Raw genomic sequence first — 57671 nt, forward strand, 5'->3', positions numbered from 1 at the left:
TCAAGGCCTATATGGCTTCCAATGAGTCTTCCATCATCGACACCTACCTTTCTGATCTTGCAGCCAAAGTAAGCGCACAAGCAAAGCAGGATGGACTCGATGCAGCAGCCGAGACAGCCAATTTGAAGGTCGTTGATGTTGCAGCCACTCCATACAATGCCGGTGGCAGCGCCTATATGAACAGCTTCTCCAATACCGATCCCAATGGGATGCTTGCATCCGTACTCACCACCGATACCGGCAAGCAGATGTACAGCGCCGAGGCTGACACGTTGCTCGATCCGATCAAGAGCGGAACGAGTTATCTGGTGCTGGAAGTTGGAAAAGACGCAGTCGATTCCAATATGGCCGGATACATCTCCATGTTCTACAATTACTACAGCGGAAGCCAGAACCAACAGGACTTGTCCCAGGCGCTCTACACGTCCGACCTGCACAAGGACAACTTCCTCACGACCTTCCTCAACGTCATCATAGGAAAAAGCAAATAAGCTGTATTCCTTCTCAAGGGAAAGCTGGTACCTCAAGGTACCGGCTTTTTCTTTTTCTGGATTCTTTGTTCCTTCCGTGTTAGCGTGTAGACAGCATGCGTATCATCCATACAATACTCATCGGCCTTTGTTGCTTGCTGTTTCTCGTTCTCTTGGGCATTGCCCTACGGATACAACTATTCCGTACCACCAGAATATATGAACCGGTCTCGATGCAGACCGAACAATTCACCGTACCCGCAGAGCCATTTGATCTCGACCAAGCGATCCAAAACGGAAAAGCCTTCAGCATCCCGTACCCGGATGATGAGCGGTTCACCATTCTTTGGGGTACGGATTTTCATCTTCGCAAAGGACCGTTCTCCCGCCGCAAACGAGTGTACGCCCTGCTTCAAAGAGCGTTTGAGAAAACCGACCCCGACCTTACCGTCATTACCGGGGACCTGTTGTACAGCTATGAAGCGTTGGATCTCCTCAAGGAATTTGCATCCTTTATGGAGGAGCAGGGAAGGTACTGGGCCTACAGTTTCGGCAACCATGACGGACAGTTCACCTCCGATCGGAAAACGTTGGGAACTGCCTTGAAAGCCTATCCGCACGCCTTGTTCAGCATGGGTGAGGATTGGGTGCGTGGATACAGCGACTATCCCTTGGTGCTGAATTGGAACGGGAAACCCACGCAAGCCTTGGTGTTGCTCGATTCCCATGACAGCCGAAGATACGCCCAAGGGAAAATCGGGCCCGATTACCTCTACCCTTCCCAGATCGCCTGGTACCGATGGGTGGAGGATGGACTTTCAGTCCCCTTGTATGCATTCGTGCACATTCCCTTGCCGGAATTCAAATCGCTTTGGGAAAGCGGAACGGCACTGGGCGTCAAACAGGACAAGCAGGTGAATGTATCATTGGAAAACAGTGGTATGTTCAAGGCAATGCAGGAGAAAGGTTTTACCCAAGCTGTTTTTTGTGGCCACGATCATCTCAATGACTTTGCAGGCAATTGGGATGGGATAGACCTGGTATACGGGAGAAGCGCCAGTTATGGCAGCTATGGTTCCCCGTCCTTTCCCAAGGGGGTGAAGACCATCACGTTGCAACCGAATTCCCCGGCCTATACGATGCAAACCTATACAGTCGACCAATGGGGGTTGTAGAATCGGGAACAGGGAGGATGCGTAATGGAACATGAAGTAACCAAAGCCCAACCATTGTTGGATGCGAAAGGCCGTATCTGTGAGGAAGGCTGGGCGAGAAAACCGCTTTGGCAGTATGCGCGTCGAGCGATACACGCGAATGCCCTGCGGATCAAGGAATGGGATTACTACGCTGTGGTCAACCAGACCAAAGGGTATGCACTCACCGCCACGGTCAGCGACTTGGGCTATGCAGCCTTGTTTGCACTCTGCTACATAGACTATGTCAGAAAAGAGGTCAGCCAGAGCGAACAGCTTGTTCCGTTCCCTCGGGGCACCATAGGTCTGGCCGCATCCTCCACCATCGATTCCCAGGTATCGTGGGCGAACAAGCATCTGCGCCTGGCATTCATAAAACGAGGTGAGGAGCGCCATATCATGGCTTCTGATCCCCATCTTGTACTTCCTGATGGAAGCGTCGGGCTGGATATCGACCTTACCCTCACCCAGCCGTCCTCCCAAGAGAGCCTGAATATCGCAACCAGCTGGAAAGAAAACAGGAAAGCATTCTACCTCAATGAAAAGGTGAATTGCCTCAGTACAAAGGGTACCATCCGCCGAGGCATGGAGACCGAATCATTGTTGCTGGGAGAAGCGTGGGGAGTTCTTGATTGGGGTCGGGGCCGGTGGACCTATCAGAATACCTGGTACTGGGCGAGTTGCTCCACGTTGGTGGAGAATGTACCGTTCGGCTTGAATCTTGGATACGGTTTCTCCGACAGGAGCAGTGCCAGCGAAAACGCTATTCTGTACAACCATGTGGTGCATAAGCTAGGCGAAGTCACCTTCCAATTTGCATCCACCGACGCACCTTGGGTGATCAAGGACACGCAAGGTCGGCTTGACCTGGTCTTCGAACCGGCAGTCACCCGATCTTCCCATACCAATATGCTGGTGGTTCGTTCGGATCAGAGTCAGGTATTCGGATATTTCTCGGGAAGCTGCATCCTTGATGACGGAAATCCAATCCAGCTTGATCGACTTGCCGGTTTTGCCGAGCAGGTTTTCAATCGTTGGTAAGAATTCGACCATTTCGGATGTTGCTGTCTTGCAAGAAGTTGAGCATTTGTATAGACTAAGCAAGTTATTGTGTATATCTCGGCTCGAAACCGATAATCCATCTATAGAAACCATTCAGGAGATCCATGTCAGAAGTAAGTACCTTTGCGGACCTAGGACTGTCCGCGCAAACAATCGCCGCCATTGAAGCCAAAGGCTTCGAAGAACCAACCAAAATTCAGGCAGCGTGCATTCCCCTGCTCCTCAAGGACCAGGTAGACGTCATTGGCCAAGCACAGACCGGAACCGGTAAAACCGCAGCATTCGGCCTTCCGATCCTCGAGATCGTTGACCCTTCCCTTTCACAAGTACAAGCCTTGATCCTTGCACCAACGCGTGAACTGGCTGTGCAGGATGCTGAAGAAATCAACTCCCTGAAGGGAGATCGCAGACTTGAAATCGCAGCAGTCTACGGAGGAGCCTCCATGGAACTGCAGCTTCGCAAGCTCCGACGGGGGGTACACGTAGTGGTGGGAACACCAGGACGTATCCTCGACCATCTGCGCAGGGGTTCGCTGAATCTCGAACAACTGAAGTTCGTCGTACTCGATGAAGCGGATGAAATGCTCGATATGGGTTTCATTGAAGACATCGAGGAGGTGCTCAAGCAGACTCCGTCTGAAAAGCGTATGCTCTGTTTCTCCGCAACCATGCCCGAACCCATCCAACATCTGGCGGAGCGATTCATGCATGAACCGCAGATCGTCAGGATCAAGCAGGACGCGCTGACCAGCAACCTTACCGACCAGATTTACGTTGAGGTCAAGGAATCAGACAAGTTTGAAGCACTCACCCGCATTATCGATATGGAAGAGGCTTTTTACGGCATCGTATTCTGCCGAACCAAGATCCAGTGTGATGAAGTCGGCCAGAAGCTGATGGACCGCGGCTACGATGCAGAACCCCTGCATGGGGATCTTTCCCAAAAGCAGCGTGAAATGATTCTGCACAAAATGCGTGACCGCAATCTGAGCATCATCGTTGCCACCGATGTGGCAGCACGCGGTATCGACATCTCCGACCTCACCCATGTCATCAACTACTCGCTGCCTGAGGATCCGGAAGCATACATCCACCGGGTCGGAAGAACCGGACGCGCAGGAAAGACCGGAGTTGCTATTACGTTTGTCGCTCCGCGCGAATTCAAGCGTTTCAGCTTCATCAAGCGTGTATCCAAGACCGACATTCGACGCGAGACTGTTCCCGAGGCAAGTGAGATCATCAAGACCAAACGAGCACGCATTCTCGCCCAGCTTTCCGCACTCTCCGATGAAAGCACGGAAACCAGCATGTTCCTCCCGATTGCAGAGCAACTGCTGGAAGACAAACGGCCTGAATTGGTCGTTGCTGCATTGCTCGATCATTTCTACAAGGACGAGCTGGATGTCTCCAAATACCAGCAGATTTCCGGTGGTCGTGATGATCGGCGCAGAGAGGGCGGACGCGGTGAGGAATCCGGGTTTACCCGACTCTTCATCGCACGCGGCAGGAAGGACGGTCTGGACAAACGCATGCTGGTCGACTACCTGATCGAACAGGTTGGTGCAGAAGATCGCGACATCCAGGATGTCTCGGTTCGGGAGGATTTTTCCTTCGTCAGCACGCCGTTGCAGGTTGCCGAGAGGATTCTGCAGGCGTTCAGTGCCCATGGGCCTGAAGGCAAACCCATCATCACGCGGGCAAAACCCGACAACCCGAACGGCAAGCACCTGACCGGTCGCTCCCGCTCCGACCGATATGAGGATCGCCCCTACCGTTCGGAACGCAAGGGCAGAAGTCGGGATGACTACCAACCCTACGGAAGGGATACCTATGGTGAAGACAGGTATGAGCGAAGCAGCTACTCCTATGATGACCGTCCAAGCCGATCCCATGGAAAGTACAATTCGTCCAAACCCAAGAAGGGTTCGTCTGGAAAGAAAGGTTCATCGTACAAGCGATACAATGACTGACCAAAAGCCCACTTGGACAACCGAGTGGGTTTTTTTTCTGCCTGCACTTTGTTATAGTGTACCAGTATGCAGCTTTCGGGGAGCACCATGAAATTCGACCTCCTGTCCTTCATCGGAAAACATAGTAAACTTACCTTGGCCGGTATCCTGTTGCTCACCGCTTTCTTTGGATACCATGCCTCGTTCCTCCATCTTGATGCTGACTATAATTCTTTGATGTACAATCAAATGGATAGTTCCACATTTCCAGGTGGAACTTCTGATTCCCCAGTACAGACATCTACGGCGTCCGCCGAAGGCGACCAACCGATCCCGGTAACCACAAAACTCGACACCAAAGCACTGGGTTCGAACCTGGTGGCCAGTACAGGAGAGCCCGTCGCGCCGGTACAGGAGGAAGTTTTCACTTCCTCCTATCTGGTCATGGTGGAAAGCCCGAATCTCTACACGAAGGAAAACCTGACGGCGATCACCCAAACGATGCAATCTTTGGGAGCCACGCCCTACCTGAGCAGTCCGTTTTCCGTACTTGACTTTGTAACCTTGGAGAAGAAGGGCACCCGCTTGGCGACGGTCCCGTTCGCTTCCTTGATGGATGGACAGCGTTGGACGGATGAGGATGCCGCCTTGCTGAAGGCACGGATTGAACGAGATCCCATCGTCAAGAACTACCTGGTCAGTGATGATCTGTCAAGCATGCTGTTCAGTTTCAAATCAACGGCATTGACCCCAGAGCAGGAAGCAAAGCTCTCTGCCATGCTCGAACCACTGAGAACGCAAGGCTTGCAAGTGTCCATCAACGGCGGGGCGGTGATCAACAACCTATTGATGCACTATCTGGGGAGAGACCTGAGCATCCTGCTCTCTTTGTGCTTCATCGCCATCCTGTTGGTCTACTACCTCAGTTTCAGAGCCAAGCGGAGCGTACTCCTTCCCTTTTCCATGTCGGTCATCGGCATCATCTGGACCTTCGGGACCATGCGCCTGCTCGGCTACTCGCTGACCATCGTGAATATCGTCACCCCGAGTATGGTTCTCAATCTTGGATCCAGCTACGCCATCCATATCATCGGCGAATATTACACCGACTATGCAAAGGGGTTGAATTCCGTCCAGTCGACAAAAAAAATCCTCAGGACCATCTTCTTTGCCTGTCTGACGACCGTCATCGGGTTCTTGAGCCTGCTGTTCTCCAAAACCCCTGCTTTACGGGAATTCGGCATTTCCGTCGGCATCGGGGTTACCTACTGCGCCATCCTTGCCTCGACGTATTTGCCTGCACAGTTGAATCTGGTCGTTCCTCCCAAGCAGGTCCAGATCAAAACCTATCACAAAGGGTATCTGGCCCGTACGGTCATGGTGCTCGATCGTCTGGTCATGAACAAGTGGCCCATCTTCGTATTGCTTTGGGTTGTGGTCATCGCAGGCTTTATGCTTACCAAGGACCATATCCCGGTGAATACCAACTATATGTCCTATCTTCCCAAGCGGGATCCATTCGGACAAAGCTCACGTCACTTCGCCCAGAAAATGGGAGGAGACACCCCATTCATTCTGACCATTGAGGCACCGAAAGACCAAACCCAGTTTTTCCTGAAGAGCGAAAATCTCCAAAAAGTCTATGACTTCGAGCAGGCTATCGCCAAGCAAAGTCCTGATGTAAAGCAAATCATTTCCTTTGCCTCATATGTCAGCTATGCCAACTCGGTGTACAGCGGACAGAATGGGATCCCACAATCGAGTGGATTGCTTAATCTGCTCAGCAGAATGGTGCTGCTGATGAGCAAGCAAGGTCAGGCGGAATTGGGCGCAATCCTTGACCCGGAAGGCACGAAACTTACCCTCTACCTGCAGAATTATGACGCAAAGGAAGGGGATCTGATGACCATCGGGAGCAGCCGTCGCATCGAAAAGACCATCATTTCCCTAACCAACCTGCTTCCCAACGGTACCACCTTGACCATCGGGGGAGAACCGCACAAGACCCTCCATTTCTCCGACAGTCTGCTCTCCGACCAAAAGAAGAGCACCTATGCCAGCTTCCTGTTGGTCTTCTTGGTGGTTCTGTTCGCATTCAAGTCGCTTTCTTTGGCCTTCTATTCACTCATTCCGATTCTCAGCGGCGTAATGGCCAATTATATTTTCATGTACCTGTTCCAAATTCCCTTCGATATGATCACCGTGAGTTTCGCCGCAGTAGCAGTCGGAACCGGTGTTGACGATGCCATCCATTTCTTGATCAGGTACAAGAACAAACTGGGGCGAAATGGGCGAACCACCAAGGAATTACTTTCCCAGACGATCAGGGAGACGGGAAGACCCATCATCCTGACTACCTTGTCGATTGTTGCAGGCATGATGATGTTCCTTTTCGCTTCCTATACGCCGGTCAGAATCTTCGGGAGCCTGATGAGCATCGCCTTGTTCAACTGCATGTTGTCAACCTTGGTCGTCATGCCTTCGATCATCCTGCTGGTCAGCAAGGTCAGGCATCGACTGGGCTTGGAGCGAAAGACAGATCGCTGACAACTGTTGTGCCCACACAGAAAGGGAAAACCGTTTACTCTCTTTTCTTGAACGCATGCCCATCTGTCCAACTGCAATCGGGTTTTCCATGAGAAAGGAAAGCAATTGCACGAACTGTTTGGCATCCTGATAGAGGTATCCGATCCCCAACCCTTCGATGGAAAGCCCGAGGGAGGCATCTTCGCGTAGCAGCAAGGGCAGCGAAGAAGCCATCGCCTCCACGAATCCCAACCCTTGCGACTCCCTCACCGAGGCGGAAACGAAGATATCCGCCAATTGATAATACCGATGCACCCGCTCAGGAGGTACCGGTCCGGTAAAGACCACACGAGCTTCCAATCCCAGTTCCCGCACCCGCTTTCTCAGGCTCTCCTCCTTCGGGCCGCCCCCCACGATGAGCAGGCGGGCTGAGCTTTCCAGAAAACTGAGCAGAAAGAATGCATCAATGATCTGCCCCACACGCTTCTCCGGAGCCAGACGGCAGACGGAGAGCAGCAGGAATTGTTCCTTGGTAAACCCGAGGTTTGCCCGAAGCCGCTCGCGCTCCTTCCCCTGCATCGGTTGTTTGAACCGGGCAAGGTCAATCCCGCTGGGCAACACTACCACCGGTTTTTTGATGTGATACCGCACGAGCATGGCCTTATGTGCCGAAGAAGGGCTTATCAAAAGGTCACAATAGCGAACCCTGCGCCTGACGATGGCTGCCATCAGGGAATCCCAGAGTGTATGACGTATCCTCTGCTCCTCGTCATATCGGGTGAAATCCGTATGACAGGTATGCAACAGGGGTATATGTAAAGCATCGGCAATCCGTCTGGCATACCCCATGGAGAAAAATTCATTGTTCGAATGCACCAGATCAGGTTTCCAGGAAAGGATGTCTGCAACCAAGGGGTTTTGATAGCGGAACGTCATGTAGGAATCCGGAAACAGTTTCAAACGGCTTGCCGCCATATGATATACCCCATCCTCGAAGAAGGACATACCCTTCGGTCCGATGGTCAGAATACGTACATCATGCCCGAGTTTCTCCAACATAGCCTGTTCATTGACCACTACCGTGGTTACCCCGGTGATGCAGGGAAGATAAAAATCTGTAGTGATAAGGATTTTCACAACCTGATGCTCCTTTCCTCACTATACCCCTGCTGCATATGAATACGCAAGAAAGCCCAGTTTTCACTTGCTGAATTTTCGTATTCCACCTATGCTTACCATACTGTCGTAAAGGGGTGTGTATGAAAGGTGCCATGCTCTATGTTGATGCAGGGAAAGGCCATTATGTTCCGGCGAAAGCTGCATCGGATGCCCTCCTGCGTTGTGGCCATGACTGCAGTGTCGAGGACATGTTCACCGTTCTGGCTTCTCCATTCTGGCAATGGTTTTGCAAACATGAATGGAGATTCCTGCTCAAACACCCACAACTCGAACGCTCCTTCCACCGGCTGGAGGACAATCGATTCAATGCGTTTCTGATGAGCATGGTCGCCGCACGCATCCATGTCGCTCGAGATTTCTGCAGCTGGTTTGAGCGCACCAAACCGGATTTCATCCTCTGTACCAACTTTCTGGGGGGCGTTGTCATCACCTCCATCGTGCAACACAAAAAATTGAATGTGCCGGTGTTCGTCTACGTCGCTGATGTATTCAACAACCCAAGAGCAGGCTTTCATCGGCAGATTGATCGCTTGTTCGTTCCATCACCGCTTGGCTTGCAGAACCTGCTTGCCCAAGGATATCGAGAGGAGCAAATCAAGCTCTGCCCTTTTCCTTTACAGACTTCCATCCAGATGCTTGTGCGTACAGACAAGCAGTCAGCCCGGAAGAAACTTGGCTTGGAGGTAGACCGTTTCACCGTTTTGCTCAACTATGGCGGAGAAGGAATCGGATCCACAGAGCTGCTTGAGGAACTGGCAAGACGAAACCTCCCCTGGCAGGTTGTCATCGTGGGAAATCTTGCGCCTCAGGTGAAACAACGCTTCTTGGATTTGGGAGCCATACATCCATTTCTCTCGTTGCATATCCCGGGATTTGTTTCCAACATAGGGGACTATATGCTTGCTTGTGATGTTCAGGCAGGCAAAGCGGGGGCGAATGCCTTGATGGAGTCGATGGCACTGCATCGTCCTTTCATGATCAGCGAGTTGCTGCATGCCGCCCAGGACACTTCCACATTCCTGAATGGGTTTGGAGTCGGATGGGTGGAAAAGCATCCACGTCGACAAGCTGATATCCTTTGTACGCTGGCGAATGACACAGCGATGCAGGATGCCATGGAAATGCGATTCGCCTCGCTTCCGCTCAGTTTTGACAGCGATGCATTTGCAGCAATGCTGGTCCAGGAAGTTTTTTCTCTTGATGCGTAAAGATTTTTCCCCTATTCTTGATGCATGCACATCGCCCTCTTTTACATCGATGCAGGAAAAGGTCATCTGACCCCGGCGAAAGCACTGTCTGACGCCTTCGAGCGCCTTGGTCATACCACGGTTGTTGAAAACCTCTTTTTTGCCTTGGATGCCCCCTTGGTAAATTGGCTGAGCAAGAACAATTGGAGGCTGTTGCTCCATTTCCCCAAGATTGAAGCAAAAGTCAATCCGAAGGGAGACTCAGAGTTCAACGCTCGGTTGATCCGCTACCTTGCCACCCATTCGCATGCTCTCAAGGATTTTTCCACGTGGTATGCGCAAAACAAACCCGATTGCATTGTTGTGACGCATTTTCTGGCTGCCACCTTGATCAAACCCATGGCTTCCTATCTGCAGCTCCCCCTGCCGGTTTTCGAATATGCCGCCGATGTGGTGTACACTCCGATTCTGGGAATCAATCCTGAACTGGACAGACTCTATATTTGCACGGAATTGGGTAAGGAATTGGCCATCAAGGCCGGACAGCCCGAGGAAACGATCAGCATCTGCCCGTTTCCCCTGAAAAGTGAGATGATGCTTTCCCAACCGCTTTCCAAACAAGCCGCCCGGGCAAAACTGAAACTGGATGACCGTTTTACCATCCTGTTGAATCTCGGTGGAGAAGGGATCGGGACTACGGACTTTCTTGAAGAAGTAGTGAAGCGGAAATTGCCTTGGCAGGTCATTACGGTGGGCAAACTAAGTTCGAGCACCCGTTTGCAGTACAAACGATTCATGGAAAAACATCCGCAATTCCTTCTGCACACTCCCGGTTTCGTCACCAATATCCAGGATTACATCTGTGCCTGTGATGTACAAGCGGGCAAGGCAGGGGCGAATGCCTTGATGGAATCGCTCTCATTAAGACGTCCGTTCTTGGTTTCCAACCTGCTGTATGCTGCGTGGCCGACTACCATTTTCTTCGAACGACGCAAAGTCGGCTGGGTCGAGGATTCCATACCCAAGCAAGTCGATATCCTGCAATCCTTCAGCAACGACAGAGAGCAGCAAATGACGATGCAGAAAGCGTTCGAGGACCTTCCCTTGGTGTTTGACAGTGATGCGTTGGCCCGTATGATTCTCTTTGATGCACAGCAACTTCTTGCTGCAAACTATAGAAGATGAGCAGGTGAAAGGGGGATGTGATGCAATCGCTGATCAGATGGGTCATTCGCCATACAAGGCTGACGCTTCTCATCATTGCACTCATCACCGTAGCAGCGTGCACGCTGCTTCCCTTTTTGTCGCTCAACAGTGAATACATCAATCTTCTGCCTCCTGAGGAAGAGCATGCGCAGTTGCGTAAGGAGGTATTGCAAGATTCAGGCCAGCTTCCCGGTGATTTATACATCCTCTTTGAAGGGGATCAAGTCTTCGGCGCAGATGCACTCAATGCACTGGATGAAGTACTGCAGAACCTGACGACAATACCCGCCCTCAAGCCTCCTTTCAGCGCCTTTTCATTCCTTACCGTCCAAAAGAAAGGATCCCGCCTGATCACCCTACCCTTGCGTCCTGAAGAAGAAGGGGTTTTGTGGACGGATGCATCGGCGAAGGAATTTGCGCAACGGCTGCAAAGTGATGCCATTGCCCGGAATTTACTCTCGACGAAAGAGGGAAATGCGCTGTTGTTCCAACTCTCCTTTCGTGAGGCTCCTTCGCAGCCAACTGCGCTGCATCAGGGTATCGCATCTCTGGTGGACGGACTTTCCGAGTACGGAAAAGTTTCAATAATCGGAACTCCACTCTTTGAGGACAGGGTCTTGTATTACCTTTCCAAGGACCTGAAGTCCTTGTTGCTACTCTGTCTGTTGGTCATCGTATTGTTGTTTTATCTTGCATTCCATTCCAAACGAGCGGTGCTGCTTCCCCTTTCCCTTTCGGTGATCGCCTTGGTCTGGACCCTGGCCAGCATGGTTGTACTTGGATATGAACTGACGGTGGTCAATATCATCGTGCCTTCCATGGTTCTCATACTCGGATCTTCCTATGCCATCCATGTTTTGCATGAGTATTTTCGGAGTCAGGAAACGAACGAAAAGCAGGAACAAATCATCGTGAGTGTCTTGCGCATCAGTTCCACCATTTTCGGAGCTTGCCTGACTACGATCATCGGGTTTCTGAGCCTGTTGGCATGCAAGCTGAAAACCTTCCAGGAACTCGGCGTCTCCGTTTCCTTGGGAATTTTCTATTGCGCTGTACTTTCCTTGGTCTACCTTCCCGCCATGCTTTCCTTGCTCCCGGCTCCCAAACCACGATCGGTCATGCATTTCAACCATGGATGGGCGGCACACAGCATCCACCGGATGAGCGTCACCATCGTACGAAGATACCCGATCGCCTTGGTTGTGTTGTGCCTGATGGTGTTGGCCTTTTTGTTCACCAACCACCAAGTCACCATCGACACCGATTATCTCACCTACTTCCCCAAAGCCGATCCCTTGATCACCGACTCCATCTCGTTTGCCAAAAAGATCGGAGGCAGCGACCCGCATTACATCACCCTCACCGCACCGGACAATCAAGCCGGGTATTTCCTCAGACCGGAGGTGCTTGCAGCGGTCCATGCGTTTGAACAATCATTGCTGGAGCACAACAAGGATATCACCTTTCTTTTTTCCTTCAGCCGGTACGTAGCATTCCTGAATGAGGTCTACCAAAATACTCCCACCATTCCCGAAACACCAGGGTTGCTTCTGATGCTTTCCCGGCTTCTGACCGTAGCGCAGAAGCGCATTGCACATCCCATGCTTTCCTCGTTGCTCAACGACCAGGCTTCCCGAATGACCATCACCATCCGCAGCTACGACAGCCGGTATGAAAGTTGGGAGAGTCTGGAAAGCGTAGAGACGCTGCAACACGACATTACCCGGGCGCGGTCATTGCTTCCTGACGGTATACAGATCCAGGATTGGGGCGTCGGGGTGGATGCCTTGCGGATGAGTCGGACCATCCAGGGTGACCAACAGCGTTCGCTGCTGCTCTCGCTGGTGCTGGTGGGTCTCGTCGTTTTGGCGCAATTTGCATCGTTGGGTCTTGCTTTGCTTGCGTTGGTTCCCACGCTCTTCGGCATCATGGCAAATTACCTGTTCATGTATCTGGCCCGAATACCCTTCGACGTAGTGACCATCATTTTTGCCACGGTTACGGTGGGAGTCGGAGTCGATGCAGCGATTCATTTTCTGGTACGCTTCACGTTTATACGTAAGAATCGGCCATCACTTCCCGATGCGGTCTTGCTTGCACGCACCTTGGAAGAGACAGCCCGTCCCATAGTTTTGACTTCAGGATCGCTTGTGCTGGGACTGCTGGTATTGTTGTTCGCCAGTTTTGTTCCGATCAAGTATTTCGGTCTGTTGCTGGCCATAGCGCTACTGGGGACTGCGTTTGCAACCCTCTGCATCCTACCGGCTTTGTTGTTGGTATTCGGTTTCCTCAAACACAACAAGCATGGACACTAGAAGAACAAGCCCATCCCGATCGAGAGTTCCCATTCCACATTCTTGAAATCCATTTCGCCATCGATGGCTTTCTTCACATCCGCCAGATTGAACCCAAGTGAGCCTCTGACCGGGTAGCTGGGAAACTTGTTCAGGATACCCCACCCTTCCACACCGGCGGTTGCGAGAACGCTCATGCCGTTCTCCTGGGAGGAGTCAGCAAAGAAACCGATGTCGACAAATGGATTCACATACGATTTGGCGAAACCGAAGTTGATGAAATCGGCGGTGAGGTTCATGTTTATGATCGCGCCCCAAGGCAGATCTCCATTCTCCGGTACACCGCTGAGCGAGCGGGAGAGGAATCCCCTGAAGTACTCGGAAATATCCTTGTTTTCAGAAGGCAGGAAATAGCGGTTGATATGCTCTGCATAGAAGCCGTTGAACTGGATGGAAGGATTCAGATGCCAGAAAATGAAGGGGAACCAGGAAATCCTGTTCTCAAGATACCAATAGGTCTTGGTATCGGTGTATTCAGGCTGAGGATAGTATTGATAGACATGGTTCAGATAAAAAGACATTCCCTTTCTGAAATTCCCCACCCAGTTGATATTGGACTTGGAAAGGGTATTGGTGTATTTATAGGAATAGGGAACGGGGAGAACCGTAGCTGAGTACTCAAGCACCGGTGCAACGGAAGTCGACCAGGAAAAGCCGAAGGGAAGCCGGAAACTGGTTCCCAAGGTCGCACTGATCGTCATATTGGATAATTCCTTGGCATCCTTTGCTTTGTTTGTCTCCACTGCAACATTGAAAGAAAGCGGCTTGGAGAAGAATCGTACATCGTATTGGTTCACCACCGTATAGGTGTAGATGTTGGTCAGATTGGAATTCAATTCAATAGTGTTGTTGATCGAATATCGTCCACCACTTTGGTTGAACGGACCGAAGCTCCAACTCAGCCCATACTCGGTCGGGTTCAACGCGGAGAAGTCGGAAGCAGGGTTGAAGTCTGCCCAGGTGGAAATTCCCAGATTGGTTTTAAACAAAGACAAACCGGACCAATTGATCTTGTAATCGAGATCCCCTTCCGAAGGACTGTTCTTCACCATGAAATAATTGAGATTCAGATCAAGGTTGGTACCCCAGAATTCAAGGCCCGATACGACCAGTTCCAAATAGTCTTCACGATTCTGCCAGTTCGTCAGGCCTCCATTGCCTTCGGAAATGTGACCGGTCATTCTCAGGCTTCCGAATGTCCCCAGAAGGTTGTCCTCATATAGCTTGACGCCGAACCGCAAACCGATCTCATCATTATCGAACTTGGCATAGGGGATGGCAAGCAAGGTGTTTGCATCTTCGATATAGTAGGTGACAGCGTAGGAGACGATTCCTTTCGCAAACGAATCCATCGTGTAGGTATACTCCACATCGGTGAATATGCGCTTGTTCATCAGGATCTGTTTCTTGGCATCCAAGGCATTGACCAAAGCCTGCTCGTTCTCAAACACAGGGTCACCACCGGACGGGATGATGGCGTTTCGCAAGGCAAATTCCTTGGAATTCCCGCTGATCACAAAATGGTACGAATCAATGCGATACCCAGTCACCTGATCAGAAGTAATGAGCACTTCACTTGCAGAGAGCGCCGGGGACACCAGAAGGCACACCAGCAAAAGCAAACTAAAATATCGTTTCAAACCCACCATACCACCAAACCATTCCCTCATGTATATCATTAGCAGAGTAGTCACATTTTTCGGCTCTGTCAATGAATTCACTTACAGCCAACAAAGATTGTCAATCAGTAAAGTCCTCATAGTGAGAAAACCACGCAACCGAGGATAAATTACAAGCTTTATCAGAGAATCTATATCTTTATGAGAGAAGCTTATGATTTTGTACGCAAGCCTTTGTATTTAATTATTCCATGAAAAGCATAGTTACAGAAATACCAAGTGGAAGCAAGGCGGTTCAAATGCAGGAAACGTCGGTATACGATCCAGCGATTTTTGGCGGCTTTCCGCTTGTTTGCAGAACGGCTGGAGGCATCGATTCGATAATGCACCAATACTTCTGGATTACCCACCGCCTTCCGTCCATCCTGCAACAAGGAAAGCCAAAACACATAATCCTCGTGTGCATAGTTGCCATCCATCCGATGGTTTTGAAGGGATGAGGTACGCATGACCACCGTTGAAGGCAATATGAAATTTTCCTTAAGCAGGGCAGAAAAGGTACACTGTTTGGGTACCAGGTTCGTTTTTCCTGTTTGTTTTCCCATTTCATTGATGAAATCATAGCTGGAATACACCAGATCAGCCCCGCTCGTTTCCAAAAGGGCTATCTGCTTTTCCAGTTTTTCGGGAAGCCACAGGTCATCGCTGTCAAGGAATGCCAGATACTCGCCGGATGCATGGGAAAACAATACATTCCGGGCGTTCGCCACACCCCCGTTCTGCAGGATCGGGATCACCCGGATGCGATCGTCCCCTCCGGCAAGCTCGGTAAGCAGAGCAAGCGTATCATCCGTCGAAGCATCATCGGCTATGAGAATCTCAAGATCGTCATAGGTTTGCGCACATACCGATTCGACGGTGGAACGAACCGTTGCGGCACAATTGTACGCGGGAATGATCACGGAACAACGAGATTTCACCTCATCCTCCTCCCCTACAGATAGATCTTTGCCCCGATCTGCACGATGTGGTCGAAAGAAGGTTCTTGCCAGAGGCCGAAATCAGTATCCCTTCCGTCATAGGTGGAAGTGATGATCGGCCGCTCCCATACACTGACAAACCGATAGGAACCGGTCAGTTCGATGGGAAGGTCTGCAAATTTCTTGGTTGCAGAGAGCAATACCGAAAGGGTGTGTTTGAAAGTATTGTCCCAGAAGGATTTGGGACCATACTCATCATCCTGTGAGTAATTCATGTACTGTTCGATGCTGAAGCCGTATTGGCCGCTGCGCACCTGGTACTTGGCCTGCAACTGGGTGGTCCATCCCTTGGGCAGCCCCAGATCCAGCTGCAGCAGGAATTCCTGGGAGTTGGGATCCAAAGGATAGCCGAGGTTCTCTCCTTTGTTCACATAGGCGGTCTCCGCGGTGGTTTCGTAGATATTGTATGAAGTACCGACTTGCTCAATCTTGATTCTTCCGTCCGATGAGTACCAGGTATCTTGGGAACCGGAAAGCGGAATCACTTCGGTATCGCTTCCCTTGGCTGCCTTGTACGTGATCGATTTGTCAGAACCATCCTCCGTATATGTATAGGTATTGCCTTGTGCGGAAACAACAGAATCAGTCGTGGAAAGTGTTTCCAAGGTCGCGCTGTGCTCCATGATCGGATAGTGTGCATAGAAGAACGGGGACAGGTAGGTCCACTGCAACGTAACGGAGGAGAAGGTTCCCACCGGAATAGGAATGATGACTCCGGCTTGGAAAGCCATGATGTTCCGAGGAGCGGTGAACCAATACTTGGGATTGGCCACGTTCATCTCGGTCATCGCCACCGACCCATAGAAACGGGCGATGGATGGAACGGTATAGGAGAAATCCAGACCGGCCAAGACATCATCGATATCCCCAAGGTTATTCTGTTCGAACATGTAGATGGCCAGTGGATTGAGGTACCCCAACTCAAAACGCTTCTGCCACACCGTCGACTCATAGATGGAGAGCGTAAGATTCTTGGTCGCATCCAACTCGACCCGATGGGCGCTGAAGTTGTTGTCAAAGCGGTAATACGGCTTGTCATTATTGAAGTCGTCGGAGAAGAACGGTTTGCCGTCAATATCGTGGAGTGAGAACTTCCCCAGCGATCCGGTGATCACCGAATAATGCAACCAGGAAGAGAAATCGACTTGGATGTCGATCCCGTTGAAACTTCGTGCCGAGCCGCTGAGCAGCAGATTGTTCAAACCCGGACCCCAGTCCCGTTTGACCGACCCCCAGCGCATGTGCAGCGCCCCATCGAAGAAGGAAGCGGCCAATTCGGGGGAAAGGGAAAGCCCCGTATAGAAATCATAGCTGGGAATGACCCGCAACTGGCTTCCTCCACGTAAAAGTTGCATATAAAAGCCTTCGCCGGGGATGGTGAACTCAGTCGGTAGGAATACATGGGAATTCAGGGTGTCCACATTGATGCCGAAATCCATGTTATAGGAAATGTTCGGGCCAAGGTCACCTTTGAGAAACGCCAGAACCTTGTTCCTTGCATCGTATTCATTCTGTACAGCACTATAGGTGAATTGGCTGCTGAAATTCGCCCCGAGAGAAGTCCCCATCTGCTTGTCGGCATCGTAGGTCCGGATGTAGCCGGTGTTCAGGACATCCTTCCAGGGTGAGGAATTGCTTCCATAGAATTGTGTAAGCTGATCTATCAGGGACAAAACTTCCTGATGCTCGGCTTTGCTTTGCAGCTCCGGCTTCGAGGCGATCTCGTTGAGCAAGGAAAGCACCTTGTCCGCGCTATAGGGACGAACCTCCATCTGCTTCCCAATAAGGCCACGAATTTCCGCGTCCTCAAGGATGCGGTACACACGATGATCGAGTGGAACCGATGTGTGGACGGCTGCTCCCACGGAAGAAAGGAAAACAACCAAGAACAGAAGAACACTGCAAAGACGAACAAGACGTTTCATACACCAACCCTACTTTGTTTCAATGGTATCCAATTGAGCGACGAACCAGTGTTGCAAGGCAGTGATTCGACGCATGAATGCAGAGGGAAGATCGACATGAAGACCAAGGATCGAAACAACAGGATCCCGGTCGGCGATCGTGGTAAGTGCTACAAGCAACAACCCATTGTCAAGTTGATAGGTCCCCATGTTGATCGTCAGCTTCTCCTTGGGAACCGCAGTGAAAATACCCAGCACTTTCATGGCACTAAGATTGCGGATTGCCACAAAGATTTCCTGGTCGCTATTGGTATAGGTATGCAGATACCGGTTGCCACCGAAGGATGTATCGCGCTGATATACATAACTCTGCACCGAGTACGGAAACGTGGTGGCCACAGGATCGGGCAGCAGGGTATTCAGATTCTTCTCGTCTTCCATGTATGCCGAACGCTCGATCAACAGCTTCGGCTTGTTCCCTGCTCTCCAGGAAATATACTGCAAACCTTCCTGGGTGGAAATCGCCCTAATCGCATTAAAAATTGCCAGTTGGCGGGAAAGAGGCGCCATCGCATGCAGCTTCTTCCCATACGGTATATAGCTCAAAGCTGCGATGGAGAACCCTCCTTGGGCTTGTTGTGCAGCCTGTGCTTGTTTCTCGGCTTCAGTCCCAGGAACAAAATAGGGAAGAATCGATCCCCCATCCACTGTACTCCCATCAATGATTTTTCCCTGCTCCAATGCTTGGTAATCCGCTTCACCCAAATCTGGCAACACTTGTCTGAGCTGCATTCCGTCGGCTGCCAAGCCAAAAATCCCCGCATAGCATACCACCAACAGGGCTAACACATATTTTCTCATCCATATCCCCTTAATAGGCATTCTCATTCACAAAACCTCTGAAGAACGTGAAGAGTACAATTTTCATATCAAACAACAAACTCCAATTTCGGATGTAATACAAATCAAATTCGATACGGCGTTCCAATGAAGTATTGCCCCGCCATCCATTGACCTGTGCCCATCCGGAGATTCCGGCCTTCGCCCTATGACGCATACGATAACCGGGAATTTCTGTATTGAATTTCTCCACCAATTCAGGTCGTTCGGGACGAGGACCGATCAAACTCATTGAACCGCCGATGACGTTGAACAACTGAGGAAGCTCATCCAAGCTTGTCTTTCGCAAAAATCGTCCGATTCTCGTCACCCTCGGATCGTTTTCTTCCGTCCAATGCGCATCCCCCTCGGGGATGTCTGAACGCATGCTCCTGAACTTGTACATCGTAAAGATTTTCTCATCCTTGGTCACCCGCTTTTGCTTGAAAATCACCGGTCCCGGCGAGGAAAGCTTCACCAACAGGGCGATCAACACCAAGAAAGGGGAAATCAACAACACCCCCACAGAACAGGCGGTGATGTCGAACAACCGTTTGATCATCCGCTGGAAGAAGCCAATCTCAGCTGCATTCAGCGTAAGGGCTGGGATCCATCTAAAATCAGAGATTTGCGTACCGATATACGATTCAGGCAGGGATGGAAGCATGATGACCTTCTCGTTGAGCAAGTCCAAAGCCTGGGCCACCATCGCTTGTTGTCGGTCATACTCCCTGCCAGGATACGCGATCACCACCAGGTCGGGTTCCGACTGGTTCACCGCCTCCCGGAGTGAAGCCGCCGTAATGCGTTTGGCGCCTCCGATGTACGGCCCTTGGCCATCATACTGCCCCACCAGCTTGATCCCTTCGGTTCGTTTGCTGTGCAAAGCCTTTTCATACCGCTGGAGTTTCTCTCCGTAACCGACCAACAGGATCCGTCGGGTGTACCGGCCTTTTCGGTAGGATGCCTTGATGTGGGAGGAAATGATCGTTCGTTCAGTCACCAACAATACAAGAACCAGGAGATAATACAATCCGATGGCGATACGGCTCACCTTGTCCGAGAAGAAGAAATACAGGACGATAACCAGCAAAAGGAATGCTTCAAAGGAACTGAAAATGAGTTTGTTCGTTTCCTTGCGCCAGGAATGCTCCAATTCCTCCACATACAGGCCGTTTCTGCTGAGAAAGAAAATATTGAAGATGATTACCAACAGGGAAAGTTGCAGGAACAGTGCAAAGGAAGCGACTCTTCCTCCGGGCAATACATAGAACCTGATATATCCGGCGAGCAACCATGCGAGAACTATAGCAAGGCTGTCACCCCCCACCTTAAGTGCCAGCAAGCCTTTCGTACCATGTTTCATATCACTTCCTCTTCCATCGTATCAGTTTCCACTCAAGGCATACAACCAACGTTTTGCCCATGCCCTGCGCCGGCTTCCACGGGGAACCAGACGATCGAGCAATCGCACTTTCTTTTTGGGCTCATGGAGCATATCCAGCAACCGATCATAAAATCCGCTCAATACCGCATATTCCCAGAACAGGTAGGCGAAATCGGATGCAGGCGCATCCCAAGGTTTCTCGAACCCCGCATAATGCACGATTTTGGGATGCTTCCGTGCTTCTCGATACGCCTGGTACACCGCATATGGACCGGATTCAATAAGGGGAAGTCGGCGATGATTGCAGTCGACCACGGTATTCCACTCCATATCCAACACAAAAAAACGCCCCTTGCATTCTTTGTTCAGGATATCCTGGTCATTGTAACGATACTTGCGTTCCGATGCCAAGGCGATCCAAGCATCCACCGAATGAAGCCTGCGCATCGCCTGGAGATCAAGCACCAGCACCCCTGCCTGCAAATACGGGTCCCCTTGCTGCAATCCCAACACATTCACGAGATAGTCAGCCGTCGATCGATCAGCTTGCAGTGCAAGCGAAGGAATCTCAGGATCCAGACAGGCTGCCAGCACCGTATCCTGGATATCGACGGTAAGCAGTTCGGCCACATCTGCAAGGATGACCGTATCACAATCGAGGTAGAGTACCTTGGAATATTCAGAGAGTATGTCTGCAATCAAGAACCGGTAGTAGGTCTCCATACTGATATGATCAGTGGGATTTTTCTGCAGCTTCCTGCCGGACAATATGGCCTGGGGATTATAAAACCGTAATCGGGCATTCGGATACCTGCCGGCTACACGCTGCAACCGTGCCTTGGAATCCTCGCTCAGATCGGAAGAAAGCACCACGATGTCATACGAGTTGGCCGCCGAACCATGCTCCAGCAATGAATACAGGGAAACACCCAGAGCCGGAGCGAAATGTTCATTGGATGCAAACACCACTGCAACCGCCTCCGCCTTCCATGCAGGGAGGAAAAGCGGGGTTTTCACCGATTGAAACCGTACGCTGCCGGTGTAATTGATCCGAAGGTCCTGCTGCGCCGAAAGAAAAACCTGCAGCAAGAAGGGAAACAGCGATCGGAACGAACGCACACGATCCACACTGAGGGTCCTTGCATCCAACTCCCGATAAAACGCTTGGACGAGCACGGAGGTGAACTCCCAAAACCGGGAGAACAAAGATTGATGCATCACCACCAATGCCTCGGTACTGCCGCTTCTCCCTTGCAGATATGCATGGGCATATCCTATGTATTCGGGATACCGGGCTTCCAGCAGGGAAAGCAGCAATGCAAGATCGGCGTCCGATACCTTGAGGTGGGTCCTTAGGGAACCAGGTAACGCAATGGGTGCGACGGTAAGGACATCGGCATTGTCCAGCATTGCTTCCAAATGTCGAAGGTCATCCAACTGATACGATTGCATCGTCGCAAGGTTCAATACGGGTTCCAGTACCTGCCGGCCGGAGGCGATCGCCCCACTCAAATACGAGGCATGTTCAACCACGCCGATGTACCCGGAGGAAGGAAGTACTGTGTGCTGGAAGCAGGAAGGGGAAAACCCTCCACCGTCTTCGCCCGTCACCGGGAGGTAAGAGGAAGCAAGAGGAAGGACATCATCGTCTTCGCAGAAAACGAAAAAAGAAATGGACAAGTTTGAACCTCGCTCATAACACCATCATTGGATGCAAGCCTGCATCTTTACCAATAGTAACACAATCATATTGCTTCTGAAACACCCATTTGGTTTCTCACAAATGCAGGTGGTCATCATAGCGGTCGCTGAGCAGACGCCTGGTGTAGGAATCCTTCTGTTTGAGTATCTTGGATCCTCGGGTAATTTTGCACAGCGAAATGCCATAGGAGGATGCAATCTCTCGCTGGGGCTTGCCTTGATAGAGATCCTTCATCAAATTCCAACGCAGGACCAGATCCTTCAGCTCGTTGGGGGTCAACATTTCCTCAAGAAGCTTTTGCATCTCCTCTTTCTCCGTCGTTGCCGCAAATATGGTAATCAGATCCTCGTAGTTCTTGTCCATGTGTCCTCCACAACCTCACTCAATACTACAAACAGATACGGGAGCGGTCAAGCAAGCCTATTTCCAAACCACTACCCGAACCGTATACTTGCTTGGGGGAGACAAACCATGGAAGAAACCACCTTGAGTACAAAAACGTTGCGTTCCTTGCTGCAGTTGCAGAAAGGGGAACGAACCGAGCAAATCATCTACACCAAGCTCGCCAAGACCGTCAAGGACCAACACAACAGCCAAGTACTGCTTCGCATCGCAGAGGAAGAAGGAAGACATGCCCAGATATGGGAAAAATTGACCGGTAAGCGGGTCAAGCCCAATACCTTCAAGGCTGCTTTCTACAGCTTCCTGGCATTGATTTTGGGGTATACCTTCGTCCTGAAGAAAATGGAGCGGGGAGAAACCAAGGCAACGGGGAACTATGATGAGCTCATCAAAGAAGTCCCCCAGGCAAAACAGATCTCCGAGGATGAGACCAACCACGAGAACCAATTACTGGCCATGCTCGACGAGGAGCGACTGCAGTACATCGGTTCGATGGTGCTCGGACTCAGCGATGCCTTGGTTGAGCTCTCCGGCACGCTTGCCGGTCTCACCTTCGCCTTGCAGAACACCCGCCTCATCGCCCTTTCGGGCCTGATCACCGGAATTTCGGCAACTCTGTCCATGGCAAGCAGCGAATACCTTTCGGCAAAGAACAGCGGGCAAAGCAATGCCCTGAAGAGCTGCATGTACACCGGCATCACCTATTTATTCACCGTTGCCTTCATGGTCATTCCCTATATTGTTCTGACCAATTACCTGCTTGCCCTTACCGTCATGCTCACAACGGTGGTAGTCATCATCATGCTTTTCACGTATTATACCTCCGTGGCAAAGGACCTTCCCTTTGGGAAACGCTTCTTGGAAATGGCACTCATCAGCCTTGGTGTGGCTGCCATATCATTTGTGATCGGAATCCTCGTCAAACGATTCCTAGGAATAGATATCTGATGAAATACCTCGATTTTTACGGGCAGAAGATGGCCCAGATTGCACTGGGTTGCGACCATTACGGCGAAACCATCAGTGAAGAGATTTCCTTGCGCCAGCTGGACATTTATGTTGAACACGGGGGGAACCTCCTGGATACGGCTCATATCTACGGACAGGACAAAGCCGGTGGCCCATCCACCAGTGAAACCGTCCTGGGCAAATGGTTGCAGAAGAACAGCAGCGTCAAGAACCTCATCGTTGCATCAAAAGGCTGTCATCCATACAAGGAAGACATGCATCGCAGCAGGATCAACGAAGTGGATATGATGCTGGACATCAGCCAGACGCTCGACCAGCTCAAAACCGATTCGGTCGACATTTGGTATTTCCACCGTGATAATCCCCAGATGGGAGTCGATGAGATCATCGATCTGGCATCGCTGTTGGTGGATAAGAAGCTGGTCAAGTATCTGGGTGTCTCCAACTGGACAGCCAAGCGCATCGCAGAAGCGAATATATGGGCGAAGGCAAAGGGGAAACCCACCTTTGCGATCAGTGAAATACAATGGAGTCTTGCCCATTGTACGAAGGAGACCTGGGGGGATGACACCTTGGTCACCATGACCGAGGAGGATCGGCTCTACTACGAGGCGAACGCACTGCCGGTCATGTGCTTCGCACCCCAGGCGAAAGGCTTGTTCTCCAAAATCATCGCAGGCAAGACCGAGACGCTCAGCGAAACGGCGAGAAGACGGTTTCTCACTCCGACCAATCTTGCGCTCGTCCCCAAAGTGAAGCAGATGGCCGAGGCATTGTCGGTTACACCGGCAGCTATCGCCATGGCCTACCTGACCAGCCAGAAGAACCCAACCATAGCCATTGCAGGCTCGAGCAGGGTCGAACAAATCACCGAGACACTCCAGGGAGCGGATCTTACGCTCACCGAGGAACAGATCGCGTTCTTCAACTGATCATTTTCTGCCCCTGTGTTATCAAGAGCAGGGGCATATTGCTTTCATCAAATCATCAGGATGCCACCATGGTCCAATCATTCTTTCAAGTAGCATTGTTTCTCTTTCTCATCATCCTGGCCTATGTCCTGAAGCGATTGGGCATATTCACCCAGAGAGATGGAACGACTCTCTCAAACATCACCCTGAATATTACGCTTCCGGCGGCGATCATAGCCAGCTTCAACACCTTCACCATGGATTATTCACTGCTGCTGTTGATCCTCACCGGCATTGGCGTGAATGTCGTGTTGATGGGCATCTCGTATCTGGCTATGCATCGGACCAATTCACAGCTCAAAGCCTATGCCCTACTCTGCGGTTCCACCTACAACATCGGCAATTTCGCCTTCCCCTTCGTACAGGCGCTCTCCGGACCGACCGCCTTGGTGGCAGCGTCCCTCTTTGACTTGGGAAATGCACTGATGACGACCGGTCTGACCTATTCACTTGCAGCATCGACTGCCGGTGGTACCCGTCCCGACACCAAGGATCTGGTGAAAAAGCTTTTCACCTCAGTCCCGTTCATCACCTACCTGCTCATGCTCGGCCTCAGTTTCGCCTCCATTCATCTACCGGCGTTTTTGCAGAATTGGATGCTTGCCATTGGAAAAGCAAACCCCATCATCGCCATGCTGATGATAGGGTTCATGCTCGACATCCGTTTTGAACGCAGCTGGATCCATTATTCCTTGGTCCTGCTGTCCATCCGATACGTTCTTGCCGTTGTATTTGCGTTTCTCTTCATCCGTTTCACCGACTTTGCACCGGTCATCAAGAGTACGGTGGCATTGGTGGTGTTCTCCCCGGTCGCTTCCAGTTCGGTGGCTTTCACCGACAAAATATCCGACCAGGGAAAACTCGCATCCTTTACCTCTTCCCTCTCGGTGATGGTAAGCATCATCTGCTACACGGTGCTTTCCGTCTTCCTTACCTAACCGAATAAATACGAGTTGAGCAGATTATTCAAATACTCCTGCTTTCCGCTGTGTTTTTTGATTTGCACCGATCTGCCGATCTCGGACAGTTGTGCAAGCGTGAGCTTGCCGTCCTCAAAGAGCTTGCCTTCCCCCTGATCGAACGACGAATAGCGCTCCTTCACGAAACCATCAAGGATACCGTCATCGATGATTCTCTGCGCGATCTCCAGACCCAAGGCGAAGCTGTCCATCCCTCCGATGTGTCCGATGAACAAATCCTCCAAATCCGTGGAATTGCGTCGGCGCTTTGCGTCGAAGTTCAATCCACCGTTTCCGAGGCCGCCGCTACGCAGGATCACCAACATGGCCTGAACCGTCTCATAGACATTGGTCGGGAACTCATCCGTATCCCATCCATTGATGCTGTCACCCTGGTTGGCATCGACGCTTCCCAACAGTCCTTGGTCTGCACACACCTGCAGGTCATGGCTGAAGGTATGGCCGGCAAGGGTAGCATGGTTGGCTTCGATATTGCACTTGAAGTCATCCTGCAGACCCCATTGCTTGATGAAACCGATCGTAGTTGCCGCATCATAGTCGTATTGATGCTTGGTGGGTTCCATCGGTTTGGGCTCGATGAGGAATGTGCCCTTGAAACCGATGCTCCGCCCATAATCGCGGGCCATCATCAAGAAGCGGGCCAAATGCTCCTGCTCGCGCTTCATGTCGGTGTTCAAAAGGCTCATATATCCTTCCCGGCCACCCCAGAATACATAATTCCGGCCGCCGAGCTTTACATTCACCTCCAGGCTGTTCTGTACCTGTACCGCTGCACGGGCCACCACCTTGAAGTCGGGATTCGTCGCCGCCCCGTTCATATAATTGGGATGACTGAACACATTCGAGGTATTCCAGAGCAGCTTGATGCCCGACGCCTTCTGGCGGGCGAGCAGCTCATCTGCAATCTTGTGATAGTTGTGCTCATATTCATGGACATCGTCGCTGTCCGGTGAAGCGTCGATATCATGAAAACAATAGAACGGGGTACCTATCTTGGTGAAAAATTCGAATGCGGCATCGGCCTTTGCCACGGCGTTTGCATACTTGTCTTCCTTATGGAACGGAAAATCGATCGTGGCATTGCCGAATGGATCCGTACCGTTTGCACAAAAGCTGTGCCAATATGCGGTTGCGAACCGCAGATGCTCAGCCATCGTCTTTCCTGCAATCACCTTGTCTGCATCATAATATTTGAACGCCAGAGGATTCTTGCTTCCTTTGCCTTCATACTGAATTTTCCCGATACCCTTGAAGTATTCCTGTTCTCCTACGAAATATTGCATACCATCCTCCTATTCAAACAGAGGCGTCACCGCCTCGACATACTGCTGATACCGCTGGTAGGCTTGGGCATACTGTCTGCCTGCCTCTGCATTCGGCATACATGATTTCGACTCGTCAAACAGCACATGCTCCTTGGCAAGATCCACGATGGAACCACCTTCCAGCGTCCAAAGCGCCTGTAAGGCTGCCCCGAATGCTGCGCTTTCCCCCACCTGGGGGACCGCAAGCGGCAATTGCATGACGTCACAGGCGATCTGTCTCCAGATGGGACTCTTCGCACCGCCTCCGGTGAGAATGATCCGCTTGGGGACGAACCCCAGCTTTGCGAATGCATCCAAACCGCCTTTCATTGCATAGATTGAACTCTCCAAGGCCGCTCGGGCAATATTTTCTTTTTTCATATTGCCCATGTCGAGGCCGGCCAACACTCCTTTGCCATGGGGAAGATTCGGTACCCGTTCCCCGTTGAAGAAGGGCAGCATCACCACTCCCTCGCATCCGATCGGAGCTTCAGCGGCCAACTGGTCGAGCGTCCTCACGTCAAAACCGAAAAGCTGACGCACCGATTCCGTGGTGATGGTGCAGTTCATTGTACAGAGCAGGGGCAGATATCCTCCGGTGGATGAGCAGAATGCTGCAAGATTACCTTGTGGATCAGTGATGCAACTGTCACTATACCCGAATAGCGTCCCACTGGTACCCATGCTCATCGTCAGGTCCCCTTTGCCCACACAACCGGTGCCGATTGCTCCGGCCATGTTGTCTCCTGCTCCGCAGGAAACAGGAATGCCTTGCCGAATACCCAATTCCTGCGCGGCTTCGGCCTGAACGACCCCGCACGGACTTCCAGCCTCCACCAAAGGAGGCAGCATTGAGTATAGATCACGCGTATCATCGACGGCTTGGAGGACCTCGCAGCTGTATTGCTTGTGCCGGACATCAAAAAAGGCGGTACCCGATGCATCACCGGCTTCCGCAGTGTACGCTCCGGTCAAATACCAGTTGATGTAATCGTGGGGAAGCAAAATGTGGGCAAGGTTTGCATATGCCTGCGGCCGATGCTGTTTCAGATGGAGAATCTTTGAGAGTGTATAACCGGGTAGTATCTGATTGCCAAGGAGGGAAAATACACGATCCTTTCCCCCAAGTTTTTCCGTCAGTTCATCACATTGGGCCTTGGTGGAGGTATCGCACCAGAGTTTTACCGGAGCAAGGACCTCTCCATCCTTTCCAACCGGTACGAAGCCATGTTGTTGGGCTGAGACTCCGATCGCTGCAATCTGCTGTTTTATCGCTGGATCAATCTGGGAAAAACAGGCCCTGATCGCATCCAAATACCATACGGCTTCTTGCTCACGAGTCCCATCCTCACCACTGTTCAGATCATGGGGGGCGCTGACGGTCAACAGGACACGTCTGGCCGAGACGTCATAACAAAGCACTTTTGTGCTCTGCGTACCAGTATCAATTCCTGCAACAATTTGCATACAGCTGATCTCCTTTGGTACAGCATCACCCAAGCGAAGGCGGAATACCATAGACAAGATTGGAAAAACATATGTATTATTGACTTATGGAGCTATTGGATGCAGTTTTCGTCTTTCAAATGCATGAGGAGCAGGAGTTGCTCTGGCACCAACGGGTGCACAGTCATGAGAAAGGCCAATTTGAAGTCCATTATTTCGTCAGCGGCAGCGGTACTTTCTCCAATGCCCAGAATCGCTACGCCATCTCCCCTGGTTCCTTGTTTGTAACCAAGGGTGAAACCGTACACAGCATCGAAGCAAGCCGGGAAGAAAGCCTGACGTATTACGCCACACTGATCAGTTGCCTGGAAGAACAACCCTTGATCGAGATCCTGGAGCAAAAGAATCCGATTACCGTGGGCACCAATTTGCGTTTCTTTTTTGAGGAAGTACGCGACAAGGGGCTGAGTTCCTCTCCAGAGTTGCGCATCAGCGCCTGTCATCAGGTCTTGGGCCTGCTCTACAATTTGGCAGCAGGAACCCGGATGGATGACTCGAAAACAGAAAATGTACGTTTGGAAAAAGCCATCCGGTACATGCAGCGCCATGTCTTCGACAAACTCAGTCTCGACATGATCGCAAGCCATGTACAGCTGGACCACTCATATTTCGTCAGGTTATTCAAAAAGCGGATGAATACCACGCCGATGCAGTATTATTCGAATCTCCAGTTGGAAGCCGCCAGGGCGCTTTTGACCAGTACCAATCTTTCAGTCAAGGAAATAGCGGATAAGCTGCAGTTTTGTTCGGAATTCCACTTTTCCAAGCGCTTCAAGCAATCGACAGGGTCCAGTCCATCGGCATATCGGAAAACCCATCTCCAATTGTTGGGTATGTGAGAAGTTTTCCCGACTTCTTCATCCCATCTTACGTCAGAAGCGACTACTTTGTTCCTTCTTGTCTTTTGTCACATCTTGGGATATGCCACAGGTATTCATCGCCCCTAATCCTGAAATACCGTCGTATTTCTGCAATATCCCCATGTCATATGAAGTTTACTTCTTTGGAAAATCAATGCATTTTATGTAATATGTAATATGTTAGTGGTATATGTTAGATGCAACATCTTCGTACATATGACAATATCTAAATTCTTATAATATAATAAATTATTTTTTCTAACTACTTGACTTCTTCTTACATGCTACATATTATATCAATGTAAGAACACGGAAGAAGGAGGTACAAGATGAAGAAGTTTAGAGCAATCATCCTTATGGTCGTCTTGGCTACCTGTCTTTCTTCTTTCGTTGCAGCAGCAGGCATCAATGACACTGTGGTGCTTCGCCTCCACGCATATGTACCGGAGAAAACCACATTCTCCGCCGAAGAGGATGGGTTCTCCGTTGTCTCAAACGCTTACAACTTCAGTTACAGCGTATTTGAACAGGGATTGAATCGCACCTTGTACGTCGTAGCCAATTAAGAAACAGAAAGCGCGTCCGGACAGACAAGCTTGCAACATACTGAAGCCAGTGATGAGGGAAACATCACTGGCTTCAATCTTTATCGTATGCTTGGAAGAACGTACCGTTCAGTCGAACACTTCTTCTTTTCGGGGGATGGATGCCATGGCACCGGGACGGGATACCGCCAATCCGGCGGCTTTGCTGGCATAGGACAAGCCTTGCTCCACAGAATATCCTCGTGCCAGAGAAGCTAGGTAATACCCGATGAAGGTATCGCCTGCGGCCGTGGTATCGGCGACCTTGGTCTCATAAATTCCCTGGTGTATGCGTTTGTCCTTGAATCCATACCAACACCCCTCCTTGCCGACGGTGAGGAGTATCTGTGTATCGGGGTAGGAACCGACAAGGGTCTCCAGGATCAGCGAGAAGCTTGCGCTTTCATCCAACCCCGCCAAACCGGCTCCTTCCAGTTCATTGACCACCAACAAATCGACCAGTTGAAGCGGCAAGGACAGTGCACTCGGATCATAGGGGGCCAGATTGATGCAGACCTTCATTCCCCGCGCCTTGGCCTGGGTGATAAGGTAGTCGATATGTACGATCTCATGTTGCAGGACCAACATGTCGTCGCCGGTAAAGCAAGCGAGGGTTTGGTCGATTTCCTGTTTGGTTATGGCACTGTTGCCGCCTCCATACAGGATGATCGCATTCTGTTTCTGCGCATCGAGCTGGATCAGGGCCTGCCCCGTCGATCCTGCATACCGTCGGATATGGGAGACATCGACCCCGTAGCCGGAAAGAAGCTCGAGCAGGAACAGTCCGTCCTCCCCTATTTTGCCTGCATGGAACACCTCTGAACCAGCCTTCGCCAATGCAGCACTTTGGTTTGCCCCTTTGCCTCCGGCACTTCTGACCAAGGAAGTACTTTGCAGAGTCTCGCCTCCCTTGACGATATGATCCACCGAAAAGATCAAATCAATGTTCACCGATCCATAATTGAGAAAACGCATCAATCCTCCTACATCATCGGGGCAGCCAGTTTCAACAGGACCCCGCTCAATCGCGCCCACCAAGGACGCGAGTACAAAAATTCCAGATTCATTTCCTGACTGCGCCCCAAGGTTCGTTCAATATCTTCTTGTACGACGTGAATCACCGATGAGCCATAAAAGGCAACCCCGTTCTCGAAGTGCAAATAGAATGACCGGTAATCCATGTTGATCGTTCCGATAATGGCGACCCTGTCGTCACTGACGAACATCTTCGCATGCAGGAAACCCGGGGTGTATTCGAAGATCCTCACTCCCGACTCCAACAGGGGACGGTAATTCTCCCTAGTCACGGCAAACACATATCGCTTATCGGGCATATGCGGGGTGATGATACGAACATCAACCCCGCTCTGGGCCGCAATCTTCAGGGCATTGAGCATTTCATTGTCCAAAACCAAGTACGGAGTGGTGATCCACACATACCGCTTGGCCATGTTGATAATCTGGATATAGGCACTCTCTGCGACGTTCTGGTTATCCAAGGGATTATCCGCAAAGGGTTGGACGAACCCGTCGGTCCTGCAGGTCAAGGTGGGACGATAGGCACTGAAGTCTTCGGTCTGGGCTGTGGAGAACGCCCAGAGTTGCAGGAACATCTGCGAGAGGCTCCCGACCGCATCACCTTTCAATTTTACGGCGGTATCCTTCCAATGGCCGTACTTCAGCTTTCTGTTGGCATACTCGTCTGCAATGTTCAGCCCGCCGGTATATCCGATGTTCCCGTCGATGACAACCACCTTGCGATGGTCGCGACTGTTCAGACGACTGTTGAGGTGGGCTTTGAGCGGATTGAAATCGACGACCTCGAGTCCGAGGGAGCGCAGCTTCCGGTCATAATGGGACGGGATGCCCAGAATGGATCCTACATCATCAAACATCAGGCAGACGCGGACCCCCATCTTCCTCTTCTCTAAAAGCACATGAAGAATGGCATCCCAAATCTCCCCTTCGGCTATAATGAAGAACTCCAGGAAAATAAAGGACTTTGCTTTCTTCATTTCTGCAACCATATCATGGATAACCGCCTCACCGGAGCTGAAATATTCCACTTCCGTATTGCTCCAGACGGGGAAACCGCTGATGTTTGCGATATATTGGGCTTGTTTGGCCAGTGTCGGGGAATAGGATGCAAGCGCCTTCATGGGAAGTATTTGGCTGGAGGATCCTTCTCCCACTCCTTTTTTGTAGAAAATCTGCAACTGTTCCAGCCGCCTGCGCACCCGTTTGCTGAGCCTGCGATTGCCGAAGAGCAAATAGAAGATTCCTCCGTAGACCGGAATGGCCATGAAGATCAGCATCCAACCGATTTTATAAGCCGGATTGAGGTCACGGGTAACCACAACCAAGGCCATAAGGATGGAAAGAGCCGAGAGGAATTGTATCCAGAATGCATAGTGTTGGGCGAAGGAGAACAGGTAGACGAAGATGGCGATCTGCAGAATGATCAATACCAGGGAAATGAACAGTCTACCGGTGAGGAATTTCAAAAGTTTTCGTAGCATGTCAACCTCCTCACCAACAAAGAATATACCATGCCATGCGTCCTGCAAGCTAGTGTTTACTGAATTCACATCCGCAATAGGATTGGCGATAGATGCCCAACTGTTTGGTCAATTGCACGCTTTTGTCAAAACCGCCCTTTTTCTTGAAATCGATCGGCTCGAAACTTGGGAACTGCTCTCCCACACGGAAGATCATCTTACTGTTCTTGAACCGACTTACCGTCAAGGTGGTGGTGAAGTGCCGAAAACCCAATTCCTCGGCCTTTTGGCTTGCCTGCGCCAGGTTATAGGAGAAACAGCGCTCACACCGTCCTCCCCCTTCCTTCTCCGTCTCAAACCCTGCAACAGAAGCCAACCATGCAGCATGGTCGTAGTGCTCGTTGATCACCTGCAGGTGATAGGTCCGGGCCACTTCAAGCAGAGCCTCATACCTGCGAATGGCTTCCTCTTCGGGGAAGATGTTGCTGTTTGAGAAATAGAGGATGGGATTCCACCCTTCTTCAAGCAACCGCTCGATGCTTGCCGTACTGCAAGGACCGCAACAGGCGTGCAAAAGAATGTCATGTTCTTCCATAGCTGTACCATACGGCAAAGCGAACCACTCTTGCAACCACCCCGCATTCTGGGTAGAGTACAAAGGTCTGTAGGAGAAACTGTTGTATGAAACGTACCAAGAACCTCGGCCTCTGGCTGTTTTTACTCATAGTCGTCATCATATTTGTACTGCCGATTCCCTTGGTTGCACGAATTCTTATCGTAGTATTGTTCGTTGCCGCCATCCTCTTTCGCAAACGCAGTGTCTTCTACTACCTGAGGGCCAACAGAAAAGTGACCAGCACCAATCCCTCCAATTGGGATCTCGCTTGGCCGCTCTACCGTAAAGCGATTGATGCAGGCTTGGAGCAGACCTTCGTCATTACCGCAGCGAGCATGTTTCTGCAGCGTGGGGATGCCAAGGAAGGACAGGCCATCATCGAGACCTATCTCGCATCACCCAAAAAACACGCACCCAACCTGGACAATGTGGCCAAGACGATGGTCAGCATGGCCTATTGGATGGAGGGAGATCTGCAGAAAGCCCTGGATACCGTAACAGAGGTATATGAGAGCGGATACCGCGACAAGAACCTGTACATCAACTACACCACGTATCTACTGGAACAGGGTGATACCAAAAAAGCAGCGGCGCTGCTTGATGAATCGCAGGAGTTGGAAGAAACCAGCCCGGGGCTCAAGGACAATCGTGGGTGGATCCTGCTCCAGGAAGGCAAATGGGAAAAGGCCGAGGCGCTGTATTCGGTACTTGTCGAGCGGAAACCACGATTCCCTGAACCGTATGTGCACTATGCCCAAGTCAAAATCCACTACGGCTTGGTCGGGGAAGCCCTTGCATTGCTCAAGCAAGCGTTGGAAGCACGATTCTCCAATACCTCGGGAATACCGAAGCAAATGATAGAATCCTTGACTGCGGCTCTGGAGAACCCACAGACCAGACGAAAAACAGCCAAGGAAATCGATGCCGATCCCTTGGCCGTTGCATCAGGGAATGCTCCCAAACCCATCCTTCAATCCTTCGCCCCTGAGGAAGGACTCGTCCTTGACGGATTTGCCCCCAAGGTACAGAAGAAAGCAAAGAAAGCGGAAAATCCGGAAGAAGAGCGGATGCCGAACACCGAATTGACCGAAGCGGATATAGCCTATGCAAAGAAGCATGAGCTTACGTCGGATTAGTACACAATATTGAACCAGAATCCCCAGACCAGGTTGTTCACACTCTGATCCCAGCCTCCATAGATGGTCAGCGGAAGGGTTCGGATGCCCAGTAGGGAGATTTCCGTATGCAGTTCCAAACCCAGGGAAAGATAGGGTGTGAAATTTTGATTCATCCACAACAGATCGGAATAGACGGCTATCGAGGAATGTTTGATCAAGAAAAGCTCGGCGAGTGCAGGAGCAAAATTCCTTGGTCGGTACCCGATGGAAAGCTGCAATCCGACCAACTGGTTTGCAGGATTTGTAAAGACCGACAAGTCATGCCCCTGGTTCTTGATCGTCGCATTGGTCGTCCTGAACCCGTCGGAGAAGAAGAACGGGACCTCTCCTTTTCCATCCAAGGTAAATCGGGCAAAACCCTTCATCGTGCCGAACAGATCCCAGGCTTTGTATGTACCTTCGGTTCCAAATCGTGCGGAAACGAAGGTACGATTCAGTTGGTAATCACCCAGAATTTGGTAGGAAAGCGAGAGGGATGTGTCTCCCAATTGCCAGATCGGATTCTCGGCAAAAGACGCCAATGCCTGCACCTCAGTGGTAGAGAAGAAGGTATTTCCATTCCATACACCAAGATGGGTACTATCCTTGAAATTGCTCAACTGTTCGAATGATTGCACCAGACTCAACCGCAGTCGGTCATCAAGCAAATAGAGCCGCCCCTCCAGTTGCCCTCCGAAGGAAAGCAGGGGGGCGTTCCCTGTCAGGTCGAAGAGAAACGAGGTGAAAGCGCTTGCCTTCACCTGTTTGAACAGATAGTAGTCTGCTTGGGCCCGCACCGCGGGAGCCATTGAGAATTGGTCATTGGAAAGAAACTGGAACGAGGATCCGGCATTCACACGAGCAGAAAAATCACCACTGCGATACAGGTATTTCAAGCCTAGGGTGGTATCATCCTTCAGCGGGGTAGTATCGGCGACGGCATAGTCGCTGTCCAAACCAAGACCGAGCAGCTGTGATGGTATATGCACCGGCACATGATCGAAGAGCCGGTACTGGTCGGTACTTTCCTGCAGCTTAGTCTCCAAGGCAGTGCGCAATCCCGAAAGGTCGATCGATTGCCCGGTTTTTGGGAGCGCTGAGAGCGCCTGGGCCTGCGTTTTCGCCGATTCATATCCCTTCTGGGAAAGGTATGCTGCCTTCGAGAATTCCATAAAGGAAACATCCTCCACACCACAACGGACCCAGATGATCTGGTCAAGGAACTTCTTGAGTTCCTCCACTCCCTTACGACGCTTGCCGATGTCGATGGAGACATTCAGAATGGTCAACGGATTTTTCAGATTCAAGGTGTCGACATCATAAAATGTGGTGGAAACGATGACATCGTCAGCATATTGATACGCCAATTCTATGGGAGCAAGGTTGGTGATGCCTCCGTCTATAAGCAGATGCCCGCGATAGGGAACCGGGTTGAAATAAACGGGAAGTGCATAGCTTGCACGGAGCACCGTAGAGAAATCTCCTTCACTGATCTGAATCTGACGTTTGGTCACCAGATCCTCGGATACCACAATGATGGGGATCGGCAAATGTTCCAGCGTAAGGTCTGTTCCAAGAATCGAAGCCAATTTGGCGATGAATCGGGAAGAGTCGAGCACCCCGCCTTCCAAGGGAAGCGTAAGATCGAACAAGCTTTGCAGGGACACGCTGGTGATACTTTCCAAGATCTGGTCGGGGGACATGCCGGCGGCATACATGAGTCCCACGATGCTTCCCATCGAGTTGCTGATGATGAAGTCAGGGACAATCCCCTGCTCCTCCAAATACTTGAGGACGCCGATGTGCGCAAAGGCCCGGGCGGAGCCGCCACTGAGCACCAACCCTACCGGAGAACGTTTCCCTTGGGTACGGTCGAGGATCCGTTGCCTGAATTGTGCGTCACCATAGGCAATGGGAACGTTGGACAGAAGGATGTCATCCTGATCGGCTGCAGCCGATGTGTACAGCACGATACTGAACAAAAGAACCATTAGCAACAGGTGTTTCCCGATCTTCACGATTTCCTCCGTGTGGTTTCTACTGTAAATCAAACAAACGGAAAAGACAATCGACACTCATTTTGTAAAACTCTGTTGCTTTTTCCTTCCAGATTTGCTAGCATATCGGAGTCCAATGCCGGCGTGGTGAAATTGGTAGACACGTCAGACTCAAAATCTGATGGATGCATAATCCGTATCGGTTCGATTCCGATCGCCGGTAGGCTGCAACCCCTGCTTCTTCTGAAGCGGGGGTTGTCTTATATCAGAGGGATGGAGCGAAAATCAAGTTCGCTTTAGTGACTTTACCCTCCTTGACTTTCTTGTGCATCCTTTCTACTCTCTATTTAGAAATATTTCTAAATAGGAGCAGCCATGGGTTTTTCGCAAACCATGAAAGCAATCGCCGACCCGCAACGCCGTGAAATTCTGACCCTCCTGAAGAAGGGAAAACAAAGCGCAGGAGAAATTGCAGGCAATTTCCCCGATATATCTGCGGCGACGGTGTCCTATCATCTCTCGCTTTTAAAGAAAGCTTCGTTGATTACGGAAAGCAAATACAAGAACTTCATCTACTACGAGCTGAATGCCTCGGTATTCGAGGAGATCATGCTCTGGTGTGCACAGTTTGCCGGAGGACCGGATGAAAAAACAGAACTCGCTGATTGATCGTACCCTGGTTGTGACCACCCTCGTGTGTTTGTTGCCCTTGGTGTTTTCCCTTGTTGTATACCGTCGCCTTCCTGATCGTGTCCCCATACATTTCAACGTCGCCGGGGAACCGGACAATTATGCACCCAAGGCATTTGCTGCATTCGGCATCCCATTGTTGCTTGCCCTTCTGAATGTCGTCCTGCAAATTGTACTCAAGACCGATCCCAAACGGGATCCAAAGGAGCGCATCTATTTGATCAGTAGATGGATACTTGCCCCACTGAGTCTGTTTCTTACCCCGCTGAGTCTGCTCATCGCCCTGGGTAGTCCCCTCAGAGTAGAGAAGATCGTACCCTTGGCGGTGGCTTTCCTGTTTCTGCTGATCGGCAACTACCTGCCCAAATGCAAGCAGAACTATACCATCGGCATCAAGTTGCCCTGGACCCTTGCGGATGAGGAAAACTGGAAGAAGACACACCGATTCGCAGGATGGCTCTGGACGATCGGGAGCCTGCTGATCATCATCTTGCTTCTGCTCGGCTTTCCTTCGGGTATCAGCTTCTTCAGCATCCTGGTGATTCTCGCCTTCGCCCCCATGATCTATTCCTTCGCGCTTTCCCGAAAGAATGGGCCTATCGATACGCCTTGATGTTTTGCTGATGTTCCTCATAGGTCCGGGCGAAGTGAATCTGTTTGTCCAGACCATGCAAATAGTACAGATACTGAGCATCCGAGGGATGGAATGCGGCGTTGACGGCAGCTTGAGAGGGACAGCTGATGCCGGTGGGAGGCAAACCTGTCTTACGGCGGGTATTATAGGGTGTCTTTGACTCCAATGCCTCTTTGGGAATGGGGTTCGTCCAATCGTTCAATTCATACCTGGTGGTCGCGTCTATCCCCAGAGGTTCGCCCTGAGCCAGGCGGTTGTGGATCACCGCGGAAATGTCCGGCATTTCCGCCTCATTCTGCGTCTCCGCCTGTATCATCGAGGCGATGATCAAGAGATCTTGGACCGAATAGGTATCCAATAGAGGGGAATCGAGATTCCTCTGCACTTGCTGCAGCATTGCCTTGAACATGGAGAGGGCAAGTTCATCGGCACTGCGGATGCGATTGACGGTATACGTTCCTGCCAGAAGCCAACCTTCGGCAAATCCAAGCTGATAGGCCTGCACCAGCTGTCCGGCGGCATGCTTGAATGCTCCCGGGGAAATTAAGAGTCGGTTGGTTAGGTATGCATCCACCGTTTCCAGGGTAAACCCGGCACCAACGGTCACTTGGACTTCCACTCCATCGGAGGTAAGCATTCGGCCGATTTCCTCGAATGTGGTCGGTTTGGTCATCAGATAGGAACCGGTCTTGAGCACCGTGGCAAGATCATGCTCGACAAAATACGCCAGCAAGGCCTGGGCATCCTCCACCACCCCCAGCCTTTGGAGCAACAAGCTTACCGAACGGGCGGTCATTCCCCGCTCGACGGTGAAGGCGACCACTTCCTTCGTTGCCGGCGGTTGAACGGTCGGCAGCTTGCCGAATGGGAAAAAATGTAGTGTCCATCCGATGATCAAAGCACAGAACACCAGAGAGGCAGTGAGCAGTGGAATACGCATCAGCTTCTCCGGAGCAGGCCGGTATCCTTTGCGTTTTCCGATTTTCGGAGGAACGACGACGGTTCTGTGTACACGAGGGGCATGTGTCTGTACCAGATGGGAGTTGGGTTGTTCAATAGTATGGACCGCTTTGGTACCGGTCTTCGGTTTCGATTGGGTGGTCGGCCGTTTCCCCTCCGGGATTCTCACGGTCATGCTGCGGGTGTTCACGGAAGGTCTCGTGCGACGGGAAGGCGTTGCAGAAGGTTTCTTCGCATCATCGGTCAACCGTACTTTCAGCGAGGAGCTGGATTTTTTTGTCTTCGGCGGATCTTCCAAGCCCAAGGTGAGTTGTTTCGGATCTTTGGAAGTATCACGCATGCGGTTCCTCTAGCTTTGCGGGGAGCAAGGACTCGATGGCGGACTTTTTCTGCTGAATGGAGGACGATACCTGCTGGATTTGGCGATTGCACGTCTCTATCTGGTTTTTGAGCAGCGCCATCTTCTGATTTTCCAACTCAATCTGCGCTTCAAGTTCCTGAACCTTGATCATATTCTGCAGCATCTGGATATCGTTCTCGAGTTGCTTGATCCGTTTTCGATGCAACGTAATCTGGTCCATCAAGCCGAGGGCAGTATGCCCGATCATATGCGTGTTGACGTCATCCGGCAGGGTTTCATAGAGTTCCTTCCCGTACACGGAAGATGCCTGCTCACACGCTTTCTGCGCTTGGCGCAACACCTGTTCGGAAGCATCCAACTTCGCCTTGGGGCTCTGCACTTCCTGCGATTGCAATTTTGCCATCGCACTCTGATGCACCTCCAGTTCCTGGTGCAACTCCGCTTCCCGCTCTCTCAGTTCACCCAGCTCCTTCATAAGTGGCTGATGGTCCTTCAACGGGAGATCCGCTTCACAACCGATTTCCACCAACTGTCGTCCCGCCTTGGCAAACAAAACGGGAAGTGATGCACGTTCGCTCTTCAGCCGTTGGCGGAGCAATGTCTTGCGAATCAGCCCGATGGGTGCTTCCAAACGCTCTGAGAGGACGTGTATCCTTCGTTGTGGTTCCTCAAAAATTGGATCACAAACCAGCTTCACATGGTCAACAAGTACCTCCGATCCATACGCCTCCCATGCGATGGCCCCCAATTGCGCAAATATCTTTTTCTTTGGCTTGGATAGCGTACGGATATCAGCCTCAATTTCCTTGATCTTGCGTGAACGATCTTCCATCTGGGAAATATAGCCTGCAAGCTGCTCGTAGGCGTGCCTAGCCGTCTCCAATTCTTGCATCTCCTTGCAAAGGCGCTCATACATCTGTTGGGCATACCCTATCGGCGAGAGATGCTCGATCAAGGCGACACTATCACCCAGGTCTGCATACAGGGAATACAGATCACGGTGGTGTTGTTCTATTTCCTTCTGCTTTTGCTGAATATCCGTCTGCAAGGTTCCCATATGAGGATAGTAGCATACACCACCATCCCGACGCAAAGTCAAACCCCCGATTCCCCGGCATTTCGTTCCTTGACAAAGGCGGAAGAGGTTGGGTATTCTGACTACAAACTGCCGTGGGATGGGAAACGTTTACCTCATTGTTTGACCAGATCTCACCCGCACAGTCACGGAGGTCCAAGTAGATGTGCCAGCATTCACTGCCTCCCTTCCGAGTGTGACCGTTCTACGGTATCCACTTGCTTCTTTCTTTCGTGTGTTTCTTGTGAAAGAAAGGGTGAAAGGCGCGTCCATCGGTATGGTTTTCCTGTAAGCCGGAACAGGGAAAGCATGACACCACCGCCTTGCTTGTCAGGAAACAAAAGCCAACCGCTGGCACGGAGCAAACCACTATCAAGGAGACCTGCTCATGGACAATGATAACAAGAGCACCCCGAACGAAGACACCCAGTTGATTGGGACCATCCAGCTGCTTGCCGGAAAAACCAAGGCCGACCCCAATCCCGATGAACTTGAACGACTGAAAAAACTCATCAAGAAAAACGTTCCCTTTTCCCTGCGAGGCTATTTCATGGCCTACCTGCTGCGGGAAATCGCCCAGGCCAATACCCCTCGCAGGAATAGCGGACGTGACAGCGCAAAAGCCCCTCGTGCAAAACGGGAAGCAAAACCTGTCCAAACCGAACAACCGGTTGCAGAAAAACCCCAGCAGAAAGTCCGTGAGGAAAAACCGCTTCCCGAAGGTGCCCGCACCTTGTATCTGAACATCGGAAAGATGAAACGGCTGTATGCGAAGGAACTGAGCCAGCTCCTTCAAACCGAACTGGAGATCAACCGCGAGGACATCTACAGTATTCGTATCCATGACAAATATTCCTTCATCAGCATGAGTGAGGAAAACTGCGAAAAAGCAATCGCCAAACTCAACGGCATGGACATCAAGGGTAGAACCGCTTCGGTCAGCTATTCCAACAAGGAGTAGGTCATGTTTGTAGAGCGATTGGTGGTAGGGCCGTATCAGACCAACTGTTACCTCATGGGCAATGAAGAAACCAGCAGTGCATGGATAATCGATCCAGGCAATGACGGTCATACCATCATCCGCAGGCTTGCCCAACGTTCGGTCAAGCCGGTCGCCATTCTGCTCACGCATACCCATTGGGACCATATCACTGCTTTGGGAAGTCTGAAAGCCAAGTGGCCGTCGCTCGAGGTATTGGTCTCGGAACAGGACGCTCAGTATTTGGGCAAAGGTGGGTATGCACGCATCAAACAGGTCTGCTTCGATAAAAGCTTCCTGCAGATGTATGACGAACAATTGCAACTGTTGCCCGAACCAACTGGATTCTTCACTGACGGCCAGTATCTGCAGGACAGCCATTTGACGGTTATACAAACTCCCGGACATACTCCGGGAGGAGTCTGTTTCTATCATGAGGAAGGTCAGTTCGTGTTTACCGGCGATACACTGTTCGCCGGAAGCATCGGCCGAACCGACCTTCCCGGAGGCTCGTATACCGACATCCTTGCAAGTTGCGACCGTCTGCTGCAGCTTCCCGAGGAGGTTCAGGTCCTCCCCGGCCATGGGCCGGCCAGCACCATCGCAAACGAAAAGCACAACCCCTATCTATAACAGGCTCGGAATATATCCGAGCAGACATCTGATTTCCCCCGCTGCTTCCCGAAGATACGAGAGGTATATCCCAAGTTCCTCATGCACCAACCGTGCACTGTTTCCTGACAGGCTCACCGAGGCTACACTCTTCCCCGCTTGGTCGAGTATAGGCACAGCCACACAATGGATACCCGGTACAAGAACGGCATCATCGATTGCATACCCGTTTGCCTTCGTTTGTACCAACTCCTCCTCCAATACCCGGTTCCCCGGCAATTCGGGTACCAACGACGTATCGGCAAGAAAGGCAAGCATCGCCTTGCCAAGGGCACTGCAGCCGAAGGGCATCCGCATCCCTACGGCACTTCTCGCCATCAAACGCTGTGAGGTCTCGATCGCATACAGGTACAGGCAATATCCTCCATCCGGAATTCCCAGGTATACGGTTTGGTTGGTCCGGTCGGCCAACCTACGCAGGACCGGTGCCGAACGGTCGCGAATCTGGACATTCACCCGTACTGTCTGGGTAAGCAGCAAGGGAGCAGTTCCCAGGCAATACGTCCCCTGATCTATTTGTTCGATATACCCCTTTGCTTCCAGCGTTTTGAGCAAGGTGAAGACGGTTGTCTTCGGATACCCAAGCTTTTTGCTGATCAGAGAAAGGCTCATCAACGGCTGCTCCACGGTAAATGCTTCAAGTATTTGCAATGCTTTGTATACCGAACCTATCATCAATCGTCCTCCTTGGACTTGTATGCATGGTATAAGTACGTTATTATTCTTTATAATAGAACTATATTCTATATTATAGAATATCATCAGGCAAGAGCATACCCGAGGAGATCCCATGCAACCAAATATCCTTCTGATCATGACCGACCAACAGAGACAGGATTCTCTGGGCTGCTACGGAGCTGATTGGGTGGACACACCGAATCTGGATGCGTTGGGCGAAGAAGGCATCATCTTCGACCAAGTGTATGTAAACAGTCCGGTCTGCACACCATCACGAGCGAGCATCCTGACCGGAAAACCGGCCTGCGGCCATGGGGTGTACCGATTGCATGATGTCCTCGATGATGCCCAACCGCTCGTTCCCTGGCATCTTCAGCATCTGGGATATACGACGGCGCTTTTCGGCAAACTCCATGTCAGCGGTAGGGTGGCAGAGGAACAAAGACGCCATCCCAAGGATGGATTTTCCCGCTACCAATGGTGTATGGAAGCTTCTGTAAGTATGGATTCCCCGTTCAATGGATACGCCGCATGGCTGAAGCGGGAGCATGAGGATTTTTTCTGGAAACTGAAGGAACAGGGACGGAATCTCAAACATATCCCCAAAGAGTATCACTTCACCCATTGGGCAGCTGAAGAAACGATTGGATTTCTCCGATCCCGTCCCAAGGACAAACCATTTTTTTGTATGATGAGCGTATTCGACCCCCATAACCCGTATGACCAGTATCCCATTGAATACCGAACACGGGTGAGAGAGGATGCGTTGCCTCCACTCGTTGCAGGAAAGGAGGATGAAACGCCTGCAATACAGGCGTTGAGACGGGAACAGATCGACGGGTATCTCGGACCGGTTGCAAAGTTCAGTCAAGCGGATATCCAAGCGATGCGCGTCGGTTATTACAGCAGCCTCGCCTTGCTTGATGATGAAGTGGGTCGCGTGCTCCGTACCCTTGAGGAAGAACAGCTTTCCGATTCGACGATGGTGATTTTCGTCAGCGATCACGGGGATATGCTTGGGGACCATCACCTATTCGTCAAAGGCGCCTATTTTTACGATCCCTGCGTGAAAGTTCCGCTCATCATCAAACACCCGAATGGAACCGGAGGCGGGAAGCGAAGCGCTTTGCTGGTGCAACCCCATGACCTGGCGGCTACCATACTCAGTGAGGCGGGAATGGACATCCAACAACGACAGATTCTGATGCCCGATTCCCTCGACCTGCTCGATCCAGGATGCAAAGGACACGATGAAGCGGTGTGCATCTATCGGCAGACCGGCATCGACAAGACGGGACGCTACTTCGATCCACCCATCCATGCCACCATGCTCACCGACGGCCGCTACAAACTGAATGTCTATCATGGAAACCCGGTAACCGGACAGCTCTTTGATCTGATCAATGACCCAGACGAATGCACCAATCTTTGGGATGCATGCAAAGAGGTTCGATTGGAATTGCTCCACAAGCTGGTCGAGTGGCAGGTCAGAACCGAAATCCAGACAAAATCGGGAAAGGATGCACTTCCCAAGGAAGCACAATTGCTATCCAATGCACTTCGGTAAAGCAGAACAGACAGCCCCTATAAGCTGTCTGTTCCGTATGTTTCGTGGGTATTACTGTCAGTGTCTGCTGCCCGGTGCCTCTTCAGCGTTCTTGCAATCGACACACAACACTGCATAGGGGATTGCCCGGAGTCGTTCCTCGGGAATCTTTTTCTGACATTTCAGACAATGACCGTACTTGCCGTTGTGAATACGCGCAAGAGCATTCTCGATGGACCTGAGACGATTCGCCTCATGCTTGTTGATCGCTTCCATCTTCTTGAAGGCTATGTCATCCGCCGCTACATCGATGCTGTCCTTGATCCCCATGGCGTTCACCATCTCACGAAAGTCGCTGTTATCCTCGCTCAACTTGTCAAGCAATTCCTTTCGCATGGCAATAAGTTGCTCTTCCATTTCCAGTACAAACGTGTCGGACACTCTATGCCTCCTACAAAGACCGTTTGGTCGGCCCTTGGATTTTTATCAATATAAGATGAGGATAACCAGACCATCTGTCAAGCTGTCAACCTCACTTTTTCATTTCTCCTTGATGCTTTGTCCTAGAATGAATGGCAAAACATTACTTTCCTGGCGAAGTACAAATACCAATGCGTTCAGAGCAACAATCCGACATCCTCCGAACCCGGAACTTTCCGTCGGTCAGGGAAGAAAACCGAAGCGGATGTACCGTCCATCATAGCACGGAAAAACTGATTTTCCAGCCTTCACCGGTTCCGATCCCATAGGTTGCTGCGAAACTGCCTTGATTCAGGGCAAGTGCCAGATTGAAAAGACTATTCACATAAATCAAGGGCCTACCCTTCTCAACCTCCGTGAAAGCCTTGCACAGCGGAAGGTGATACCCGTAGACGATTCTTCCATCCTTGGAAATGATGACCTCAAGTTCTGCACCATAGCCGACACCCAACTTCCCCAGGAAATCCGAATGGATGTTGGTCCACAACGAACCATACCTGCTATCGAGGATGTCAATGGAGCCGACAAGCGAAGCGCCCTCCATGCGGGCTCTTTCAATCCTGAGTTTCACCAGCTTGGCAAGTGGGGAACCGACTTCTTCGAATTCCAAGGTACCGGCGGCAAGCCGGGCTCCTGTATATGCATAGACATCACGTCCGAAGAAGGTGTGACTGTTCTGACTTCCTTCCAATCGATGCACCGCCACATCGATGGTTCTCACCTCCAGAAGCCCGATCCGGTCGGCGACATGCGTCAAGGTCCCGTTGTCCGGGGTAACGATGAGATGGGCGCTTTCGGTGAGCGCGACGATGCTCTTGCGGTCCGAGCCGACCCCGGGGTCGACCACACAGACAAACACCGTTCCACCGGCCCAGTACGGCAATGCCTGCACCAGACGATAGGAAGCTTCCCAGATATTGAATTGCGGCACATCATGGGTCAAATCTTCCAGACGAAGCATGTTTGATACGCCGTTGGCTACGCCATGCATTGCGCTCACTGCTCCATCGGCGGTTCCAAAGTCACTGAGAAATACTACTGTTTTCCGATCCTTCCAAGCCTTTTCGCCCAACAGCTCATTGATCTTCCGGCTTTTCATGTTCGTTCTCCCGCTTTTTCACCTGCCGGTCAAATACGACGGCAGTTCGAATCAGCAACACGGACAGTACCACTGTGGCCAATCCTACCATGAGCGGGAGAAGAAAAGAACCCTGGTATATGGTTGCAAGCAGGGTGAAGCCGACCAGCAGGGACAGAACGATGAGGGAGGCTAAAAATGTCAAGGACGGAGATTTTTTCATTGTCCGAGGAACCTCTCTATGACAGCAAGGAATGCATCGTAGGTTTCAACAAGAGGGAGATCAGGGTACTCTGAGAGGATGTTTCTCGGAGCTCGGAACAGGCACCCCCCGTCAGCCTCCTTGATCATCGTCAAGTCATTGTAGGAATCGCCTGCCGCAAAGGTTCGGTAGTTGAGATTCCTTAGGGCCTGGATCGCCTTGCGTTTGCCGTCGTGCAGGCGCATCCGATGGCTGATGATCATCTGCTTCTCATCGACCACAAGGTCATTGCACCAGATCATCGGCCAACCAAGTTGGCGCATCAACGGCTGGGCGAATTCGGTGAAGGTGTCACTAAGAATGACCACCTGGGTCTTGGAGCGCAACCGGTCCAGGAATTGGAGTGCACCTTCCATCGGCCCCATGCTGGCGATGACCGACTGGATGTCGCGAAGGGAGAGCTCATGCTCCTTCAGGATCTTGATCCGGTTTGCCATCAGCTTGTCGTAATCGGGTTCTTCCCGGGTGGTGATCCGCAGCTCCTCGATACCGGTACGCTCCGCCACATTGATCCAGATTTCAGGAACAAGCACCCCTTCCATATCAAGACACACAATATCCATCACCCTACCTCCGCTTCCTATGAAGCGTAGTATGACAACTGAAGGCCTGTCATGCAAGAGGGAGCAGGAAACCAAGCAAAGCGGCAGTTTCGGATAGGACCTCCACTGCGCCCAACACATCGCCGGTCACTCCGCCCAAACGCTTTCGGGCGATATGCAAAACCATCAAGGTCGTGATGAACGAAATCGCAAACGAGCTCAGCGAAGCCAACCAGAGCCGATGGTCGATTGCCAATGCAAGCAAAGCCAGTAAGAGGAGCATCTGCAGAGAGGGAAACAGGATATGACGTTTTTTTGCACCTCTCACCAATGCGGAAGCCGTTCCCTCCCCTTCTCTGGCATAGGGAAGAAACGAAGCGGCAAGCACCTGCATATACCGCCCGAACACCGGGGCCAGTACCACGACGAGGGGAAAGCGTACCAACATCAACAAGCAGGAATACTGCATCAACAAGGTAATGGTCACGGTAATGACGGCAAATGCTCCGCTATGGCTGTCCTTCATGATGGCCAATGCACGTTCCTTCGTCCACCCACCTCCCAAGCCATCGGCGAAATCCGCAAGCCCATCCCAGTGAAAGCCACGGGTAAGATAGGCACCGAGGGCAATTACCAGTACCGAACGAACTGGGGTGGGAAGAGGAAGGAGACAGACCAACCATGAAAAAAAACCCAACAGCGCTCCGACCAAGGGGAACCAGAACAACAGGCGCTCCTCATTGAGCAGTTTTTTTGCAGGAAGGGGGAACCGGGTCAAGGTCCTCAATGCATCACCAAGGCTCATAACAGGGACCCCTTCAAGGCAAGAGGCAGGCCCGCCACCAGCAGGATGACCGTATCGGCTATGCGTGCAATATCCTGGTTCATCCACCCCGCCACATCCCTGAACGCCCGGCTTTGCGCATCGGCAGGAATAAGGCCGAGTCCGGTTTCGTTGGTCACCAAGAGGAGCTCGCAAGGGGGATGCTCCAACACCGCATACAATGCCGACTGCTCTGCAAACCGACCATTGGGAATACCTGCATGATAGAACAAATTCCCCAACCAAACGGTAAGACAGTCGATGACGCAGACCTCCACCGAAGCCGGAAGAGCTTCGATCGCTTGAGCCAGTTGCAACGGCTCCTCTCTGGTCAGGAACCGACCGGCACGATCATCCTGATGGGCCTTGATCCGTGCTTTCATCTCTTCGTCCATGGGCTCGGCAGTAGCGATATACGCCCGTTTCTGTTGTGCATCGACGATACCAAGGGCATATTGCTGCGCATAGGAGCTTTTCCCGCTGCGTCCCCCTCCGATGATCAGACTCACCCTTGGTTTGATCCCGGTACGAGCCGATCGGCTTGCCTGTTCAACGCTTTCCATCAAATCCTCCCTGAGCTTTGTTCATCTTACCATATCTGTTCCCCAGAAAGGAGGTTGAGGATTCGAATGCTTGTGGGGAAAACACCTCCAAGGTAAGTACGCGCTGCTTTCGGTCACATGCAGTTTGATGTTCCAACGCTGCAAGAAAACGTTCGATGTGTTCTGCGTTCCCTTCTGAGAGCCCGAGATGGTCATGACCTTCGGCAACCCCATGCAGGTGGCAGATACGCGCCTGGGGAAGCAAGGCGCAAGCCTCTGCATCAGCATCATAGCCCATCAGCCAGATGTGCCCGATATCAAGGGTGACCGAGAGGTTGTAGCGTGCAACCAGCGGTTGGACCAACGCGAAGGGATAACTGAGCGACTCCACACACACCAAGGAGGAGGGAACGGAAATCCTATTGAACAAGGCATCAAGACTCCGGTCCAAGGAATCAAGCCAACGAGGGACATTTTCAGCAGGCTGCCCTCCGTATTGTTCCGGCGTAAGATGGAGGACATACCCAAAAGGAGAGAGCGGCTCGCTCAAGTCAATGATACGGTCGATGACATCAACAAAATGACGACGTGCCTGCGTGTTTGCAACACCAGGATGGATGTCCAGGGGAAAATGAATGGTATAGGTCAGCGCATGTTCGCGTCCGATATCCTGCAAAGCCTGGACCGTCTGCTTGGAAGGAAGGTTGCTCATCCCCTCACTTTCGAACAACACCAATTCCACGTCATCGACCAAGGGAGCCAGATAGCGGATGTTCGGAAGGATGTCATCAGGAAGGATGTAACTGGTTGTACCGATGCGGATGAGTTTGTTCTTCATACCAGCCCCAATTCGGATAACAAGTGCGTACTGTCTGTGACGTTTGCATCACAGAAACTGGTCATCTGAAAAAGCAGGCGGCTTGCAAGACGCACCAACGGCCATGCGGCCAAAGCACCGGTACCCTCTCCGAGTTGCATCGACAGATCAAGAAGGGGTGCATCAAGCCCGATGGCATCCAGTATGGCCTGATGACCCTGCATTCCTGATCGGTGGCAGGGGATCAAATAATCAGTGATTGCATGATCCAGGTGAAAGGCTGCCAAGGCAGCACTGGTTACGACGAATCCATCCAAAAGAATGGGAAGTGAACGTTCTGATGCCTCCAGCATCGCCCCGGCAATCGCAGCAATCTCATACCCGCCCAGATTGCACAGTACCGAGACTGCATCCCGGCTTGGGTGGAGGGCCAATCCCCGCTCGATGACCTCGACCTTATGCTTGAGCTCTGCATCACTCAGACCGGAACCTTTTCCGGTCAGGCACCGGACCGGTTGGCCGGTCAAAGCAGCAGCTACAGCCGAGGCACTGGTTGTATTTCCCACCCCCATTTCACCGAAGGCCACCACATCACAGCCGTCCTCTACGGCTTTCCCTACCGATCGTCGACCGGCTTCCATCGCCTTGCGACAGGCTGACAAATCCATTGCCGTGCCTTCAAGGAAATTACGGGTCCCGAATCCCACCTTTTCATCAAGGACGCCATCGAAGGGTGAGAACTGATGGTTCACCCCTACATCGATGACCGAGAGGGTTGCACCGTTGAGCGAAGCAAACAGGGAACAGGCCCCACCACCTCGGGCAAAATTCAGGCATTGTTGATAGGTTATTTCCTGGGGGCTGTGCGTCACCCCTTCCTTGATCACCCCATGGTCACCGGCAAAGAGCAAGAGAGACAAGGAGGAAAATGGAACCTCCTTGATCATGGCGAGGTGCAAGGCAAGTTCGGAAAGCCTGCCCAGACTATTCGGGGGCATGGCTTTATCCAACAGCAAGCGTCGTAATGCAGGCAAACGACTACGGTCCAGCGGGTGTATCGACATGCACCCATTGTAGGAAGGTTGTACTGGCATGACAAGGCACAAACGGATACAATGACTTCATGAACCTTGCATTCTATCTTTTTTTGGATGCGCTTACCGGTATGATCATCTCGATCATGGTGGTGGCGAACACCCTGTTGGGGCAGGCTACCACCATGGGAGTCTCCTTGTTGGTCAACCACGTCATTGGATTGAGCATCCTCACCCTTGTCCTGTTGGGAGGCAGAAAATCCGAGGCGATCAGGGGACCGGGAAAACAAGCCCCCTGGTATTTGTATTTCAATGGGTTGTTCGGTCTGGCCATCCTCAATTTGAATTACTACACCGTCATCAATACCGGAGCATCGCTTGCCATGGCTTCAACGGTGTTCGGCCAGAGCTTCAGTTCGCTGCTGTTCGACCTGACCGGGTGGATGGGCATGCAGAAGCGGACGCTGAACAAGAAAAAAGTGCTCAGCCTCATCGTCAGCGGAATCGGTATCATCATCATGGCAACCAGCGGAAACAACCATTTTGCAGTATTCTTCGTGTTGCTTGGGGTATTGGCCGGTGCACTGACCATGACCCAGATGGTGCTGAACAGTACGTTCGCCTCCTACAAAGGACCGATCAGAGCATCACAACAGAACTTCATCTCAGGATTCTGCGGAGGACTCTTGTTCTATTTCCTTTTCCAACGGCAGGAAACCTTGGCTGGCTTCTCCCAGCTTCCCTCCATTTCCCCCCTTTTGATTCTCAGCGGAGGTATGCTGGCGGTTTTCGTGGTGGTCAGCACCAGCTATGTAATCATCAAGATCCCGGCCATCTACTCTGCTCTGCTGCTCAGTTCTGCACAAATCCTGATGAGTCTGGTACTGGATGTGTTGTTCTTCGATTCATTCTCGGTTGCATTGCTCATCGGAGCAATCCTGATGCTCCTCGGTATGGCGGGAAATCTTGCAGCCGATAAAAAGGCTACTCCCTAGGGATACGGTAGACTCCATCCGTTTCCTGCACAAAACCTTCGGTGCAAAGCTGGGAAAGGCAATATTCGATGCGTTCTCCCGTAAAATGGGCAAGGATGCGCATCAGCTCGTCGCTCGACTTCGCACCGGTGTCGGAGAGCAGATGAATGATCTGTCCCCTCAACTGTCGGTTCGACTGCTCGAAACGACCTTGCTTGGCGTAATGGGCGCTTCGTACATTTGCATTGGGCAGCAACTGCTTCAGTAACACCCCGTAGTCCATCAAGGCATAGTACCACTGCCGGTAGTCATCCACCCCCTCGAGCAGGAGGGCAAGCAACGATTCCAATTCCTTGTCCTTCACCTGTTCTCGGTCACTGAAAAAACACGTCAACAGGACACGCCTGATATTGGTTTCCAGATAGATGGCTTGTTTCTGGTAGGAGAAGGCCAGAATGGCCGCACTGGTCGACTTCCCCACCCCGGGAAGCGAAGCAATAAGCTCGGGATCAGACGGGATGGTCCATCCCCAAGCTTCGGTCATCTTGGCACTCTTTCTCAGGTTCAATGCCCTCCGGTTGTAGCCAAGTCCCTTCCAATGAAACAACAGTTCATCCAACGGGGCACCTGCCAGATCCCTGAAAGTCGGCCATAGGGAAAGGAACAATGCATACTTTGGAGCAACCCGATTGGTCTGGGTCTGCTGGAGCATGACCTCCGAGAGGAGGATGTGATAGGGGTCGTTCGTTTCCCGCCAGGCAAATTTACGTCCGTACCGTGCATAGAAATTCAGGATCCTTGTCCTAAAGTCTTGCAGGGAAGCAGGATCGACTGTGAAAGGAGGCCAAAGATACGAGGAAGCTTCTTCTGCGGACAGCTGGGGAAACGATGTCATTTCTTGTCGCCGAAGTTCTCAGGGAGGATGAAATCGCCCTTATGATAATCCTGCGTCGCCTCGGCATCCTCTGCTTCAGCCATATGCTGGGCGGAAGGGTGTTCCCCACGTTTGAGCTTTTCCTGCTTACGCAGATACCGCTCCAAGGCGCGTTGCTTGGTTGTTTCCCGTTGATAACTCTTCCCGCTGCTGATGAGAATGGCAATGGGCCTGAGACTTTTGATATTCGCACACAGAATCTGCAACACACTGGTCAAGGGAACAGAGATGAACATGCCCGGGAGGCCCCAGATGTATCCCCAGAGCGATAGGGAAACCAGGATGACGAACGGCGAAAGATTGAGCTGACCACCTTGCAGGCGTGGATCAATGATGTTCCCCAGAATCATCTGGGTGCTGATCGTAAGAATCGCCACATACATGACATTCGTCCAATCGGGGGCGAATTGAATCAAGGCCATGAGAATGGTCAGCGTCGTAATGATGACTGATCCGATGCTTGGGATGAAATTGAAAATGAAGGCCAGCACTCCCCAGAGGGCGGGAAGATCCAACCCGGTGACCACTGCAGTCAGGAAGAAGAACACACCGGTCAACGCACTGATCACTGCCTTGAGCAGCAGATATTTGGAAATCTGCCGGGTAATGCGTTCAAACATCACGGCAATCTTCATTCCTTTGCTCTTGGGAACCGCTGCAAGCAATTTTGGTATGACACTCTGGCGTTCCAACAGGAGGAAGAGGAAGAAAATGTAGACCAGCATGGCCACCTTGGTGATGGAAAGGAATTTATTGGAAACGGAAGTCAGGCTGCTGATCGCCAGACTGGACCAATTCACGGGAAGAACCGAGAGGAAGGATGTCCCAGCAGGAATCTCAACAAAGGTTGAGATACGCGAGGAAAGCAACCGGTCCAAGGAGGCCACCTTCTCGGCATAGAAAGGGATCAGGCGCACCAAAGTATCGGCGGTCATGATCACAAACCACCCGGCAGCCACGAAGATGAAAAGCAAAAGCGCCATGACGAACGTCACTGAGATGAGCTTGGGAATATGGAATTTATCCAGACGACGCAACAGAGGATTGAACAACAGAAAGCAGAAAAAGGAGAGCACCAAGGGAATCATCACATCCTTGGAGAGCTTCAATGCTCCCAATACTGCCAAGGAAACCAAAACACCAAGGAAAATCTGTGAATATCTGGTACTGCTGGACTGAGTTTCTGCCATGGGACAACTATAGACCAGCTTGGAAAAAGCTTCAATATCTGATACTACTGGAACCATGGATCAACAAGCCAATCTAGAACGGATTCAAATAGTACTGGTGGATACGCAGGACGGGGCCAACATAGGCTCTACATGCAGGGCGATGAAAACCATGGGGATAACCCGTCTGGTCTTGGTGGGGGACCGGACGTATGATGAAAACCGGGTGCGAACACTTGCTTTACATGCCCGCGATGTCTGGGAAAACGCCAAACGATATCTGACGCTCAAGGAGGCCTTGGCTGACAGCGTGCTGTCGGTTGCAGCAACCAGAAGACGGGGGAAATTCCGAAAACAGAGTTCGCTGCATCCCAGTCAACTGGCACAAACCATCCAGACAACTGGAGATGGATTGGTGAGCATTGTATTCGGTCGGGAATCGGATGGACTTACCGATGATGAAGTCGCCACCTGTGCACAGGTGGTTACCATTCCTACCAGCGACAAATTCCCTTCCCTCAATCTCTCCCAAGCCGTCCAGATCATCACCTACACCTTGTTCGATACACTCAAGCCGTATCCCGTACAAGCGAATCCGGTGACGCAACAACGATGTGAGACAGCTGCCTTGAAAGCGAGCGACGCCTTGGATGGCATCGGGTATTTCAAACTCGATCAGGAGAAACTCTGGACCTTCCGCTTTCTCAGGGATGTATTCGTCCGTTCAGCCCTGACGGAAAGCGAACTGCAAAAAATGGAAAAAGTGTTTGTAAAAATGGCCAGGATCAAGGCCCATAAGGAGTTGGAAAGCGATGTTTAAGTCCTTCTTCGATCCCATGCCCCGGGTGGTTGCACACCGCGGCGACAGCGCCCACTTTCCGGAAAACACTCTCCCTGCGTTCGAAAGCGCCTGCACCATGGGGGTGGATGTCATCGAAACCGATGTACACCTCAGCAAGGATGGGGTGCTGGTCATCTGGCATGACCCGACGCTCGAGCGAAACACCAACGGCAAGGGAAGCATCGAGGAGCATACCCTTTCCGAGTTGAAGACACTCGATGCCGGCTATACATTCACTACCGACGGGGGAAAGACCTTTCCTTTCCGCGGCAAGGGAGTACAGCTGTGCACGTTGGAGGAAGCGCTGCAACGATGCCCTGCCCAATGCTTCAATGTGGACCTGAAAAGCAAAAACCCTGCCATCGTCGATGCATTCATCCAGGTGATCAAAGCCGAACATGCCACCCGCCGAGTAGTGGCAGCCTCGTTCCATCTCTCCAATCTGAAACTTTTGAGAAAGAAGGAACCGCAGATTCAGACCAGCATCACCACGCTGGAAGTGCTTGCCCTCCTTGCCCTGCAGAAACTGCACGTGCTTCCGGCACGGCAAACCAAACGAAGCAGTGTCATTTTCCAGATTCCGGTCCGTCAATGGGGAATCGAAGTGGTAAGCCCTGCATTCGTGCGTCTCATGCATGCACGAAAAGCCATCATCCAGGTGTGGACGATCAACGATGAGCAGGAGATGCGTCGGTTGTTTACCATGGGGGTCGACTCGGTGATGACCGACAAGCCCGCCTTGGCCATCAAGGTTGCCGAAGAACTCGGACTACGAACAAAGTCATAATCCAATAGACAACGAGAAGAAGGAGAAGAGATAATTTTGGAAGCATCCAACGTGTATTACACGAATCTACGCTGTTTCAACGGGGATTCCCGTCTGGATAAACTCGAGCGACTCATCAAGCGGGCTGGCATTGAATCCATCGATTTCAAAAACAAGTTCACCGCCATCAAGATGCATTTCGGGGAACCGGGGAATCTTGCATTCCTCAGACCGAACTATGCGGCCACGGTGGTGGATATCGTCAAGGAGCTGGGAGGACGTCCCTTCCTGACCGATTGCAATACGTTGTACGTAGGCGGACGAAAACACGCTTTGGATCATCTGGACAGTGCATACCGCAATGGGTTCATGCCCTATGCCACCGGTTGCCATGTGATCATCGCCGATGGTCTGAAGGGTACCGATGAGGTGCTGGTCCCCGTTCACAACGGGGAATATGTCAAGGAAGCCAAGGTGGGACGTGCCCTCATGGATGCCGACATCCTCATCAGCCTGACCCATTTCAAAGGCCATGAAGCCACGGGTTTCGGGGGAGCTTTGAAGAACATAGGTATGGGAGGCGGTTCGCGTGCAGGCAAGATGGAGATGCATTGCGACGGCAAGCCCCAGGTCGATCAGGAGCTGTGCATCGGCTGCTCCAACTGTGTCGATATCTGCGCGCATGACGCCCCGCATATCACCGACGGGCTGTCGTGGATCAACCAGGATGCCTGTGTGGGGTGCGGACGATGCATCGGGGTATGCCCCACGGATGCTATTTCCAACAATGACAGCAGTTCCAATGACAAACTGAATTGCAAGGTAGCCGAGTACACCCAAGCAATCTGCCAAGGACGGCCCACATTTCACATCAGCATTGTCATCGAAGTCTCTCCGAACTGCGACTGCCATAGTGAGAATGATGCAGCCATCGTACCGGATGTTGGTTTCTTCGCCTCGTTCGATCCCGTAGCCTTGGACCAAGCCTGTGTCGATGCTGTGAACAAGATGCCCATCATTCCTTCGGCTAAACTCGGCGATGCAGCTTGCACCCATCATGACCATCTGATGGACAGTCATCCGACCACTGACTGGCGGGTGGGATTGCAGCATGCAGAGAAACTGGGGTTGGGTACGACCAACTACAAGTTGATCGAAGTACAGTAGACGAAAGAGCAGAAAAGACCGGCTCGGAAATCCGAGCCGGTTTCAATTGGAAGCTTGATTACTGCAACATGGCAGCCACCCCAAGGTTGCTGCCTTCAATATCCTTGAAGTATTTGTAGGTATCGACCTTCAGTTCGCCACAGGCTGCCTCGTCACATACGATGATGGCCTTCGGATGCAACTGCAGTGCACTGCAGGTCCAACTCTGGCTCACGCCACCCTCGATGGTCGCCTGCAAGGCCCTGGCTTTTGCATGCCCGTTCACCAGCACCATCACCTCGCGGCTGTCCGTCACCGTCTTTACCCCGACAGTCAATGCCTGGGAAGGAACCTTGTTCAGGTCGTAATCGAAGAACCGACTGTTCATGACCTTGGTATCATAGGTCAGGCTTTTCACGCGGGTTCTGCTGTTCAAACTGGAAAAGGGTTCATTGAAGGCAATGTGTCCATCCGATCCGATACCACCCAAGAAGAGCTCGATCCCGCCGTAGGATGCAATCGCCTGTTCATACGCTGCGCATTCGCCCTGCAGATCATCGGCCATACCGTTGAGGATGTGCACGTTTTCCGCCTTGATGTCGATGTGGTCGAAGAAATTCTTCCACATGAACGTGTAATAGCTCTGCTCGTGATCACGCTGAAGGCCCACATACTCATCCATGTTGAAGGTGACGACATCTGCGAAGGATACGTAGCCCTCCTTGTTGAGTCTGATCAACTCGGCATAGGTCCCCAATGGGGAAGAACCGGTGGGAAGCCCTAGGACAAACGGGCGATCCTTGCTCGGATTGAAGGCTTTGATGCGGTTGGCAATATATCGTGCCGCCCAAAGGGACAGGTTCTCGTAATCGTTTTGAATGATGACTCGCATTGCTCTCTCCTTGTCGTTCCATCATAAACGGAAAGACGCAAGTCTACAACAGCTAACGAACCTGCTCGATGATCCCCCCGCAAAGAATCCTCTCGTTTTCATAGAGAACCAAAGATTGTCCCGAGGTGGCGGCTTTCACCCCGGCGGGAAACACGGCGGTGATGGATCCATCCTCGTTCTGGAATGCAGTGGCTTCACTGGGAAGACCGGTCGAGCGAATCTTTGCTTGTACGGAACGTTCTCCCTCAAGATGATCGACAGCCGACCACACCACATCCGAGGCAGTCACCGTGGTCTGCAGGGTATCCTCAACAAACCCCACGACAACCTCATTGGTGTCTGCTCTGAGTTCCAGCACATACAGCGGACGTTCAGCTGCGATTCCCAATCCTTTGCGTTGTCCGATGGTGTAGTGCCAGATACCTGCATGCTCGCCGAGCACTTCCCCTGCTTGGTTGACGATCTTGCCTTTCCGATCCTCTATCTCCAATAAGTCGGTATAGGAACCATCATAGAAATCCTGGCTCTCTTCCTGATACACAGCATGGAAACCTTGTTCGACATCAATGGCACGAACCTGCTGCTTGGTCATTTCTCCCAGCGGGAAAAGCGTACCGGCAAGCTGCTCCTGATTCAGGCGATAGAGGAAATACGACTGGTCTTTTTTCCGGTCAACCGCCCTCGCGATCGAATAGCGTCCCTGCTGTTCCACAATCCGTGCATAATGGCCGGTAGCAAATTTGTCGAACTCCAGCCCGCTCTGCCGTGCATACTCGACCATCGCCCCGAATTTGATCTTTGCATTGCACCATACACAGGGGTTGGGCGTCCTGCCATCCATATACTCGGATTTGAAATTTGCCAATACCACATCCTCGAACACATCACTGAGTTCCAGCACTTGATGCGGAATCCCGATTTTCTCACAAATCTTTTGGATGGCAAGGATATCCTCACGCTTATCGGGTGCAAAGCAACTGGTGGAATGCTCAGGGCGTACCAGATGGGCACGTTTGCTCCAGATGGTCATGGTGACACCCATCACATCATGTCCCATTTGTTTGAGCAGATATGCCGCCACGGAGGAATCGATGCCTCCACTCATTCCAACCAATACCTTCATCACCCCTCCCGAATACGTGCAATTTACGTGCAATAACAATGAAACCGTCTTGGAATCCAAGACGGTTTCAACAAGCGAGAGTGACGGGACTCGAACCCGCGATCTACGGCGTGACAGGCCGTCGCGATAACCAGCTTCGCTACACCCTCGTAGCAAGTAGGAAGCTACACTATCCAATTAGTTTTGTCAACAACCCTTGCTGGAATTTGTCAGTTTTTCAGCGAAGACCCGAAAGTTGGAAGCAGGGGGAATGGCGACGCGCTGAGTCTCTTCAAAAGTCTGGAATATCAATGACTGCACCTCAACCTTGTACTGTCTGACAACTGGACAATTTGCAAACCAAGGGTAGCCGCCGGTACCGGTAGCTCGGTAATTGTTCATCACCAAGGCCAAGGTACGGTCGGCCTCGGAAAGCAAGTCAAACTGCTTGTAACGCAACCTCACCACCCGCTCACCCACTTTTTTGCCCACATCAAACCAGTACTCCAGGTTTTGGTAATAGTCATAGTTGTAATGCTCAACCTTGGGATGCAGGAATCGATCGCTGATGACGATCGACCCTTCCTTCAGGGAAAAATACGAAGCACATCGTTCCAAGGCCGATTTCAGAACCGTTGCACGGACCTCGATGACCACCAAGGTATTGGGAAAAGGATAGGCGGCTACCACATCACCTGCTTTCACCACAGGCCCAAGGCTCCGAGGGGCGTTGAACAACGAGACACAGGAAATATCAGCCTTGGTATACTCCAACTGGACCTGATTGAAAAAGTCTGCAAGCCGGGAGCCGTGTATGGCACTTTCCAGTTTGCCGATATCCTCAAATACCTCTTCGGTTTCCCCGATCTTCGTAGCCAGATAGGCGAACACCCTTTCCTGCAGATCCAGATGCATGGTTTTGACCACCTCAAGACTCGGATGGTCATACACCTTCCCTTCCCCTGCCTTGAGGATTCGTGCATCAACACCTTCCTTGGAGCAAGCCAATCGGGCATAGTGGTAGGCATTGCTGCCACATTGCAGCGAAAGGGTCCGGCCTAGGGAAAACGGCTGTACGATGGCGTGCTGATGGGCGGTCAATAACACATCAAATCCTATCTGCGCCAAAGCATCAGAACGATTCTCCTGATAGGCATAAGAAGCGGAAATATC

Annotated in this window: 52 protein-coding genes, 2 tRNA genes and 1 pseudogene (1 of these 55 running past the window's edge); 24 read left to right on the plus strand and 31 right to left on the minus strand. The window is 51.6% G+C overall.

The annotated features are described in order from the left end of the window. The 5 genes and pseudogenes from AB7C91_RS06770 to AB7C91_RS06790 all read left to right on the plus strand — a co-directional run. Positions 1–491, plus strand: a pseudogene (locus AB7C91_RS06770) (peptidylprolyl isomerase); the annotation flags it as partial. A 95-nt stretch (positions 492–586) separates the two neighbouring features. Next, positions 587–1645 (plus strand): metallophosphoesterase, encoded by a 1059-nt coding sequence (locus tag AB7C91_RS06775; protein WP_332447224.1) that lies wholly within the window; start codon positions 587–589, stop codon positions 1643–1645. A gap of 24 nt (positions 1646–1669) precedes the next feature. Continuing rightward, positions 1670–2704, plus strand: a complete 1035-nt coding sequence (locus tag AB7C91_RS06780; RefSeq protein WP_332447223.1) for a DUF2804 domain-containing protein — start codon at positions 1670–1672, stop codon at positions 2702–2704. Positions 2705–2829: 125 nt separating this feature from the next. Beyond that, positions 2830–4695, plus strand: coding sequence for a DEAD/DEAH box helicase (locus AB7C91_RS06785; RefSeq protein ID WP_332447222.1), 1866 nt, complete (start codon positions 2830–2832; stop codon positions 4693–4695). A gap of 87 nt (positions 4696–4782) precedes the next feature. After that, the gene (locus AB7C91_RS06790; protein ID WP_428590079.1) at positions 4783–7221 is read left to right on the plus strand and encodes an efflux RND transporter permease subunit; all 2439 of its coding nucleotides are present in this window, start codon (positions 4783–4785) and stop codon (positions 7219–7221) included. Here AB7C91_RS06790 and AB7C91_RS06795 read toward each other — a convergent pair. Next, the gene (locus AB7C91_RS06795) at positions 7135–8337 is read right to left on the minus strand and encodes a glycosyltransferase (protein WP_332447220.1); all 1203 of its coding nucleotides are present in this window, start codon (positions 8335–8337) and stop codon (positions 7135–7137) included. The two genes, AB7C91_RS06790 and AB7C91_RS06795, sit on opposite strands and share 87 nt — an antisense overlap. A 122-nt stretch (positions 8338–8459) precedes the next feature. Here AB7C91_RS06795 and AB7C91_RS06800 point away from each other — a divergent pair, with 122 nt between their 5' ends. The 3 genes from AB7C91_RS06800 to AB7C91_RS06810 are packed head-to-tail and all read left to right on the plus strand — an operon-like array spanning position 8460 to position 13087. After that, the gene (locus AB7C91_RS06800; RefSeq protein ID WP_428590083.1) at positions 8460–9587 is read left to right on the plus strand and encodes an MGDG synthase family glycosyltransferase; all 1128 of its coding nucleotides are present in this window, start codon (positions 8460–8462) and stop codon (positions 9585–9587) included. Positions 9588–9611: 24 nt separating this feature from the next. After that, positions 9612–10751, plus strand: a complete 1140-nt coding sequence (locus AB7C91_RS06805) for a UDP-N-acetylglucosamine--LPS N-acetylglucosamine transferase (RefSeq protein ID WP_332447218.1) — start codon at positions 9612–9614, stop codon at positions 10749–10751. A gap of 20 nt (positions 10752–10771) precedes the next feature. After that, entirely contained in the window at positions 10772–13087 is a 2316-nt protein-coding gene (locus AB7C91_RS06810) for an efflux RND transporter permease subunit (RefSeq protein ID WP_428590087.1), read from the plus strand. On the opposite strand, the gene AB7C91_RS06815 is transcribed toward AB7C91_RS06810, so the two are convergent. From AB7C91_RS06815 to AB7C91_RS06845, 7 genes are all read right to left on the minus strand, one after another. Continuing rightward, positions 13084–14796 (minus strand): hypothetical protein, encoded by a 1713-nt coding sequence (locus AB7C91_RS06815; protein WP_428590090.1) that lies wholly within the window; start codon positions 14794–14796, stop codon positions 13084–13086. The two genes, AB7C91_RS06810 and AB7C91_RS06815, sit on opposite strands and share 4 nt — an antisense overlap. 161 nt (positions 14797–14957) lie before the next feature. Further along, positions 14958–15725 carry a glycosyltransferase family 2 protein gene (locus tag AB7C91_RS06820; protein WP_428590093.1) on the minus strand — a complete coding sequence of 256 codons (768 nt, stop codon included), beginning with the start codon at positions 15723–15725 and terminating at the stop codon, positions 14958–14960. Positions 15726–15739: 14 nt separating this feature from the next. Then, entirely contained in the window at positions 15740–17710 is a 1971-nt protein-coding gene (locus AB7C91_RS06825) for a hypothetical protein (RefSeq protein ID WP_428590096.1), read from the minus strand. Positions 17711–17719: 9 nt separating this feature from the next. Next, positions 17720–18550 carry a DUF6675 family protein gene (locus AB7C91_RS06830; RefSeq protein ID WP_332447213.1) on the minus strand — a complete coding sequence of 277 codons (831 nt, stop codon included), beginning with the start codon at positions 18548–18550 and terminating at the stop codon, positions 17720–17722. Between the two features lie 10 nt (positions 18551–18560). Continuing rightward, the gene (locus tag AB7C91_RS06835) at positions 18561–19934 is read right to left on the minus strand and encodes an undecaprenyl-phosphate glucose phosphotransferase (protein WP_332447212.1); all 1374 of its coding nucleotides are present in this window, start codon (positions 19932–19934) and stop codon (positions 18561–18563) included. Positions 19935–19955: 21 nt separating this feature from the next. Continuing rightward, entirely contained in the window at positions 19956–21635 is a 1680-nt protein-coding gene (locus AB7C91_RS06840) for a glycosyltransferase family 8 protein (RefSeq protein ID WP_428590100.1), read from the minus strand. 97 nt (positions 21636–21732) lie between these two features. Beyond that, the gene (locus tag AB7C91_RS06845) at positions 21733–22020 is read right to left on the minus strand and encodes a Trp family transcriptional regulator (protein ID WP_332447210.1); all 288 of its coding nucleotides are present in this window, start codon (positions 22018–22020) and stop codon (positions 21733–21735) included. Between the two features lie 108 nt (positions 22021–22128). Here AB7C91_RS06845 and AB7C91_RS06850 point away from each other — a divergent pair, with 108 nt between their 5' ends. The 3 genes from AB7C91_RS06850 (at position 22129) to AB7C91_RS06860 (ending at position 24937) form a co-directional block, all read left to right on the plus strand. Continuing rightward, a complete protein-coding gene (locus AB7C91_RS06850) occupies positions 22129–23007 on the plus strand; it encodes a VIT1/CCC1 transporter family protein (RefSeq protein WP_332447209.1) in 879 nt (292 codons plus the stop codon). After that, positions 23007–23960 carry an aldo/keto reductase gene (locus tag AB7C91_RS06855; protein WP_332447208.1) on the plus strand — a complete coding sequence of 318 codons (954 nt, stop codon included), beginning with the start codon at positions 23007–23009 and terminating at the stop codon, positions 23958–23960. Before AB7C91_RS06850 ends, AB7C91_RS06855 begins: the two co-directional genes overlap by 1 nt. A gap of 68 nt (positions 23961–24028) precedes the next feature. Next, positions 24029–24937, plus strand: coding sequence for an AEC family transporter (locus AB7C91_RS06860; RefSeq protein ID WP_428590105.1), 909 nt, complete (start codon positions 24029–24031; stop codon positions 24935–24937). Here AB7C91_RS06860 and xylA read toward each other — a convergent pair. Next, positions 24934–26262, minus strand: coding sequence for a xylose isomerase (gene xylA / locus AB7C91_RS06865; protein WP_332447206.1), 1329 nt, complete (start codon positions 26260–26262; stop codon positions 24934–24936). The genes AB7C91_RS06860 and xylA overlap by 4 nt on opposite strands. Before the next feature lie 9 nt (positions 26263–26271). Next, positions 26272–27750 carry a xylulokinase gene (gene xylB, locus AB7C91_RS06870; protein ID WP_332447205.1) on the minus strand — a complete coding sequence of 493 codons (1479 nt, stop codon included), beginning with the start codon at positions 27748–27750 and terminating at the stop codon, positions 26272–26274. 86 nt (positions 27751–27836) lie between these two features. Here xylB and AB7C91_RS06875 point away from each other — a divergent pair, with 86 nt between their 5' ends. Then, positions 27837–28628 carry an AraC family transcriptional regulator gene (locus AB7C91_RS06875; protein WP_332447204.1) on the plus strand — a complete coding sequence of 264 codons (792 nt, stop codon included), beginning with the start codon at positions 27837–27839 and terminating at the stop codon, positions 28626–28628. A gap of 350 nt (positions 28629–28978) precedes the next feature. Continuing rightward, positions 28979–29215: a hypothetical protein gene (locus AB7C91_RS06880; protein ID WP_332447203.1), complete on the plus strand. Its 237-nt coding sequence runs from the start codon at positions 28979–28981 to the stop codon at positions 29213–29215. 108 nt (positions 29216–29323) lie between these two features. Here AB7C91_RS06880 and AB7C91_RS06885 read toward each other — a convergent pair whose 3' ends face one another. From AB7C91_RS06885 to AB7C91_RS06895, 3 genes are read right to left on the minus strand one after another with little or no spacing between them, the layout of a single operon-like run. Then, entirely contained in the window at positions 29324–30208 is an 885-nt protein-coding gene (locus AB7C91_RS06885; RefSeq protein WP_428590110.1) for a ribokinase, read from the minus strand. Between the two features lie 8 nt (positions 30209–30216). Beyond that, entirely contained in the window at positions 30217–31752 is a 1536-nt protein-coding gene (cls, locus tag AB7C91_RS06890) for a cardiolipin synthase (protein WP_332447201.1), read from the minus strand. 49 nt (positions 31753–31801) lie between these two features. Then, entirely contained in the window at positions 31802–32326 is a 525-nt protein-coding gene (locus AB7C91_RS06895; RefSeq protein ID WP_332447200.1) for an epoxyqueuosine reductase QueH, read from the minus strand. A gap of 86 nt (positions 32327–32412) precedes the next feature. Here AB7C91_RS06895 and AB7C91_RS06900 point away from each other — a divergent pair, with 86 nt between their 5' ends. Continuing rightward, entirely contained in the window at positions 32413–33483 is a 1071-nt protein-coding gene (locus AB7C91_RS06900; protein WP_332447199.1) for a pilus assembly protein PilF, read from the plus strand. Here AB7C91_RS06900 and AB7C91_RS06905 read toward each other — a convergent pair. After that, positions 33480–35522, minus strand: a complete 2043-nt coding sequence (locus tag AB7C91_RS06905) for a patatin-like phospholipase family protein (RefSeq protein ID WP_428590114.1) — start codon at positions 35520–35522, stop codon at positions 33480–33482. The genes AB7C91_RS06900 and AB7C91_RS06905 overlap by 4 nt on opposite strands. A 117-nt stretch (positions 35523–35639) precedes the next feature. On the opposite strand from AB7C91_RS06905, the gene AB7C91_RS06910 reads away from it, so the two are divergent. From AB7C91_RS06910 to AB7C91_RS06920, 3 genes are all read left to right on the plus strand, one after another. Next, positions 35640–35724: transfer RNA gene (locus AB7C91_RS06910), tRNA-Leu, on the plus strand. A 152-nt stretch (positions 35725–35876) separates the two neighbouring features. Beyond that, the gene (locus AB7C91_RS06915; RefSeq protein ID WP_332447197.1) at positions 35877–36170 is read left to right on the plus strand and encodes an autorepressor SdpR family transcription factor; all 294 of its coding nucleotides are present in this window, start codon (positions 35877–35879) and stop codon (positions 36168–36170) included. After that, positions 36145–36804 (plus strand): SdpI family protein, encoded by a 660-nt coding sequence (locus AB7C91_RS06920; protein WP_428590117.1) that lies wholly within the window; start codon positions 36145–36147, stop codon positions 36802–36804. Before AB7C91_RS06915 ends, AB7C91_RS06920 begins: the two co-directional genes overlap by 26 nt. On the opposite strand, the gene mltG is transcribed toward AB7C91_RS06920, so the two are convergent. Both mltG and AB7C91_RS06930 read right to left on the minus strand, forming a co-directional pair. Beyond that, a complete protein-coding gene (gene mltG, locus AB7C91_RS06925) occupies positions 36788–38125 on the minus strand; it encodes an endolytic transglycosylase MltG (protein ID WP_428590120.1) in 1338 nt (445 codons plus the stop codon). The genes AB7C91_RS06920 and mltG overlap by 17 nt on opposite strands. Further along, the gene (locus AB7C91_RS06930; RefSeq protein ID WP_428590123.1) at positions 38118–39203 is read right to left on the minus strand and encodes a hypothetical protein; all 1086 of its coding nucleotides are present in this window, start codon (positions 39201–39203) and stop codon (positions 38118–38120) included. The genes mltG and AB7C91_RS06930 overlap by 8 nt, the downstream gene beginning before the upstream one ends. Before the next feature lie 406 nt (positions 39204–39609). On the opposite strand from AB7C91_RS06930, the gene AB7C91_RS06935 reads away from it, so the two are divergent. Together AB7C91_RS06935 and AB7C91_RS06940 are read left to right on the plus strand one after the other, a co-directional pair. Next, positions 39610–40182: a DbpA RNA binding domain-containing protein gene (locus AB7C91_RS06935; protein WP_332447193.1), complete on the plus strand. Its 573-nt coding sequence runs from the start codon at positions 39610–39612 to the stop codon at positions 40180–40182. 3 nt (positions 40183–40185) lie between these two features. Beyond that, a complete protein-coding gene (locus AB7C91_RS06940) occupies positions 40186–40833 on the plus strand; it encodes an MBL fold metallo-hydrolase (protein WP_332447192.1) in 648 nt (215 codons plus the stop codon). On the opposite strand, the gene AB7C91_RS06945 is transcribed toward AB7C91_RS06940, so the two are convergent. Continuing rightward, the gene (locus tag AB7C91_RS06945; protein ID WP_332447191.1) at positions 40828–41547 is read right to left on the minus strand and encodes an IclR family transcriptional regulator; all 720 of its coding nucleotides are present in this window, start codon (positions 41545–41547) and stop codon (positions 40828–40830) included. The genes AB7C91_RS06940 and AB7C91_RS06945 overlap by 6 nt on opposite strands. Before the next feature lie 115 nt (positions 41548–41662). Here AB7C91_RS06945 and AB7C91_RS06950 point away from each other — a divergent pair, with 115 nt between their 5' ends. Then, positions 41663–43117, plus strand: coding sequence for a sulfatase family protein (locus tag AB7C91_RS06950; protein WP_332447190.1), 1455 nt, complete (start codon positions 41663–41665; stop codon positions 43115–43117). A gap of 57 nt (positions 43118–43174) precedes the next feature. On the opposite strand, the gene AB7C91_RS06955 is transcribed toward AB7C91_RS06950, so the two are convergent. The 8 genes from AB7C91_RS06955 to cobT all read right to left on the minus strand — a co-directional run bounded on the left by AB7C91_RS06955 (position 43175) and on the right by cobT (position 48704). Beyond that, on the minus strand, positions 43175–43537 hold the full coding sequence (locus AB7C91_RS06955) for a TraR/DksA family transcriptional regulator (protein WP_332447189.1): 363 nt from the start codon (positions 43535–43537) through the stop codon (positions 43175–43177). Positions 43538–43793: 256 nt separating this feature from the next. Continuing rightward, positions 43794–44675, minus strand: coding sequence for an S-adenosyl-l-methionine hydroxide adenosyltransferase family protein (locus AB7C91_RS06960; RefSeq protein ID WP_332447188.1), 882 nt, complete (start codon positions 44673–44675; stop codon positions 43794–43796). Continuing rightward, positions 44653–44877, minus strand: coding sequence for a hypothetical protein (locus AB7C91_RS06965; protein ID WP_428590129.1), 225 nt, complete (start codon positions 44875–44877; stop codon positions 44653–44655). The genes AB7C91_RS06960 and AB7C91_RS06965 overlap by 23 nt, the downstream gene beginning before the upstream one ends. Beyond that, a complete protein-coding gene (gene thrH, locus AB7C91_RS06970) occupies positions 44874–45479 on the minus strand; it encodes a bifunctional phosphoserine phosphatase/homoserine phosphotransferase ThrH (RefSeq protein ID WP_332447186.1) in 606 nt (201 codons plus the stop codon). The genes AB7C91_RS06965 and thrH overlap by 4 nt, the downstream gene beginning before the upstream one ends. Positions 45480–45528: 49 nt before the next feature. Continuing rightward, positions 45529–46263, minus strand: coding sequence for an adenosylcobinamide-GDP ribazoletransferase (gene cobS, locus AB7C91_RS06975; RefSeq protein ID WP_428590132.1), 735 nt, complete (start codon positions 46261–46263; stop codon positions 45529–45531). Continuing rightward, positions 46260–46844: a bifunctional adenosylcobinamide kinase/adenosylcobinamide-phosphate guanylyltransferase gene (cobU, locus tag AB7C91_RS06980; RefSeq protein WP_428590135.1), complete on the minus strand. Its 585-nt coding sequence runs from the start codon at positions 46842–46844 to the stop codon at positions 46260–46262. Before cobU ends, cobS begins: the two co-directional genes overlap by 4 nt. Next, positions 46831–47661: a cobamide remodeling phosphodiesterase CbiR gene (gene cbiR, locus AB7C91_RS06985; protein WP_332447183.1), complete on the minus strand. Its 831-nt coding sequence runs from the start codon at positions 47659–47661 to the stop codon at positions 46831–46833. Before cbiR ends, cobU begins: the two co-directional genes overlap by 14 nt. Then, on the minus strand, positions 47658–48704 hold the full coding sequence (gene cobT / locus AB7C91_RS06990) for a nicotinate-nucleotide--dimethylbenzimidazole phosphoribosyltransferase (protein WP_332447182.1): 1047 nt from the start codon (positions 48702–48704) through the stop codon (positions 47658–47660). Before cobT ends, cbiR begins: the two co-directional genes overlap by 4 nt. A gap of 59 nt (positions 48705–48763) precedes the next feature. Between cobT and AB7C91_RS06995 the strand changes: the two genes are divergently transcribed. Further along, complete coding sequence (locus AB7C91_RS06995) at positions 48764–49669, plus strand: DMT family transporter (protein ID WP_332447181.1); 906 nt, start codon at positions 48764–48766, stop codon at positions 49667–49669. Here AB7C91_RS06995 and AB7C91_RS07000 read toward each other — a convergent pair. Together AB7C91_RS07000 and AB7C91_RS07005 are read right to left on the minus strand one after the other, a co-directional pair. Further along, complete coding sequence (locus AB7C91_RS07000; protein WP_332447180.1) at positions 49659–50543, minus strand: DNA repair protein; 885 nt, start codon at positions 50541–50543, stop codon at positions 49659–49661. The two genes, AB7C91_RS06995 and AB7C91_RS07000, sit on opposite strands and share 11 nt — an antisense overlap. Then, positions 50540–51772, minus strand: a complete 1233-nt coding sequence (locus AB7C91_RS07005) for an AI-2E family transporter (protein WP_332447179.1) — start codon at positions 51770–51772, stop codon at positions 50540–50542. Before AB7C91_RS07005 ends, AB7C91_RS07000 begins: the two co-directional genes overlap by 4 nt. A 55-nt stretch (positions 51773–51827) precedes the next feature. On the opposite strand from AB7C91_RS07005, the gene AB7C91_RS07010 reads away from it, so the two are divergent. From AB7C91_RS07010 to AB7C91_RS07020, 3 genes are read left to right on the plus strand one after another with little or no spacing between them, the layout of a single operon-like run. Beyond that, positions 51828–52571 (plus strand): RNA methyltransferase, encoded by a 744-nt coding sequence (locus AB7C91_RS07010; RefSeq protein WP_428590141.1) that lies wholly within the window; start codon positions 51828–51830, stop codon positions 52569–52571. Next, a complete protein-coding gene (locus AB7C91_RS07015) occupies positions 52564–53379 on the plus strand; it encodes a glycerophosphodiester phosphodiesterase (protein ID WP_428590144.1) in 816 nt (271 codons plus the stop codon). Before AB7C91_RS07010 ends, AB7C91_RS07015 begins: the two co-directional genes overlap by 8 nt. Before the next feature lie 36 nt (positions 53380–53415). Next, positions 53416–54525 carry a DUF362 domain-containing protein gene (locus tag AB7C91_RS07020; RefSeq protein ID WP_332447176.1) on the plus strand — a complete coding sequence of 370 codons (1110 nt, stop codon included), beginning with the start codon at positions 53416–53418 and terminating at the stop codon, positions 54523–54525. A 58-nt stretch (positions 54526–54583) separates the two neighbouring features. Here the strand turns inward: AB7C91_RS07020 and nagB are convergent, their stop codons facing one another. From nagB to AB7C91_RS07040, 4 genes are all read right to left on the minus strand, one after another. Next, complete coding sequence (gene nagB, locus AB7C91_RS07025; protein WP_332447175.1) at positions 54584–55396, minus strand: glucosamine-6-phosphate deaminase; 813 nt, start codon at positions 55394–55396, stop codon at positions 54584–54586. Positions 55397–55448: 52 nt separating this feature from the next. Continuing rightward, the gene (gene mnmA, locus AB7C91_RS07030; protein WP_332447174.1) at positions 55449–56519 is read right to left on the minus strand and encodes a tRNA 2-thiouridine(34) synthase MnmA; all 1071 of its coding nucleotides are present in this window, start codon (positions 56517–56519) and stop codon (positions 55449–55451) included. A 75-nt stretch (positions 56520–56594) separates the two neighbouring features. Then, positions 56595–56668 (minus strand) — tRNA-Asp (locus AB7C91_RS07035). Between the two features lie 37 nt (positions 56669–56705). Continuing rightward, positions 56706–57671: the 3' portion of a bifunctional metallophosphatase/5'-nucleotidase gene (locus tag AB7C91_RS07040; protein ID WP_428590148.1), read on the minus strand. The gene runs 564 nt beyond the window's last position; 966 of the gene's 1530 nt are visible here — the last part of the coding sequence; its start codon lies beyond the right edge, outside the window — the gene reads right to left on this strand; its stop codon occupies positions 56706–56708.

The organism is Sphaerochaeta sp. (genome assembly GCF_050256055.1).
Lineage (GTDB): Bacteria > Spirochaetota > Spirochaetia > Sphaerochaetales > Sphaerochaetaceae > Sphaerochaeta.

Coding starts and splice junctions, on each gene's coding strand:
- AB7C91_RS06775 (WP_332447224.1), top strand. CDS start 587: ATGCGTATCATCCATACAATACTCATCGGCCTTTGTTGCTTGCTGTTT.
- AB7C91_RS06780 (WP_332447223.1), top strand. CDS start 1,670: ATGGAACATGAAGTAACCAAAGCCCAACCATTGTTGGATGCGAAAGGC.
- AB7C91_RS06785 (WP_332447222.1), top strand. CDS start 2,830: ATGTCAGAAGTAAGTACCTTTGCGGACCTAGGACTGTCCGCGCAAACA.
- AB7C91_RS06790 (WP_428590079.1), top strand. CDS start 4,783: ATGAAATTCGACCTCCTGTCCTTCATCGGAAAACATAGTAAACTTACC.
- AB7C91_RS06800 (WP_428590083.1), top strand. CDS start 8,460: ATGAAAGGTGCCATGCTCTATGTTGATGCAGGGAAAGGCCATTATGTT.
- AB7C91_RS06805 (WP_332447218.1), top strand. CDS start 9,612: ATGCACATCGCCCTCTTTTACATCGATGCAGGAAAAGGTCATCTGACC.
- AB7C91_RS06810 (WP_428590087.1), top strand. CDS start 10,772: ATGCAATCGCTGATCAGATGGGTCATTCGCCATACAAGGCTGACGCTT.
- AB7C91_RS06815 (WP_428590090.1), bottom strand. CDS start 14,796: ATGAGGGAATGGTTTGGTGGTATGGTGGGTTTGAAACGATATTTTAGT.
- AB7C91_RS06825 (WP_428590096.1), bottom strand. CDS start 17,710: ATGAAACGTCTTGTTCGTCTTTGCAGTGTTCTTCTGTTCTTGGTTGTT.
- AB7C91_RS06830 (WP_332447213.1), bottom strand. CDS start 18,550: ATGAGAAAATATGTGTTAGCCCTGTTGGTGGTATGCTATGCGGGGATT.
- AB7C91_RS06835 (WP_332447212.1), bottom strand. CDS start 19,934: ATGAAACATGGTACGAAAGGCTTGCTGGCACTTAAGGTGGGGGGTGAC.
- AB7C91_RS06845 (WP_332447210.1), bottom strand. CDS start 22,020: ATGGACAAGAACTACGAGGATCTGATTACCATATTTGCGGCAACGACG.
- AB7C91_RS06850 (WP_332447209.1), top strand. CDS start 22,129: ATGGAAGAAACCACCTTGAGTACAAAAACGTTGCGTTCCTTGCTGCAG.
- AB7C91_RS06855 (WP_332447208.1), top strand. CDS start 23,007: ATGAAATACCTCGATTTTTACGGGCAGAAGATGGCCCAGATTGCACTG.
- AB7C91_RS06860 (WP_428590105.1), top strand. CDS start 24,029: ATGGTCCAATCATTCTTTCAAGTAGCATTGTTTCTCTTTCTCATCATC.
- xylA (WP_332447206.1), bottom strand. CDS start 26,262: ATGCAATATTTCGTAGGAGAACAGGAATACTTCAAGGGTATCGGGAAA.
- xylB (WP_332447205.1), bottom strand. CDS start 27,750: ATGCAAATTGTTGCAGGAATTGATACTGGTACGCAGAGCACAAAAGTG.
- AB7C91_RS06875 (WP_332447204.1), top strand. CDS start 27,837: ATGGAGCTATTGGATGCAGTTTTCGTCTTTCAAATGCATGAGGAGCAG.
- AB7C91_RS06880 (WP_332447203.1), top strand. CDS start 28,979: ATGAAGAAGTTTAGAGCAATCATCCTTATGGTCGTCTTGGCTACCTGT.
- AB7C91_RS06885 (WP_428590110.1), bottom strand. CDS start 30,208: ATGCGTTTTCTCAATTATGGATCGGTGAACATTGATTTGATCTTTTCG.
- cls (WP_332447201.1), bottom strand. CDS start 31,752: ATGCTACGAAAACTTTTGAAATTCCTCACCGGTAGACTGTTCATTTCC.
- AB7C91_RS06895 (WP_332447200.1), bottom strand. CDS start 32,326: ATGGAAGAACATGACATTCTTTTGCACGCCTGTTGCGGTCCTTGCAGT.
- AB7C91_RS06900 (WP_332447199.1), top strand. CDS start 32,413: ATGAAACGTACCAAGAACCTCGGCCTCTGGCTGTTTTTACTCATAGTC.
- AB7C91_RS06915 (WP_332447197.1), top strand. CDS start 35,877: ATGGGTTTTTCGCAAACCATGAAAGCAATCGCCGACCCGCAACGCCGT.
- AB7C91_RS06920 (WP_428590117.1), top strand. CDS start 36,145: ATGAAAAAACAGAACTCGCTGATTGATCGTACCCTGGTTGTGACCACC.
- mltG (WP_428590120.1), bottom strand. CDS start 38,125: ATGCGTGATACTTCCAAAGATCCGAAACAACTCACCTTGGGCTTGGAA.
- AB7C91_RS06930 (WP_428590123.1), bottom strand. CDS start 39,203: ATGGGAACCTTGCAGACGGATATTCAGCAAAAGCAGAAGGAAATAGAA.
- AB7C91_RS06935 (WP_332447193.1), top strand. CDS start 39,610: ATGGACAATGATAACAAGAGCACCCCGAACGAAGACACCCAGTTGATT.
- AB7C91_RS06940 (WP_332447192.1), top strand. CDS start 40,186: ATGTTTGTAGAGCGATTGGTGGTAGGGCCGTATCAGACCAACTGTTAC.
- AB7C91_RS06945 (WP_332447191.1), bottom strand. CDS start 41,547: ATGATAGGTTCGGTATACAAAGCATTGCAAATACTTGAAGCATTTACC.
- AB7C91_RS06950 (WP_332447190.1), top strand. CDS start 41,663: ATGCAACCAAATATCCTTCTGATCATGACCGACCAACAGAGACAGGAT.
- AB7C91_RS06960 (WP_332447188.1), bottom strand. CDS start 44,675: ATGAAAAGCCGGAAGATCAATGAGCTGTTGGGCGAAAAGGCTTGGAAG.
- AB7C91_RS06965 (WP_428590129.1), bottom strand. CDS start 44,877: ATGAAAAAATCTCCGTCCTTGACATTTTTAGCCTCCCTCATCGTTCTG.
- thrH (WP_332447186.1), bottom strand. CDS start 45,479: ATGGATATTGTGTGTCTTGATATGGAAGGGGTGCTTGTTCCTGAAATC.
- cobS (WP_428590132.1), bottom strand. CDS start 46,263: ATGAGCCTTGGTGATGCATTGAGGACCTTGACCCGGTTCCCCCTTCCT.
- cobU (WP_428590135.1), bottom strand. CDS start 46,844: ATGGAAAGCGTTGAACAGGCAAGCCGATCGGCTCGTACCGGGATCAAA.
- cbiR (WP_332447183.1), bottom strand. CDS start 47,661: ATGAAGAACAAACTCATCCGCATCGGTACAACCAGTTACATCCTTCCT.
- cobT (WP_332447182.1), bottom strand. CDS start 48,704: ATGTCGATACACCCGCTGGACCGTAGTCGTTTGCCTGCATTACGACGC.
- AB7C91_RS06995 (WP_332447181.1), top strand. CDS start 48,764: ATGAACCTTGCATTCTATCTTTTTTTGGATGCGCTTACCGGTATGATC.
- AB7C91_RS07000 (WP_332447180.1), bottom strand. CDS start 50,543: ATGACATCGTTTCCCCAGCTGTCCGCAGAAGAAGCTTCCTCGTATCTT.
- AB7C91_RS07005 (WP_332447179.1), bottom strand. CDS start 51,772: ATGGCAGAAACTCAGTCCAGCAGTACCAGATATTCACAGATTTTCCTT.
- AB7C91_RS07010 (WP_428590141.1), top strand. CDS start 51,828: ATGGATCAACAAGCCAATCTAGAACGGATTCAAATAGTACTGGTGGAT.
- AB7C91_RS07015 (WP_428590144.1), top strand. CDS start 52,564: ATGTTTAAGTCCTTCTTCGATCCCATGCCCCGGGTGGTTGCACACCGC.
- nagB (WP_332447175.1), bottom strand. CDS start 55,396: ATGCGAGTCATCATTCAAAACGATTACGAGAACCTGTCCCTTTGGGCG.
- mnmA (WP_332447174.1), bottom strand. CDS start 56,519: ATGAAGGTATTGGTTGGAATGAGTGGAGGCATCGATTCCTCCGTGGCG.